Source organism: Flavimaribacter sediminis (assembly GCF_019492055.1).
GTDB classification, from domain to species: Bacteria; Pseudomonadota; Alphaproteobacteria; order Rhizobiales; family Rhizobiaceae; genus Flavimaribacter; species Flavimaribacter sediminis.
Window position 1 is genome coordinate 346,030 of the sequence record NZ_JAICBX010000003.1, and the last position, 51,842, is coordinate 397,871.

Here is a 51,842-nt window from a genome sequence, read left to right on the forward strand (position 1 = left end):
TCGAATTTTTTACGCAGATTGCTAATGTGGCTGTCCACCGTGCGGTCGAGGGCGTCACCGCCAAGGAGACAAGCGTCCACTATGTCGCTGCGTGAATACACACGCATCGGTTGGTGCGCCAAGTGTGCAAGAATTCTAAATTCTGTAAGCGTTAGTTTCAGATACCGAGATTGACCGTTTTTCTCAACTTTTACGAGATAGCTGTCGAGGTCGACTGCGATGTCCCCATACCTAAGTATGCCGCTAGAGGAGGTAAGACCCGCTCGGCGCAATACAGCTTTAACTCGAGCGACCACTTCAACGGGATTGAACGGTTTTACTATATAATCATCAGCGCCAATACGAAGCGCCTGAAGGCGGTCAATGTCCTTGTCGAGGGCAGTTATTACTATTATCGGCGTTTCGGTTTTCCGGCGAACTTCAGCCAATACCTCCCAGCCGTCTCGTCGAGGCATTGCTATATCCAGAAGCATAAGATCGGGTTTGAGTGTTACCTGCAGTTCGACAGCCACATGACCGTCTCCTGCCCGAACCGTTCGGAATCCTTCTCTTGTCAGATAGGCGTCGAGAACATCGGCAATCTGTTGCTCGTCTTCTGCGATAAGTATCAGATTATTCATGTGACCATCGTCGAATTTAAGTTCGACGGTCGATGGCACACCAATTCAGTGAAAATGTGATCGCGAAAATTTATCCATCAATTCTCCATGAAACCTCAACAGTCCCATCAATGATATGGACTATCGATGCAACGGTTTCGAACCACTGTGGGTATAGAAAATGACAACTGAACGAAGGGAAAAATACTCGCTTCGATCTGACAATGCGACGACAGTAATCAGATGGGCCAAGTGTTACATGATAAATAACCGACGTATTTCTGATATGAAACGAGAAGAGTTGCTCACGATAGCAAAAGTATTCATGGATTGGTCTATTGAGAATCTTGAGAATGATGTTTTTCGGCAGTTGCTATTAAAGCAAGACAAAGCAAATCAAAATTTACGAGAGTGAATGCAAGAAGATGCATCAGGGCCTGGCGGCATCTTCATGTCCATTGAAAGTCGGGTCGATTATTTCACTGACGCCATGGTTTCTTGTGTTCAATCAATCTCACTTCGATGTTCCGACTCCAGCGCATCGTATTTCCCGCGGTCGAATACACATCTTCCTATGACGCCCTCTCCAGGCAATTGCGCTCGGCGGCGAGAGGGTTATCATTCCGCCCTTGTGGCCGCAGCGTTGGCATCGCAGCGCAGTGGAGATACGCGTTTCGTTGATCGCCACATAGTCAGCACCAAAGCTCGCGATCGGCTCGTCTATCGGCATCGCCTGGCCGTGTCCCCATTGGCGACCGGCGCACTCGCCGCAGATCGTGACGTTTGAGCGTTTGAGATCAGAAAGAGTGTTGCTTTCAAGAGCTATGCAACGCAGGATCTTGGACTCTCGAGCCTCATTGCGCTTGTGCATCACGACAATTCTGCGTCGCGAGGTCTAGCGGAACGCCTGGGTGGTAAACTGGACGCCGGAGCAGTCCCGCCATGCTAGTCGCCAAACCCTGTGTTGTATCGGTTTCAACTGATGGATTGACGGACCGGACATTTGGACAGAGCGCAGAATCATGCACTTTGGGCTCCAAGCCGCCCTTCGCCGCAACCGGAGCGAATGGCAGTTGTCGGCCAGACATCTCTTCCAGTTTTCAATCGTCGGCTGCAAAACAATCAGCATCGAAGCGCTAGCGCCGCACGCAGGATTTCGGCATCGGCGGCGTGCCGGGTGCACAGCTTCCGGCCGACATTGCGCCAGGCCGGATGCGTGCGCATGCTTGATGATAAGCAATAACAGAACCAACAGTAAGCGCGATGATTTCAGGTGGGAAATGACGATGTTTATGGTCGAGGCAAACGGTGACGCGCCGAATAGTGTGACATCACCCGATCAGGCTATATCTCGCAACTCAGATATCCAACGACAGCGCGATAGATGCGGTTTGCGAGCGTTTGCATATCATGTTCACCATATTGTCCCGCGGCATCAACCATACCCCTGATTATTGCAATGATATCCCTGGCCGTGGTCGCATCTTCCATATCAGTTTCATATCCGGCGGCTTCGACGTAGGTGTTGACGGTGATTATGAGTTGCTCTGCCAGACGGGATGGAGCGATGTCTCGCGGCAACCGTTTTTCTTCAACATCCAGTATCCGGGCCAATGCGGGGCGCCGCAACTGATGCGTTACAGCGATCATGATGAGCGTCCGCAATGGATCAGAGCCGCCGGCCGCTGCTTCAATTCCTGCAATATCCTTCCATAGCGCATCCTGTTCGCGTTCGATGAGCGAGGCTGTGATCGCATCCTTGCCCGGGAAATACTGATAGAGCGAGCCGATACTCACACCGGCGCGCCTGGCGATGGCATTGGTGGAATATCCGTCGAAACCCGAGCGCTCCAGAATGCGAGCGGCTGCTTCCAGAATGGCATCGACAGTCGCCCCCGACCGCGCCTGACGCGGTGTTTTCCGGGGTTTGAGCAGTGTTTTTCCGGCTGGTCGAGACATCGTGGAATGCGAGTTTTGAAAGTGAGCGATAGCTCATATTAATACTCCATCGGTTTTAGACACAAGAAAGATCAAAATGGACACAGACCCGCCTGATCATGTTTTACGCACTGCAACGGCGGACGCCGTGATTGCGGCCGCCAATGCGATCAAGGAACGCTTTTCCATTGACGCCCGCCCGGCGGACCGGGCCGATATCAACGCGCGCATAGAAGCCAATGATGAGGTTTCCATGCGTATCCTGAGAGAGCATCTCGCCAAGGTGCGCCCTGAAGCGCGCATTGTCGAAGACGAACTGGCAGCCGGCCTGCTGCCGCAGGGAGAATGGTGGATCGTCGATCCGGTTGAAGGCGCGATCAACCAGATACACGGGATGGCCGACTGGTGCGTGAGCGCAACGTTGATCAGGGACAACAGACCTGTCGTCACTGCGGTGCACTTTCCCCTGACGGGCGACACCTACTCTGCCCTTAAAGACGCCGGGGCATGGCAGAATGATGTGCCGCTCAGCGTTTCCGCCAAGGCGGATATCAATGCGGCGATGGTTGGCACGGGACAGGCGTCGCCCGGAGAATCCCGCAAGACCCATGAGCAGATTGGCGCGTCAGTCACGCTGATGTTGCAGACCGCTCTGACGGTGCGCGTCTCGGTGCCGGCCACGGTGCAACTCGTGCAGGTCGCCGCCGGGCGGATGGATGCATTCTGGCAGTTCAGTGACGTTCTGTCCGGCATCGTCTCCGGCGCGCTCCTGATCGAGGAAGCCGGCGGAACGATAACCGACGCCAACGGGGCGCCCTGGTCATTCGAAAGCAAGCATTTCGTCGCAACCACCCCCGCGTTGAGCGCGGCTGTCACCAAGGCGCTGTCGCGGCTCGTTTGAAATCAGAGAAAACAAGGAAACCAGCATGACCAATATCGCTATCCTCGGGTCTGGGCGCGTCGCCTCGGCCATTGCCACCCGTCTCGCCGCATCCGGCCAGAACTTTGTCGTCGGCATCGTCGATCCTGAAAAGCCGAGCGACCGCTGGAGTGGACCGAATACCGAATTCAAATCGACGAGCGAGGCCATCGCCGCCTCGGACATCATCTTCAACGCAACACCGGGAGAAACAAGCGTTGCGTTCCTCAGCCCTTTACAGTCGGAACTGGCGGGCAAGGTTCTTGTCGATGTTTCCAACGCTATGCGGCGCGACGAGGCCGGAATGCCGGTAGGTCTTCTCTACCCGGACAGTTCCGTGGCTGAACATCTGCAGGCAGCGCTTCCGGATACCGCGGTGGTGAAGACGCTCAATACGATGTTGTTTGCTGTTATGGCCAATCCGGAATGCCTTTCGCCGATGGCGACTGTCTTTCTCAGCGGCAATGAAACGAGCGCCAAGGAACACGTGCATGCGCTGCTTCGGACCATGGGCTGGCAGGAGGAGGTCATTGAAGATCTGGGACCGATCGCCAGCGCCCGCGGACCCGAATCCTTCATGCATTTCGTGCCGCATATCATCGCCAAACACGGCTTCGCCCCGTTCGCGCTATCGATTGCGCGGTAGCGCTCGTCCAGATGGCGTTTTGCCTTGTCGCCCTCCGCTCTGGCCGCCGCAGCCGCCCTGATGTCCGAAATGTCAGCAAAACTGTCGTTGGCGTCGTTGAAATCAATGGCAAAAATTGACTCAATGCCGCCGTTCGCCGCAGTCGGAGCGAATGGCAGTTGTCGGGAAAACATCTCTTTTCCAATTTTCTATCGTCGGCTGCAAAACAATCAGCATCGAAGCGCAGACCATTGCCGTAGCCTGGCAGAGTGAATGACCGTCTTGCCCTGCTCCTGTCCTCAGTGTGTGGGCGGGTCCAGGCTCATCAATGTGCGGACCAGAGCGATCTGACTGTTGACCTCCAACCTTTCGAACATGCGCCGGACATGCGTTCGAACGGTGTTTGGCTGCACGCCGAGGTCGCGCGCGATGGTGCTGCTGTCATTGCCCCGCGCCAGCGCCGTGGCAACGCGCACCTGCATCCGGCTCAGCCCGAACACCCGGCCGGCATGGGCGATTGTATTGGACAGCAGACTCTCGTCACCGAGCAGCACGACGATCATCATGTCCGAATTCGACACCCAGGCGAGCGAGATTCCCGTGCCGTGTTCATGGTTCAGGATCAGCGGACGCGGCGGCTTGCCTCGGTGCACGCTGATCAGCTCGTCTGCTTCGGCCAGCGCCACACGGAGGATTTCGGCATCGGCCGTGTGCCGGGTGCACAGCTTCTGGCCAACCTTGCGCAAGGCCGGATGCGTGCGCAGCGCCTCGGCCGTGCCGAGACCCATGTCGAGAATGTGCGCCGCGCGATCGACGCGGACCCACGGACCTGCGTAATAGCCGATACGGTTGGGAATTTGGAAAATGGCCGCGATCTTCCACGCGCCGTCCACGCGTTCGAGGATGCGCATCTGGTTGTGCCGCCCGGGCGCGCCGTCCTCACCGGCGTCAAGCGGAATGTACTGTTCGAACGTGGCCCATGCCATGTCGCCGCGGATGCTGATGCGCCAGTTCTCGCGCCGGACGTCGTGCGGCCGTTCGGATTGGGATGAAAATGCCTCGATCAGGGGCGTGAAATAGGCCGCGATCTCGTCGAATCCGTACAACACCCGTGCGCCGACAGAGGGCCGTGCGATGATATGCTGGGCATGGGGCGCTTGCACCCAGCAATCGGCCCAACCCGACGTGTCGGAACGCAGCCAGGCTTCCGTTTCGGCCTCGATGATCGCGATGATGGCTTCTCTATCGCCGGATTGTGCGTTGTGCCTGGTCATGGCTGATCCCTTCCTTTCCGGTCCAGGCGACCTCCAGCACCAGCTTGCGCAGGATGGCGCCTGCAATGCCGCCGGGGAGCTCCACATCAAGGGCAAAAGCACCGGGACCGCAGATGACGGAGGCTTCGAAATAATCCGTTAGCGGCCCGTCGTAACCAGAGAACATCATACCATAGGGCCCGCCTTGCGCGTATGTCGTGTCTGGCAGCACGAGACCGTTGACGACGGCGCCAATCGCGCGCAGGTCATCCCGTGCCGCCTCCATCGACGGTCCTTGCGTGTTCCGGCCGTTGCCCGAAACGTCCACAACGATGCGATGCGAGGTCAAGCCGTTTGCGTCCACCAGCTGCCGTGCGAAGGTCAGTGCGGCCGAAAGCGAGGTGGCGTTGGGGGTCACGGCGATATCCGCCTGATCAAGCCGGTCAGCAAATCGACCGAGATCGCCGCTGTTGCCCAGGATTGTCCAGGGGACGACGACGTGCTGGTCCGTGGCATCGGACCATTCGAAATACACCACAGCGACCCGGCCCAGCGGACCGGACAGGATCGCATTCCGGAGGCGTTCGTCGCGAAAAGCGTCGGCAAACCCGCGCCGCTGCCCTTTCGCCAGGGAAAGGGACATCGAGCCCGACCGGTCGGCGGCCAGAACGAGTTGAAGATCCACCTCGGTGGGGCGCGGATTGGGCGGCCCGGCATCCGCCGTGGCCGCGGCGAGACCAAGAATCAGGGTAAGAAAAAGCGATCTGACAGTCATTCGGGTTTCCACTCGTTCCCTGGATGACTGTGATTGTCGCCGATCACGCCGCAGCTGGATGTACCGCAATTACAGTACATGCCCGGGCACAGACGTATTGCCTCCGGGCCGGTTCCCGCCGAATTGGTTCATGTCGGTAAGCTGCCATTCGTTGGCCATGCAACACTTGGAGGAATTGGGCCCAGAGCCGACTCCCGAGCCCTCTTCCTTACACGGGTCCCTGACTCGAGCAGCTATAAGCCGAAAATGTTCCAGAACCTTGTGGCAAAAAATGCAGAACCAGCTGGCGCGCTACATCCAGATCACTTCGCGCCGCGAATTCCAGCGACTGGCCGCCTGCCCTCCGGAGACCCTGACCGACCTGGAGCGAGCCGCGCGATTTCTCTATCTGCAGAAGACGGCATTCGGTGGCAAGGTGACCGGCCGAACCTTCGGGATCGACAAGTCCTGTGGTGCGCGCTTCGACCTGACGCGCCTGGCGCGCCTCCTCGAGGACGTGCATGAGCGGCTTACCGGCGTCGTGATCGAGTGTCTGCCATGGAGCGAATTCATCGCCCGATGGGATCGGCCGGGCATGCTTTTCTATCTGGATCCGCCTTATTTCGGGAGCGAGGCGGACTACGGCAAGGGAGTGTTTTCAGCGGATGATTTCGACCGCATGGCGGACATCCTCTCAGGCATCCAGGGCGAGTTCCTTCTATCGATCAACGACCGGCCGAAGATCCGCGGGACGTTCAGTAGTTTTCAGATCGAGGACGTGTCGCTGACCTATTCGGTCAATGGTGGCAAGGGCGCGCCGGCGAAAGAACTCATCGTTACAAATGTGATCGCACGCTGAAACTGCAAATCCGCCTGCCTTGAATCCGGTTCAATCGACGTCAGCAAAGCGGACAAATTGCCTTATTTGATTTGGGATAATGGCCTAACAACGACACACAGCACATCGGCGCTTTGTGCCACTAGCGGAAGTTAGCTCTAACCCTGTTCTTTCTGCCCAGTATCCGTCATTTTCTGAATAAGCAAAAAGAAGGTTTTTCGGATGACATTGTTGATCTGGGGCGTCAATCATCGGATGGCGTGGATGGCTGGGGACAATCGTTATTACCTTAGTCCGAACAGAAAATTCGATAGCGCAAAAAAGGTGTTTGCAATCGAGGCCGCGAATGCCCGCGGATTGATCGGTTATGCTGGGGTAGGCGCTAGGGTACAACCTGACAACTCCTTGCTCGAAGTTAGCAGCTGGCTTGAGAACTTGTTTGATGGCCATGGATTTACTCTAGAGCAAGCACTCGAAAAAATACGGGACGCCGCAATCAAGCGAAAATTTGGAGCCTTGAGCGGTTTCTCGCACTCGTTTGCTTTCGCAGGCTATCATGAGGGCAAGCCGCTGAGTGTAGTCCTAATGAGCAAGCCCGAGAGTGGGGCTGTGGCTGTGACGGAATTTCATCCGCAGAGCGGCAACACCCAAACCTACAAGGTCGAAGAAGACTACAAGCCTATCAGTTCATCACCGGCCAATGGACAGACTGTAGGGGGACGGCTTGGTTCGGGAGCTCGTTTTGTCACCAATCGGGATATCCTGTTAGCTGCTCGAATAATGAACACCCGTAAGGTGGATTGGCAGGCAGCAAGGCGGGTGCAGGCCTACTTGGCACGTATGATCGTTGAAACAAGTAGGAAAGAGGGCAACCGAACTGTGGGGCCGGAATGCTTTTTTGCCGTAAGATATGCGAGGAGTGGGGGGTTTCATGGCTGGAATCCAAAAAATTCCCCAAACAATACAAACGGTATTCTGCCGGGAATTAGCATGGGCGGCTGGAAGAACACCGTATTTCACGGGCTTCTTTTTGATACGTTGATGAAGCCGATGTTGGAGGCAGGCGAAAAGCTGTTCTCGGACAAGGCGGAAGACAAAGAAGCTATTAGAAAGCGGAATGAAGATGCTGCGAAGGAATTCACAGATCGCATCAACAAGGTAATACGAAAGCCGAGTGACGACTTTTGACCTGCTGGCCGGTCCTTACACGGGTCCCTGACGCGAGCAGTTATGAGCCGAAAATGTTCCAGAACCTTGTGACAAAAAGTGCAGAACCAGCTGGCGCGCTTGTAGTTTGTCACCGGGTTCTGGTTTTTCCGGGATCAACCGGGATTTCACGGGAAGTGGCGGGAAACGCCCAGCATACAAGGCGTTGCGTGACCTCTGATCGGGAAGGTCGGGCAGTTCGTTTTGCCAGCAGGTTCTGGATAAAACAGCGGAATCGAGCGATCTTCGATTGATCGTCGACGCGGCTTCAAACAGGCTTCGAAAACGTGGCGGAGAGCAGAACGCGACAGGCATCAACCCATTGACGCATATTGCGTTTTCGTTTTGAAGCCATGCCTTCGAAAGGCTCTGGCGATCCTCCCACCTGGTGCTCGAAAAGCAAAATCAAGTCGGATGATGCATCCGAGTTGGCGGAATCGGCATCCGAGAAGGCGAATAATCGCAAGATATCATATAGATAGGAATTCGTATGGCGACCGCGAGAGGCGAAATCAAGTCGGATGCCAGGAATCGGAATCATGCTCCGCTCGAGCTCGGCGGCGAGAGGGTCAGCATCCCTCCCCTGTGGCCGCAACGCTGGCAGCGCAGCGCGGCCGAGATCCGCGTTTCATTGATCACCACATAGTCGGCGCCGAAGCGCGCGATCAGCTCGTCGATCGGCAGCGGCTGGCCGTGTCCACAATGGCGGCCGGTGCAGTTGCCATAGATCGTGACGTTCGATCGTTTGAGGTCAGCAAGGGTTTCGATTGATCGCATGGCGCGGCTCCCGTGGTTGAGTTCTCAGGTCTGCCGCATGGCGACACTGATACCCTGCGCCGGAACCGCAGGCAACAGGTATATGACTAGTTAGAAGCTCATCTCAATGGAGCAGCCTCTAAGAGTAATCGACTGGCGAGAAATGGCATAAAGCGGGTCACTCTCGTCGATCTCGGCTAGAATCAGATGCGGTTTCGACGGGCGAAATGCAAAGGCTCGATATCCGGTCAGAGCTCCCATGCCGTTGGGCACGTTAATAAAGCCGCACCACGCATCGCCCATGGGCGCTTTATTGATAGCTCTGATCTTCGCGCCGTCCGGATTCACCAACTTCCTGAACAACTCTCCCTTCAGCGCTGACATGACGTCCTGCGGCACTGCAGCGGCCGTGTCGTCTTCAAACTGCTGGGCATTTCCAGGCACCGCCAACAGCAACACCACGGCCAGCGACACTGCCATTCGCAAAACAGTCTGCGTCTTCATTGCCTAAACCTTTCAACATCATTTTCAGTATTATCGCAGCGGCCCGCCCGCCCAGACGACGCGGGCGTGGACCATCATCTTTTCATCCGCATATTCCCGGTCGACCGTCTCCGGATCGTAGTTCTTGTTGTCCGAGAGGATCTTGATGGATCCGTCGAGCAGGATCTGCAGGCGCTTGACGTAGAGATGACCGTCAATGCTGATAACGAAGACGCCGCCATTGGCGACGTCCTGCCGGTTGATCTCGAAATTCAGGAGCAGGATGTCGCCGTCGCGAATGGTCGGCTCCATGGAATCTCCCCGCGCTTCGATGATGCCTGTCCTGGCGCCGCGCGGCACATAGCGCTCGAGCCAGGCGCGGCCCACCCGAAAATAGTCCGAGACCTCTTCGGCCAAGACAACCGAGCCGCCGCCGGCGGAGGCCTGGACTGCATAACGTGCTACGGCGACAGATCTTTCGGAGTTGTCGGTCTTTGAGAGCGAACGTTTATTGCCGTCTAGAGTTTCCTTGAGTCTCTTCCCGATTGCTGCCCTTTCATTATCGAAGTAGTTCGCGATTGCCAGGCCGCGTGCATCAATCAAACGGCTATACTCAAGCGTCTTAGGCTGGGTCTTGCCACTTCGGTAGTTGTCAAGCGTCGTTTGGCCAACTCCCATTATTTCCGCCGCCGCCTTACGTCCGCCGACAATTTCTGTGGCCTCGGTCACCTGACGAGCGAGTCCGGCCAACTCCGGATCCAGATCTTTCCAGAGCTCCTCGTATTTCTTCACCATCTTTTCGGCACTAGCCTTGCGATAGTCCAAATTTATGGACTTTTTATCGCCATCACTCATTGACTACTCCAATTAATTATATCATAGTCCATAAAAATGGACATTGATCGGCCAAATTGGACCTGAACCACGCGTGCCGATCAGGGAGCAACTATGGACCCGAACGACGACGCCGCCAAGCACCTCAGCCTGAAGTCAAGGCAATCAGCCAGAATAAAGGCAAAGATCATCGAGGCGGGCCTCCGTTTCGTAGACATTGAACGCACCTTCAATCTTACAAAGGGTGCTGTCAGCGAAGCCCTCCGTAATCCTCATTTAGACGGCGAGCGGGCGATCGCCGCTGCTCTCGGAACCAGACCAGAGCTGCTGTGGCGTGACCGTTATCACGCTTCCGGTCAGCGGAAATCGCCGCCCGATCTCGATTATTCGCGAGCTCCTTCTGCAGCACAACGTCAAAACTTGATGGAGGCGCGGACATGACGCTGGTCAACGCCAACTTCGCAATTGGAGTGCGCGCCCAACCATGGACGACGGGCAACGAGGAGATGCTGACCGCACTTCTGATGTCGGCGGAGATGTCCTTCGACAGGCTTGAAGCGGATAGCAAAGGTGTTGACGGAGATTTCCGGAAGCACATCGCCGAACTGGTACGGATCATCAACAACCGCCAAGACCGGCGCAGTGCTGAGAAGAACCGCGAAACCGCGCCAGAGATTGCGTTCAACGACCGCGAGCACGCGCGCCAGTTCGCAAAGGCCCACAACGACTTTTTCGCCCGCGAGCGGCAGCGGGCCAGACCGGACCGCCGCCCAATCGCCGCTGTCTGCATCAGCGTTCTCGCTCTCGCTATCGCCGTGGCGGCCATTCAGGGAGTGTCCCTATGATCTGTACCATCGCCGCCATCCTTTATCTGCTCTTCTTCTTCGGCGCGTCGCTCTTCATCGTCGGCGCTCGGATCCAGGAAGAGCAGCACGAGCAGCGCCTGCAGGAAGGTCTGTCCGATGACTGATCCGTTCCCGCTGCTCTTCCAGGCGCTCGCCAAGGCGCCGGAGTCGCCCGGACCGAAAACGCCAGACGCGACCACAACCCGCGCAGCCGATCTCGACGACGGCGTGCTGCCACTCTTCGAGGCGAGCGTGCGCGGCGTTCAAAGCCGCTTCCCGCATCTTTCAGAAGCCGACATCGTCTCGCCCCCGCATCACTGGTTCGACGCGGCCCTGGCGCGACAGATCGCGCTGCACCTTCTCGTCGAACATTTCGACGTACCGAAGCGAGCGGTTGCCAAGGAGCTGGAACGTTCGCGCGACATGGTGAACCGGGCGCTCAGAACCATCGACGAGCGCCTGCAGTATCCGGAATTCCAGGACACCTATTCGGCTATCGCAGAGAGCGCCCGCGCGGCGCTCAACAAGGAGGAATCCGAATGAGCGAACTTCTCCATCATCAGCTTTTGGGCGACGCCCTGCGACCCAAGATCTTCAAGTTGGCGGAACGCCGGAAGCTTGTCGACGAGTGCTTCAAGGAATTTCAGCGGATGGTCTATCCGGGCGCGCCGCAGGATCAGGTCGCCGCGCTTCGCATCGCATTCTTCGCGGGCGCCGCCGAGCTGCTCGCAATGCAGATGTACGGCACCCAGCCCGGTTTGGCTGTGACCGGGAAAGATATCGAATTCATGTACGGCGTCACCGAGGAGGTCGAGGCGTTTCACCAGCGCACGATCGACACGATGCAGGCCGACACGAAAAACGCGCAATAAGGAACGTCGGTCGATGAGCAAGATTGAGACCATTGCGATCGCCGACATCCACGTGCCGGAAGACCGGCTGCGCGCGGTCAAACCAGACTATGCAAGCTTAATGGCGATGCTGATCCAGGGCGGTCGCACGCTGCCGCCGATCAAGGTGCGCCGAACACCCAACGGCAAATGCAAGTTCACGCTGGTCGTGGGCGGGCACCGGCTGGAGGGACACCGGCTAGCGGGCCGCACCGAGATCGACGCGGCGATCATAAAGGGCAACACGCAAGAGGCGCGCGAGGAAGAGATAGAGGAGAACCTCTTCCGCAACGAGTTGTCCGCCCTGGAGCGCATCGACGCAGTCGCCGCCTATCGCGATATTTTCGAGAAGCGATTCGGCGAAATTAATCCTCAAGGTGGCCGGCCGAAGAAAAACGCGGCCAACTTGGCCGAGTTTTCAGAGTTCAATCTTCTCGGCATACAGGATGACAGCCAAGAGGGACAGTTTTACCAGCGCGTAACGACCCGGCTCAATATCTCTGGGCGTTCAGCACGGCGAATGCATGCCATCGCGAAAGCACTGCAGCCGGCGCTGCATGACGCCCTCGTCGGCACGCCGATCGAGGACAACCAGTCGGCAATCGAGCGTCTGGCGAAACTGCCGCCCTCCGACCAGGCCACCTATGCGAAGCTGCTGAAGCTCAACGGAGGCGATCTCGACGCGGCCGACGCCGCTCTCGCCCCGAAGCCGAAAGTCAAGGAAGGCCAGCGGCTCTTCAATATTTCCTACTCCAACTTCCAGGGCATGCCCCAGGGATACCGCCGCCAGATGTTGAGGCGGATAGCACGCGAATACCGCGATGATCTGGAATGGGCGCTGAGCACCCCTCTGTCCGATGAGGATGCAGCCGATGAAGCGTAAACCGGCCACCGAGGAAGAAGTCCACGAGGCGCTTGTGCGCGAAGTTCGGATGCAGCACCGCGAGCTCTCCGAACCACGCGATTGGCGATGCATCGGGGACCGCGACGAAAAGGCCCTGTGGAAACGTTACGAGACGCTTCCGCAGAAAGCGAGGAACGATGGCGCAAGACGTCTGGCCGCCATCCTGGAGTCTCGGGGCCTTTGGATCAATGGATTGGGCGCCACTGCCTCGGCCAACCTCGGAGGCCGACGGCATGGCGTTTCTGCACGCACAATCTTCAGATGGCGCGCAGTGATCTTCAGCTGGGACAAGCGAGATTGGCTGGCGGCGTTGACCGTCATGCGGAGCTGGAGGGACGCCCGATGAGCTGGACCGACACCCAAAATTTCTCCGACCGGCTGCGCTGGCTGAAGGCGGAGCGCGGATGGACCATCGAAGACATGTGCGCGCGCACCGAACTGCCCAAAGGCCGGTTGGAACGCTACCTCGCCCAGCGCCACACGGCAGAGCCGAAACTCGACGCGCTCGTGAAGCTCTCGAACGGCCTTGGCGTCTCGCTCAACTGGCTGGCGCTCGGCAAGGGGCCAGTGACCATGCCTGCCGAAAGGACATGACCATGACATTTCGAGACATCCTGCGCGAACTGCCCGGCCTGGCCGCGATCGCCGCCTTCTGCTTCGTCGTGTTGCTGATCACCGGAGCGCTGTCATGACCAGCAAGGTCGAGAAGGCGCTCGCCGCCAAGAACCTCCGTTTCATCGGCGGCTTCCGCACCCGCAAGAATTCGGCGCGTACCAGTTCGAAACACGAGCCGCACCAGGGCAGCGCCGAGAAGGCGCGGCGGTTGAAGCAAAGGTCAAAGCCGCAATGAGAGACCGCTGTCTCACGCTCGCCAGGCGCCCGTCGCCGGATCTGACCTTCCGGCTGCGTGAACGTCGCGAGACTCGCGCGTTTCATGTCCGCCTGGGGCTGAGCGTCGCGGTCATCACCGCCGCCTTCATCGCATTCGACCAGACGATGTTCGCAAGCGATCACGCACTTCCCTTCACCACTTCGGCATGGCGCGCAGAACCGCCGGCCAACCACGAGAAACAGGACAAAGAGGTTTCTAATATGCTGCGTAATCCTCCCCACGCAGGTCAGGGCGATCTGTTTACAAAGGCGGTCTTCGAAAGCCGCGAACGAACGGCGGTTCTCGATATCGACCGGTTCCGGCTGCGCATCAAGAGCGCCATGTCGGCGGCTATCACCGACCGCAATCTGGACAGGCACGCGATCGCTTCCGAAATGGCGCGGACGTTGAACGCGCCCGCCCTGTCGAAGGCGATGCTCGACGCCTACACGTCGCCGGCCAAGGACCAGGACATCACGCTGGTGCGCTTCAAGGCGCTCGTACGCGCCATCGACGCGCCGGAGCTCTGGGACGTCGCCGTTTCAGAAGACGGCCTGCTGGTGCTGCGCGGCGATGAAGCGCGCCTCGCCGAGATCGCACGGCTGCAACAGGAACAGCGCGCCATCGGCAATCGCCTGAAGAAGCTGCGCTCGACGCCCGTGCACATAGCAAGGCAGGAGCCCTGAACCATGGCGGAGCAGCCGAAATATCTGAAGCAGACGCGGGACATCTGCATGTCCTGTCCGCTTGCGGACTGTGACTACCTGCACCCGCGTTGCCTACTGCATCGGGCAAACAACCGGCGCCGCCAATTGCTCAGAAAGGGCCGACCTATACCGGACGATGTTCACGGCGCTGCGATGGAATGGTGGCGCAACCGGAAGATCGACGAAGACGCCCGCAGAAGCGAGGCGCGCGCATGAAGGAGTGGCTGTCACCGCGCGAGATCGCTGCACTTGCCCAGGGCGACCTGCCGGGCACCGAGCGCAACGTCAACGCCGTCGCCCGACGCGAAGGATGGCGCCGTCTCCCTGGCAAGGCGCGCAAGGCGGAAACGCGTGGCGGCGGCTGGGAGTATCATGTCTCCCTTCTGCCGGGAACGATGCAGGCGCGGCTGATGGCCGCTCACGCATCCCCGGCCAATGGCAACACAGACCTTGTCAACGAGGCGCGGAGCGCCCTTTGGGCGCGCTTCGAGAGCCTTTCGAGCGAACACAAGGAGACGGCCCGGACGCGACTGGCGATCGTCGACTGCTACGAGACGCTGCGCAAGAGCGGGCTCGGCAAGACAGCGGCCGTCCGGCTTGCGGCCCGGCGAAACGACATCGCGATCGGGACGCTGCAAAGCTGGCTCGGAAAGATCGCCGATATCGACCGCGCCGACCGGCTGGCGGCGCTCGCTCCCGGCTACAAGGGCGCAGCCGAGCGGGCCGACTGCGACGAACGCGCCTGGGCGGCGCTGAAGTCCGATTATCTTCGCCCCGAGCGGCCGAGCTTTTCGGCCTGCTATCGCCGGATGAGACAAGCGGCGGCGAAACACGGCTGGTCACCTGTTCCTTCCGAGCGCGCCATGCGGCGGCATCTCGAGGCCGACGTGCCCAAGGCGACGATCGTGCTCGCCCGCAACGGCCGCGACAAGGCGAAGACGCTCTATCCGGCGCAGCGGCGCACCCGTGGACATCTCCACGCGATGCAGGCCGTCAATATCGACGGACACAAGCTCGACCTGTTCGTCCGCGTGCCCGGCCGCGAGCTGCCGACCCGCGTCTACCTGATCGCCCTGCAGGATCTCTATTCCGGCAAGTTCGTCGCCTGGCGGCTGTCGGAAAGCGAGAACAAGGAAACGACGCGCCTGGTCATCGGCGACATGGTGGAGCGCTACGGGATTCCGGACCAGATGTATCTCGACAACGGCCGCGCCTTCGCATCGAAGTGGATCACCGGCGGCGTCGCCAACCGGTACCGGTTCAAGGTGCGGGACGAGGAGCCGCAGGGGCTGCTGACAACGCTCGGCGTCGAGGTTCACTGGACGACGCCCTATTCCGGCCAGTCGAAGCCGATCGAGCGCGCCTTCCGGGACTTCGCGGACGATATCTGCAAGCATCCGCTTTGCGCCGGCTGCTACACGGGCAACACGCCCGACGCCAAGCCAGAGAACTACGGCGACAAGGCGATCGAACTCAAGACGCTCTCCGCCCATATCGACGCCTGCATCGCCGAACACAATGCGCGTCCGGGCCGGCGCGCGGCGCATCTGAAGCAGCGCAGCTTCGACCAGGCCTTCGCCGACAGTCTCGCCGATCCATCGACGATCGTGCGATGGCCGACGGCGGCGCAGCGTTCGCTTTGGCTGCTCGCCGCCGAGCGGATCCGCGCCTCGAAGGGCAATGGCGAGATCCGACTGCTCGATAACCGTTACTGGAGCGAAGCGCTGACGGCGCATGCGGGCCGTGAGGTCACCGTGCGCTTCGACCCGGACGATCTGACAAAGGACATCCATGTCTACGACAGTCAGGACCGGCTGATCTGCGCCGCCCGGCTGATCGGCGACGCCGAGTTCAACAATGCCGAGGCGGCGCGTTCGCACTCCGCCAAGCGCAACCGTTACCTCAGAACCAATCGAGAGCTGCAACGGCAACATGCGGAGCTTACGGCCGACGAGCTGGCGCGGCTCTATGCGCATGGCGAACCGGAGCGGCCGAAACCGCAACGAACAAAAGTCACGCGGATCGCAGTGGCCGGGGCAATGGCTGGCGGGGCGGCGGCGCCCGCGGCAAGCGCCGAGCCGGACCAATGGAATGACGAAGCAGAGGAGAGTTTTTCTCGCGGGCTGCGGCTGATCGCCAGCAACCGCGAGGACATGTGATCCGCCGACTGGCGGTCGAGGCATCTGGCGTGCGGGCCAGGCGCAAAAAGAAACGGCGGATCGAATGACCCGCCGGAAAAGCAAGCCGCCTGAGCGGCCCAACACGACGAGGAGACTACATGACAACCGAGACAACCACAAGCTGGCCTCTTCCCGACACGGCCAGACCGTTCGACGCCGGGCCCGGTCGAACAGAAGCCGACCGCGAGACCTGGAAGGCGCACACCGCCAAGGTTCACGCGATCGCCATGCGCAACGGCTGGACCAAGGCCGAGACCGCGCGCCAGATCGGCTTGCCGAGCGCGACGTTCCACGGCTGGTACGACGGCAGCTACAAGGGCCGTTTCGACACCACGAACGAGAAGGTCGCCGCCTGGCTGGAAGCGCATGACGAACGCGCCGCGCTGGCGGCCGCTATCCCCGCCTCGCCGCCCTTCATCAACACGGTCATCGCCGGAGAAATCGTCGACATGCTGGGCGTCGCCCAGATGATGCCGGCTCTCGTGATGGCGACCGCCGGCGCCGGCATGGGTAAGACCACTGTGGCGCGCGCCTACTGCGAGATGAATCCTCACACCTACCTCGTGACGGTCAGCCCACATACGCGCACCGTCCATTCGATGCTGGTCGAGATCGCCGACGTGATTGGTGTCCGGCAGCACAATCCGGGCCGACTGGTCCGCTCGATCGGCGAGAAGCTGCGCCGGACCGGCAGCGGATCGCTGCTGATCGTGGACGAGGCGCAGAACCTGGCCGACGACGCCGTCAATCAGCTGCGTCATTTCGTGGACGTCTACGATTGCGGTGTGGCGATCCTTGGCAACACCGAAACCTATTCCCGGTTCTCGAGCGGACTTGCCGGCGGCGTCAAATACGCCCAGCTGCGCCGCCGCTTTTTCAAGCGGATGCGCCGCGACATCCCGCGCAAGGACGATCTGGCCATGTTCATCAAGGCCTGGGGGATCACCGACGACGATCAGGTTCGATTCCTGACCGGCGTCGGCATGAAACCGGGCGCCTTGGGTCAGATCGACATGACCGTGAAGCTCGCAAAGATGGTGGCTCTCGGAAAGAACCGGGACATCGCACTGGCCGACCTGAAGGCCGCCTGGGAGAACCGCGACGTGGAGGGCCTGACATGAGCACGCCCCTTCTCGTTACCGAAATCACCCACTGCCGCCGCGAGCTGCTGGAAAACTTCAAGCCGGGCGAGCCCGCCGACGAGGCAGAACTGAAACGCCTCGCCGAAGTGCTTCGTCTGATTGCGGACATGGCGACACGCATAGACCGCGAGATCGCGCTCCACCGAGAACTGATGGACGAGACGCACGCCCGCAAGGTGGCGGCCGCCCTCGGCGCTCTCCACGAGCAACCGGAGACAATGCAATGAGAGACATCCAGACCCACAATGCGCATCCGAGCGAGCTGACCGACAGGATCAAGGCGTTCCGCGCCCGGTTCAAGGCGCACCGTCACGTCGGCTTCCAGGCAAATGCAGACGGCGTTGAAGTGCTTATTGGCGAACTTGACGACATCCTCGACCAGGCGAACGCGCTGGCAAGCGAGATCTCGGCCGCGGGCTGGAACCGGCTGGGTCATCCCGACCTTGACCCGAATTCCAACGTGGTGCCGCTTCGACGCGGCCCGACGCGGCTTCCCGGCGATGGAGACGCGGCATGATGCGCATCGCAAACATCATCCATACGGTCGCGATCGCCACCGGCGCCGACATGCTCGACATCGTGTCGGACCGCCGTGGCCCGGCCTTCGCGCGACCGCGGCACATCGCGATGTTCCTGACGAAAGAGTGCACGCCCTGCACCTATCGCGAGATCGGCGACGCCTTCAACAAGCTCGATCACTCGACTGTGCGATACGCGGTCGAGAAGATCGCCTCCGAGATCAAGACCGACGCCGGGCTGAGAGAGCTGATAACCGCCCTGAAGGCATCGATCGAGTATCGCACAGCGCTGGCCGATCTCGACAAGGTCGACGTGCTCGGCGTTGCCCGCCAGATCGTGCTGCGCCCGCGACATGGAAGCATGGCTGCGTCGACGAACGAACTCGCCGCGCTTGCAGTCTTCGCCCTCGATCTCTGGGAGGTCGCCAGCTGCGCCGAGGCCATGGCGCAGTCCATTCGGACAATCGAACTTCCTGATCCCGACCCCGGCGCCGACAACACCGAGCTGCCGCGCCTGCGGCTGCTTGCCGACGCCATCCTCGACGAAATGAACCACATCGCCGGCGCGCCTTCCGAGCCGGTCCAACTCCAAGGAGAAGAAGCATGACCGAAGCCGTCATCATCGAAGAACGCGAAGCCGAAGGCATCGTTGTGGTCAACGGCAAAAACTACATGGCCGACGCCAAGGGCGCGCTCGTGCCGCTCGAGACCATCAAGGCCAGCGACAAGCTGGAAGACGAACAGGTGCGCAAGATCCTTGCGTTCGCCCGCGATCTCTCGGCGCAGATCGCGCGGTTCCGCGGCCACACCATGACCGATCTGGGCGAGCTCGACGCGCTGCTCGGCCAGGAATACGGCGTGAAGAAGGGCGGGCGAAAGGGCAACCGCACCTACCAGACCTTCGACGGTCTGATGAAGGTGGCGGTCCAGGTCTCCGACTTCATCGATTTCGGGCCGCAGCTGCAGGTCGCCAAGACGCTGATCGACGAGTGTCTGAACGAGTGGTCGGAAGACAGCCGGCCGGAGATCCGCGCGATCGTGACCCGCGCCTTCAACACCGACAAGGAAGGCCAGATCAACCGCTCGGAGATTTTCATGCTGATGCGGCTCGACATTGAGGACGAGCGCTGGAAGCGCGCCGTCGACGCTATCCGCGACGCCATGCGGGTGACCGGATCCAAGGAGTATGTCCGCTTCTACGAGCGCAAGGCGGTGACGGACGGCTGGACGGCCGTGACGATCGACCTCGCGAAGGCAGGCGCGTGATGGCGACCGAACGCAAATGCCGCGAGTGCGGTATCGGAAAGATCGAGCCCGGCACAGAGATCGACGGTGAGCGGCTGTGGTGGGTCGAGAATGATCTATGCACACGCTGCCACGACTATCTGCAGGAGCGACTGGAGAAGGACGCCAGCCGGTACCGCCACCTTCGTAATCGACAGACGCGCGCCACCGATATCGCGGCGGGCGGCGTTTTTGCCGGCCTCATTCCGGATAACAAGGTGCTTGGCGGTGAGGATCTCGACCGGGCGATCGACGCTGAGATCGGCCAGGACATCCCGCAAGTAGAGCCACTGGAAAGGCGACTGGCGAAATGTCTCGCCGACTGCGTCGACAATCCGCTTCTGCGCCTGAACGGCTCGGTCGGCATGGAACCGGAAGGCATCGACGTCCTGTTCGGCCACTTCCAGCCGGAGCTATCGGAACGGGCGGCTGCTCTGCTCGAAGAGGCAGGTGTGTGATGAAGAACAGGCTTTCCGACCTGAACAACCACCTGTTCGCCCAGCTGGAGCGCCTGTCGGAAGAAGGCCTCACATCCGAACAGATCGACCAGGAAGTCGAACGCGCCAAGGCTATCGTCGGCGTATCCGACCAAATCATCGGAACGGCGTCCCTGCAATTCAAGGCGGCGGAACTCGTCGCCAGGCACGGACGCGGCGTCTCCGACATGATCCCCGAGAGCGTGGCTGGACGCCGCGTAATCGAGCACAGGAAAACCGAGGAGACGAAGACCGCCGAGGAAACCGAACAGGCGGAAGCAGACGCCCGTCGCCACGAGCGCGAAAAGAGAGAGGAACGGGAAGAGCGCCTCCGTCAGGAACGGGAAGGAGCGGACGGATGAAGGGCGCTCACATTCGCTATTCCGAAGAGGAACTAAGGTTCATCAAGGCCAAGTCAAAGCTTCCCCGCCGCAAGGCGCACGCGGCCTTCTGCAAACGTTTCGGCCGGACTGACGTGACCTTCGAAAACTACCACGCGCTTTGCAAGCGCAAGGGATGGAAGACCGGTCGCACCGGATGCTTCGAGAAGGGGCACGTTCCCGCCAACGCAGGAAAGAAGATGCCCTTCAACGCCAACAGCGCGCGGACTCAATTCAAGAAGGGCAACCGGACCGGTGTTGCGCTCGATAACTGGAAGCCGATCGGATCGGAGCGGCTGACGGACTACGGCTACCTCGAGCGCAAGATCCATGACGGCATGCCGCTTCAGTCACGCTGGCGCGCCATCCACCTGATCAACTGGGAGGAACGGCATGGACCCGTTCCCGAAGGGCACTGCCTGAAATGCCTGGACGGCGACAAGACGAATGTCGACGCGGACAATTGGGAATGTATTCCGCGCGCCATGATGCCGCGCCTCGCTGGCCGGTGGACGCAAGGGTATGACGACGCGCCCGACGAGCTGAAGCCCGTCATCATGGCGACGGCGAAGCTGGAGCACGTTTCACGACAGAAGGCAAAGGAGAGCTGGGCATGACCGCGCTCGCCAAGATCCATGTCGCCAAGAAGCAGCTCGGCCTCGACGACGACTCTTACCGGGACGTGCTCGAGAGGACCGTCGGGCATCGCACGGCCAAGGGCCTCACCGAGGCGCAATGCGGCAAGGTGCTGGAAGAGATGAACCGGCTCGGCTTCAAATCTTCCTCCGGAGCCCTCCGAAAGGCGCTCGAGGGCCGCTTCGCGAAGAAGCTGCAGGCGCTATGGATCGCCGGCTGGAACCTCGGGATCGTGCGCAACCGCGACGATCACGCGCTGCTCGCCTTCGTGAAGCGCCAGACCGGCCTCGACCACACGCGATTCCTGCATCATCCCGAAGACGCGGCCAAGGCGATCGAGGCGCTGAAGGCCTGGCTCGCGCGCGACGGCGGCGTGGACTGGGGCAAATGGAAAGACTGGGAGCCGGACAACGGCTGCCGAATCGCAATGGCGCAATGTCTGCGTCTGGATTCCGAGAACGGCGCGAGAGACTTCTGGCCCACGGTCTGCAAGGCAGGCGGAATTTCCGCTCCCAATCAGTTCAAGTCGGAGCGCGACTGGCAAGCGGCGATGAACGAACTCGGCCGACGCATCCGCGCCGCGGAGAAGGCGGCGTGAACGATGGCGCAGCTCCAGTCATTCCCGCCCGGCATGACGTATCCCGAAAGGGACAGCGATCCGCTGCGCAAGCTGTCGATCGAACGGGAGCGCCTGGCAAGGCAGATCGAGATCCTCAAACCCCGATCGCGCCGTCGCATAGAACTGGAACAGCGCGCAAAGGAACTCGCCCTTCAGCAGCTGCGCCTGGAACTCCGGACGGAGACGAAACCGTGAGTTCAGTCCACGTCACCGATCATGCCGTGCTGCGCTATCTGGAGCGCGTCTGCGGGCTCGACATCGAAGCGCTGCGCGCGTCGATCGCCGCCGGCTGCGAGCGCGGCGCCGCGGCTGGAGCGCCGGTGGTCCGGTTTTCCGGCGCCCGGTTTCTTCTGCGTGGCGAGCGAGTCGTCACCGCGATCGACGACGAGCATTTCTGCGACCACGCCACGATGACCGACCTCATCCGCCGTCCGGAGCGCCGATGAACGACGCTCCCCGTCATGGCTGGCTTCCCGCCCTGCTCGCCGAGATCGCGCAAGTCGCCGGTCTCGAGGCGGCGCTGAAGCTTGCCGAGACGCGCGGCGGAACCGAGATCTACGTTCCGGCCGAGGCGCCGGCCGGCCACTGGCTTGCGGATACGGTCGGCGCACAGGCGGCGAAAGCGATCTGCAGTCATTTCACCGGAGCGGGACCAGGCTGCCGGCTGGAGCTGCCGACCGGACCGGCCGGCACCATGGCGCAGATCCGCCGCAAGGTGGACAGAATGATCGCCGAGGGAAAATCCGAACGCGAGATTGCACTCGCCTGCGGCTATACCCAGCGCGGCGTGCGCATGCGCCGGGCGAAGGCACGAGCAGCGTTGACCCAAGGAGATCTGTTTTCCGGAATCCCGGAACGTCTTCCGGGGCGAACCAAATCCCGAAATTAGAGAAAGCTTCCGGAAGTTAGACCGGGAGCCGCCTCATGACAATCGCAAACCGATACGACCCGCGCCTGGTGCCGTTTACCGGCGGCCACGAGGGCAAGGTGCTTCGATGGTACCGCGACCCTACGGGCACGCCGACGATCGGCTTCGGCTTCACCTGGGGATCGAAGATTTTCCGCGAGTGGTTCCTGAAGACCCGGGGCCGCAAGATGCAGGCGGGCGATACGATCACGGACGCGGAAGCCTTCATGCTTCTGAAGCTCGTCATCGAGCAGGAATACCTGCCGCCGGTGATCGATCGCATCGACGCGGCCAAGGCGACGGTAACGAAGCACGCCGTCGCCGCCGCCACCGACATGGCCTACAATTGCGGGGCCGGCGCTCTCGGCTGGTCCTGGTTCAAGCAGCTTCTGGCCGGCGACGTCGCCGACTCCGCCGCCCGATACCGGGTGACGGCGCAGACCTCGAAGGGACGCAAGCTTCCGGGACTGGTGCGCCGCCGCAAGGAAGGCGCGCTGATCCTCTACCGCAACATCTGGCCGGACTGGGTCAAGACGCCGACCTCGCTTGCCACGGCCGACGACGTCAAGGCCGCGCTGCCGGACTGGAGGTTGCTGGCCGAGGACTACGACCAGGGCGTGGCCTGGCTGGAGCAGCTCGGATATTTCCAGGGCCTGGCGACCACCGACACAAAAGCCGTGAAGGCGGCCGTGCTCGCCTTCCAGCAGGAGCATCCGCAACTTGCCAATGACGGCGTTCTCGGCCGGGCGACGCTCGACCAGCTGCAGCGCGTCATCGACCTGAAGAAGAAAGCCGCAACAACCGGTGCGGCAGGCGGCGGATCAGCGGCGACAGGCGGCGCGGAGACAGCGACGCAAACCGACATCACCGGCATTTCCGATCTTCTGATCTGGGGCGGCGTGGCCGTGCTTGTCATCGGCGGCGCGTGGCTTGCCTGGCGCTATCGCGATGAGCTTTCGATCGCCGCCCGAAGCCTCTTCAAACGGAAAGGATAACGCTCATGAGCGCAATTGCAGCCGTCATCGCCGCTGCCGCTGCACGGGTCGGCGCAGGCATGATCAAGTCCGTCATCGAGAAGAAGTTCGGCGCAGGCGCAGGACAGATCGCCGGCGACCTCGCAGGCTCTGTGATCGACACCGTGGCGCGCAAGGCCGGCGTCGAGCCGATCGACCTGCCGGGTTTGGCCGAACGGGCGCCGGACATCGTCGACGCCGCCGTCGCGGAAACCGAGACGGCGATGCCCGAATTGATCGCGCTCTACGAGAAGGGTCTCGAAGGCCAGTTCGCGCTGCTTCAGGCGGAGCAGGCCCAGGGCGGGCTGCAGGTCTTCTGGCGCTACGGCTGGATGTATCTGCTCGCCGTCTTCTGGATCTGGCGCATTCTGATCTTGCCGATCATCAACCACCAGATCGACATTCCGATCGAGTCGGTCGATTTCGCGGTGCTGCTGACGCTGACTTCCTGGTTCATGGCCCTCTACATGGGCGGACACACGGTCAAGGAACTCGGCAAGAGCGCGATCGAAGCGATGCGCACCCGGAAGGGAGCGTAACCATGGCGGACGTCCTGCTGGCGACAATCCTGACCGCCTTAGGCCTGATTGTCCTGATCACGACTATCCTCGCCGGTGCAAACAAACCCATCCCGGACCAGGGACCGAGCCTGCGCGCGCCGCTGATCGCCGGCGGCGCGATGACGCTGGCCGGCATCCTGTACTGGTCTCTCATTCTCGGCTGAAGGAGGCGAACCATGGAAACGCTGACGGCAGGCGATCACGTCATTGTCCAGGTAACGCCGGCGTTCGGCGAGCCGCGAAACCGCCGGGGCGAAGTGTTCGCAGACCGTGATGGCGCGACGAAGATCCAGGTGAGGCCGCCGCATGCGCCTGCCCGTCCCTACACAGTGGAGGCCGTCAATGCTCGACGAGTTTGACGCCCTCAAACGGGGTGACAGCGGCGAAGAGGTCGAAGCGCTTCAGGCGGAGCTGCGCTCGCTCGGCTTCTCGATCGAGCCGAGCGGCGTCTACGACGATCAGACCTGGATGGCGGTCGAGGAATTTCAGCGGGCGTTCGGCATGGAGCCGGACGGCATGGCCACGAAGGCGACGCGCGACCGATTGAGCGAGTGCGTCCGCTGCAACACGGCAAGTCACTAGGAGGCTCTGACATGACCCGTTATCTGAAACTTCTTGTGGCCGCCTGTCTGTTGACGGCAGCGCCAGCAGCGCAGGCCACAACCATTCTTCAGTGCGTGCCGATCGAGGAGCTGCAGTCAGCGGCCGACCGGGGCGGCCATGTGGTGGTTTTCACCGGGGTCGAGAATTCCGGTGTGTCCCTGATCGTCTTCAGGAACGGCGCCGGCGAATGGGCCGCCGCTTATGTGGATGCGAACGGCCTCGCCTGCATCATAGGACAAGGCCTATCCGGCCGCGCTCCGAACAATCCTGCCCCGTCTCAGCGCATTCCGGAGGAGCCGGCTTGACCCAGACACTACCCGAATTGATCGCTCCCTGGCTAGGGCTGATCGCCCTTTTCATATCCGTCGGAGGCACGGTGTATGCCTGGCTTACATCGCGCTCGAAGGAATATGCGAAGAAGCTCGATAACCTGAATGAAGGTCGGGCAAAGGATCTCTCCGAAATCAACACCCGCCTTAACGGGCATGCTTCGCGGATCCAGACGATCGAGGACGAGATGAAGCATCTGCCCGACCGGGACTCGCAGCATCGTGTCGAACTTGCCCTGGCGGAAATGAACGGTCGGTTTGCCGCACTCGACGAGAAGCTGAAGCCGATCGCCTCGACCAGCCAGCGGCTGAGCGAATTCCTTCTCGAACAGGCGAAGAAGTCATGAACCTCGGGATCGACTACGCCAAGAAGATCCGCGAGGACGCACGGCTGATCATTCTCCGGGCGCTTGCCGAGCAGATCAACGACACGCTCGCCTCGAATGTTCTGCAGGATGAGGTCCTGCCTGTCTTTGGCGTCCGCCAGGATCGCGCATGGGTCCATCAGCAACTCGACTATCTCGCCAATCTCGGCGCGATTTCTGTCGTGACGGCCGGCACGGTCAAGGTGGCGACGCTGATGGCGACAGGCAAGAAGCACATCGACCGTCTCGTGGCGCTGGAAGGCGTTACCCGTCCGTCGCTGGCCGGCGAGGCGTGACATGGCGGGCAAAGGCCGCGGGCGTCTTTCCAGTCTCGACCTGCTTCCGGACGAAGCGCAGGATGATCTGATCTGGGCGATCGGAGAGCTCAACAGGCGCGAACGCACCCAGGCCGACATCCTGTTCGAACTGAACGACCGTCTGGAAGTGAAAGGCATCGAGCCGATCTCGCGCTCGGCCTTCAACCGCAAATCTATGCGGCTCGCCAAACGATCGCTGCAACTCGAGGAGCGCCGCCACATCTACGCCGGTATCGCCGATCGGCTGACGCCAGAGGAAGTCGGCAAGGCGGATCTCGTGCTCGGCGAGTTCCTGAAGACTTTGATCGACGAGCTGCTGGACGGCGACGGCCTGGTCTCGAAGAACGCCATGGAACTGGCGCGCGCCTACAAGGACACCGTCATGGCGCAGCGCCACTCGGCCGAGCTGCGCGAGAAGGCAGAATTGCAAGCCGACGCGAAACTCAAGAAGGCCGTCGACGAAGTTGGCGACGTGGTTCGCAAGACTGCGGGCATCAGCCAGGAAACACTGGACGAGATCAACCGCCGGCTGGGCGCGATCTGATGGGCCGCGCGAACATCATACCCGCGAACCCGGAGGCGATCTTCCTGCCCTATCAGAGCCGGTGGATCGCCGATCATTCGCGCCTGAAGCTTATGGAGAAGGGACGCCAGATCGGCCTCTCCTGGTCGACGGCCTATGCGACCGTTTCCCGGACCGCGCTGATCACGGCCCGATACGACCAGTGGGTCTCGTCGCGCGACGACATCCAGGCGCGGCTCTTTCTGGAAGACTGCAAGCTGTGGGCCGGCAACATGGATCTCGCGGCCCAGGATCTCGGCGAACAGGTCATCGACCCGGAAAAGAAGCACAGCGCCTATGTGCTGCGTTTCGCCAACGAGCGGCGCATCCATTCGATGAGCTCCAACCCGGACGCTCAGGCGGGAAAACGCGGCGGGCGCGTGCTCGACGAGTTCGCCCTGCATCCCGACCCCCGCAAGCTATGGTCGATCGCCTATCCGGGCATCACCTGGGGCGGCTCGATGGAAGTGATCTCCACGCATCGCGGCTCGCAGAATTTCTTCAACGGGCTCGTGCGCGAATACCACGAAGGCGGCAACCCGAAGAAGATCAGCCTGCACCGCGTCACGCTAGAGGATGCGCTGAACGACGGCTTCCTGTGGAAGCTGCAGCATTCGCTCCCGGACGACGACGAACGCCAGGAGATGACAGAGGCGGACTATTTCAACTGGGTGAAGAGCGGCGCGGCCGACGAGGAGAGCTTTCTTCAGGAGTATATGTGCCAGCCGGCCGACGACAACGCGGCCTTTCTGGAATACGACCTGATCGCCGCCGCCGAATATCCGGCCGACGCCAACTGGCCCAAGCTCGAAGGCGGGCGGCTCTACGCCGGCATCGACATCGGCCGCAAGAAGGACCTGACCGTCCTTTGGGTGCTCGAGGAGCTGGGCGACGTTCTCTACACCCGCCACGTCGAGGCGTTGCGCAACATGCGCAAATCCGAACAGGAAAAGATCCTGTGGCCGTGGATCGAGCGGTGCGTGCGCAGCGGCTGGGACGCGACCGGCCTCGGCATCGGCTGGGCCGACGACGCCCAGGACAAGTTCGGCGAGTACGCCGTCGAGGCGGTCACCTTCACGACAAAGGTCAAGGAGGCGCTCGCCTATCCTGTCCGCGCGTCGATGGAAGACCGCAAGATCCGCATCCCCTACTCCAACCCGATCCGCGCGGATCTCCGATCGGTGACCAAGCAGGTGACCGCAGCCGGCAATATCCGGTTCACCGCCGAACGCACGCCGGACGGCCATGCCGACCATTTCTGGGCGCTGGCGCTGGCGATCCACGCCGCCGGCTCGGCCGAGCGCCAGCCGTGGCGGCCGATCGAGCGCGACCAGGATCCGCAGGCAACGCAACCCGACGAGAACTGGATCCCGGCATGATGGTTCACGCCACCGAAATAAACGGCCACACAGCGCGTTTGACAGGGTCCGGACGGATGACGGGCCGCGCTCACCCCGAAATCCGCGTCAGCGGCGTTCGAAAGCCATTCGAAAACGATTTGGCTTTTGATCCGCCACCCCGGATTCGGCGAATCCGGAACGGAAAGGGGCTGTAATGGCGAACTGGTTACAGAAAGCCCTGTCGACGATGCGCCATTCGGGCGGCGCGACACCCTTCATGTTCGGCTTCCTGAAGCGCACCCGGTTCAACTACGCCAGGGAAGTCGGCGACGGACTGGATTCCTCCGTCATCATGGCGCCGGTGCAGTGGGTACAGCGCGCATTTCCGGAAGCTCGGCTGCGCGTTGTCAGCGTCAAGGGCGACGGCGCGCGGGAAGAAATCGACGGCCACGACATGACGGCGCTGATCAGGCGGCCGAATCCGTATTACGGCGACGTCCACCTGTGGGCGGCGACGCTGCTCTCCTACCTGATCGACGGCAACGCCTACTGGCTGAAGGTCAGAAACGGCGTCGGCAAGCCTGTCGAGTTGTGGTGGGTTCCCTCCTGGGCAATCGAACCGAAATGGCCGCAGGACGGTTCCGAGTTCATCTCCTACTACGAATACAGTCCGGGCGGCGGGGCGAAGACGCCGCTCGAATTCGATGACGTCGTGCATTTCCGGCACGGGGTCAATCCGCGCAACCAGCGCAAGGGCCTTTCGCCGCTCTCCGGCGTGATCCGCGAGATCTTCATGGATCTGGAAGCTTCGAACTTCGCGGCATCGCTCCTGAAGAACATGGGCGTGCCGGGCGTGGTCATCTCGCCGGACGGCAGCGCCCAGCCTTCGCCCGAAGACGTGGCGTCCGTGAAGGCATGGTTCAAGCAGGCCTTCAGCGGCGACAATCGCGGCGAGCCGCTGGTCATGGGCGGGGCGACCAAGGTCGAGCAGTACGGCTTCAACCCGCAACAGATGGACATGTCGACGACGCGGGACGTCGCCGAGGAACGGGTTTGTGCGGTGTTGGGCGTACCGGCCGCCGTGGTCGGCTTTGGCGCCGGGCTGCAGACGGCCAAGGTCGGCGCAACCATGACCGAATTGCGCAAGCTCGCCTGGACGAACGGCGTGCTTCCGATCACTTCGGTCTTCGCCGACGAGCTCAACCGGTCGCTGCTTCCGGATTTTTCAAAAGGGCGGACTGCAGAAGAGGTCGAGTACGACGTCTCGGACGTACAGGCGCTGCAGGACGATCTCGACAAGCTGTTTTCCCGCATGGATACGGCGGTGCGTGGCGGCTGGGCGATGGTCTACGAAGCACGCGAGGCGGCCGGCCTCGATGTCGACGACAGTCACCGGATTTATCTCAGACCCTTCTCGGCGATCGAAGTGCCGGCCGGCGCGCCACCGCGCGTCGAACCGGCCGATCCAGAGAAGTCGGGAACCAAGGCGCGGCGGCGCCCGAGCGCCGCGCAGCGTGGTTACGTGCGCGCACTGTCGCGCATGGAGGCAGGTCTGCAGACCGCCGCCGAGAAACGTCTCAAGTCCTTCTTCGCCGATCTCGGGAAGGAAGCGTCCAGGGCAGCGCAACCAATCCTGAGCGAAGAGGACCTCGGCCAGGCGTCCGCCGCCACCGGCGAGCGCAAGGAAGACGAACTGCTGGTCTACCGGATCCTCGACGCGCTGGACACGAATGCGCGCCAGGCAGCGCTTCGGCAAGTCTTCGAAGCTCACTATCTGGAAGTCGCGAAGGAAGTCGCCAAGGCGGGCGAGCTGGTGGGAATCGCCACCGGCCTGCCCGACCCGGTCGGCCGCGCCGTGGCGCAGGCCGGCGGTCGGCGCGCCGGGCTCGTCGATCTGGAGAAGCAATCCCGCCGCGCCCTGTTCGACGCGATCGCCGAAGGCCGCGCCGAGGGCGAAGGCGTCCTCCAGCTCGCGGAGCGCATTGCGGAACACGTCGAGGCCGGTCCATGGACCTCGGTCGAGCAGCGCTCGATCACGATCGCGCGCACCGAAACCAAGTTCGCCCAGAACGTCTCGACGATCGAGATAACGAAGAACGCCGGCGCCGATCGGCTGACCGTCTTCGACGGACGCTTCGGCCGTCCCCGCTCGGATCCCGACCATATTGCCCGCGACGGCATCGTCGTGACGGCAGACGAAGCCGCCGCCATGGCGGCGGACGAACACCCCAACGGCACGCTTTCGTTCGCGCCGTATTTCGACATCCAGGAGGATGAGTAGATGAAGTGCAGGAAATCAGGAATTGCGCTGAAGGCAATGGACGACGACGGCCATGGCATGGCGCGGATCGCCACGCTGTCGGCGATCGACCACGACGGCGACACCTACGCCAAGGGCGCCTTCTCCGCTGAAGGCGGCGACCAGTGGGCGCAGATCCTGGCGGCGCACAATTGGGGCACCGTGCCGCTCGGCAAAGCGCGCGTCTTCGAGCGTGGTGACGAGGCGCTGGCGGAACTGCATCTCAACCTCAACACCGACGCCGGCAAGGAATGGCACGCCGCCCTGAAGTTCGATCTCGAGGGATGCGACGGCACTGGCAGCAAGCATCCGATCCAGGAATGGTCCTACGGCTTCCGGGTTCTCGACGCCGCCCACGAGGACCGTGACGGCGAGAAGGTGCGGGTGCTGAAGCGGCTGAAGGTGTTCGAGGTGTCACCCGTGGTCCAGGGCGCCGGAATCAATACCGGCACGCTGGTCATGAAGGGCGCGGCCCTAAAGGGCGAGCGGTTCGAGCGCCTGACAGAGGATCTCGCCGAGATCCTGTCCGGGATCAAGGCCGACCCGACGGCGCTGTCGGCGGCCGGCCTGAAACAGATCGCGGATCTGCACGAAGGCCTGGGCGGGATCCTCAAAACTGCTGAGGCGGAAGAAGCCTCTGCGCGGCGGCTGATGGCCGGCCAGGCGTGGCGCGCATCCAAACGTCATCTGAAACGGGACTGAAGCAATTTCGGGCGGCGCGACCTGCGCCCGCCTGCCTGCCGCTAACCGGCCTGACCCGGAAGACGTTCCGGGGCGAATGGCGGCATCGCCCGGTGCAATGTGACCACACTCCGAACGCGGACGCAACCGCAACAGCAATAGAGGACCAGAATTCATGAGCACACTGAAGGAAGTGCGCGAGAAACTGTCGGAACGCCAGGACGCGCTCGGCAAGGTGTTTGAAGAGGCGAAGACCGACGCCGGCGAATACGACTTCCGCCAGGTGAAGGCGGAAACGCTGAAGGAATGCCTGGGCGACGGACTGAAGACCACGGCGCAGATCGTCGAGAGGGTCAACGAGAGGAACGCCGAGCTCGACGAGCTCGCCAAGGAAGCCGAAGGACTGGAAGCAGCCGAGCTGGCGGCAAAGCAGCATTCCGATCGCGAGAAATCCGCCAAGCGTCCGCGTTTCGCCGGCAGCAAGGGCAACCATCCCGACATCGAAACACGGCTGAAGTCACTCGGCGAGATGGTCGCCGGCGACGACCGCTACAAGTCTTGGGCGGAACGCGGCGCCGCGAACGGCATCGACTTCCATTTCGACGAGGTCTACGGCTCCGACATGCTGGCCAAGGGCCTCGCCTTCGAGACCATGGGCACAAAGACGCTTTTCGAAACCGGCGCCGGCTGGGCTCCGGAATCAGTCCGGCTGCCCGGCTTCGTCGAGATGGCGACCCGTCCCGTGCAGCTGCTCGATATCTTCCCGATGGCGCGCACCGGCCAGGATACGGTCAAGTTCATGGAAGAAACGACACGCACCCACGGCGCGGCCGAGAGAGCGGAAGGCGGGACATTCGCCGAATCCACCTTCGAGATGACCGAGCGTGAGAGCACGGTACGCAAGATCACGGATTCAGTGCCGGTCACCGACGAGCAGCTGGAAGACGTCGCCCAGGTTCAAAGCTACCTCAACGGCCGCCTGATCTTCGGTCTTCGCCAGCGGCTCGACAGCCAGTGCCTGATTGGCAACGGCACCGCGCCCAATCTACGTGGCCTGAAGAACGTCGTCGGCATCCAGACCCAGGCGAAGGGCGCCGATCCGATACCGGACGCCTTCTTCAAGGCGATGACCAAGATCCGCGTCACCGGCCGGGCAGTTCCGACGCACCATGTAATCCACTCGACAGACTGGGAAAAAGTTCGGCTGCTGCGGACAGCCGACGGCGTCTACATCTGGGGCAATCCGTCCGAGGCCGGCCCCGAACGCATGTGGGGCCTGCCCGTCGTCCAGTGCGACGCCGACAGCGCCGGCACCGGTTATGTCGGCTCCTTCCTGCCAGCCTGGGTCTCGCTCTACGAGCGTCGCGGCGTGGACGTCCAGGTCGGATATATCAGCACACAGTTCACCGAGGGCAAGCGCACCATCCGCGCCGACATGCGCATGGCGCTGGTGTTCTTCCGCCCGGCCGCGTTCGCGTCGGTCACCGGCCTCTGAGGCTGGCCAAACATTTGGGCCGGCCCGTGCGGCCGGCCGCAACAGGAGCAAACGATGACGAAGATTGCAGGATCATGGCCGCGCGTTGCGTCCTTCACCTTTCCCGCCGTGGCGCTGGGCGCCAATGACGACATCCTCGCGGACACGGCGATGGACGAAACCGAAGACACCATCGTCACCGAATTCGACGGCCAACCCGACGTCGCGCGCAACGTCACGGTCAAGGGCAACGACGCCAATGTCAGCGGCGACGTAGTGATCGTCGGCACACGCGCCGGCGCGGAGATCACTGAGACGCTTGCGCTGAACGCCGCCAATGTCGTCGCCGGCGACAAGGCTTTCGACACGATCACGGAAATCACTCTGCCGCCCTACGACACCGCCAACACGGAACGGGTGCGCGTGGGGCTCGGCGCCAAGATCGGCCTGCCCGTCGCGCTGTCGCGGAACACCGTGCTCGCCGCCTTCCTGGACGGCGCGCGCGAAGGCACGGCTCCGACGATCGCGTTCTCGGCCTCGGCGCTCGAAAGCAACACGGCGACGCTCAACAGCGCGCTCGACGGGTCCGACGTGATCGTCGACCTCTACGAGACGCTCTGATGGCCGTAACCCGGATCTCAACGCCGCACGCCTATGTCGGCGTGTCCGGCGACACAAAGCCGACCGGATCGGCCGTGCCGCCCGGCTCGACCTTCGTCGAGCGCGACACCGGCCACGAGTTCATCTGGGACGGATCGGCCTGGGGGCAACGCTTCTACCCGACAGCGGCGAGCTGACGGGCAACCAAGGAGAAATCACGATGCAAGCGGCAGAACGCCTGTACATCACCGCCGACAAGAAGCGCCTGGTCGCCGAGGGCGATCCGGCCGGCGCATTCCTCTATGCCGCGCCAGGTGATGAGATCCCCGACAGCGCGGTCGACAAGTTCGGCCTGGTCGACGGCAAGGTGTTTCGCACCGGCGCGGAGAAAAAGCGCCGCGACGAGGGCGACGACAAGAGCCGGAAGGACGGTTCCGACAAAGACCGGAAAGACGGCGACAACAAGGATACTCAGCGAGAGGGGAGCTCTGGTACGGCTCGCAAGGCCCCCAGCACCGGTAGCGGGACGTCGGCGGAAACGTCGAACGTAGGGGTTCAGCCCGGCTCCCCGCAGGCTGATGACCTCACGAAGATCAAGGGCATCGGCGCTAAGACCGCCGCGACGCTCAAAGCTGCGGAAATCGACACGTTCGCGAAGCTTGCGGCGATCGACCCGGCGAGCCCGCCGGAGGTCGACGGCCTCTCCGCAAGCGGCAAGGACTGGGTGTCCTGGCAGGGACAGGCCCGGATCCTGATCGTCCCGGTCACGGAGCCCGCGCCCGGACTGACGATCAACACGATATCCCAGGAGTCCTGACATGGCGCGCGCAGCTCTCACCGTCCAGGCTCTTTCCCGTCTCGGTATCGAGCCTGCCTACGTCGCGGCGGAAGCCGACGGCAACAGCTTCAACAATACCGGCCGCGAGTTCCTGCATATCAAGAACGGCGCGACCGATTGTGTCGTCACCGTCCAGACGCCGCGCACCGTCGACGGCCAGGCGGTAACCGCGCGCGAAGTCACCGTGACGGCGACCGAAGAGCGCATGATCGGCCCCTTCCCGCCGGCGGTCTTCAACCAGGGCGGTTCGATCGGCGACGTCGTGCATGTCGACTATGACGACGAGAGCAACGTCACCGTCGGCGTCTTCAGGGTCTGAGGAGCGGTTATGGCGCTGATTGACCGGGTCAGGGAGCGAACGGGCAGCGATCTGTCCGACACGGAGCTGCAGGCGATGATCGACGGGATCCTCGCCGAGATCTCTGCGCGCTTCGGACCTGCCGGCGCCATCACCGTCGATATCGGTGATCCGGGCGATCCGCATTCGCGCCGCGACCGATCGCTGCGCCTGTCTCGCCCGATCGATACTGGAGAGACGATCACGATCACCGAGATCGATCCTCGCCACACCGGCGACGCCTCGGCCGAGACCCTGCTTTCCGATGACGATTACCGCGTGCTGCATGGCGGCCATACGATCGAGCGCCTGGTCGGTGGAACCAACGGCCGCGACCGCTGGGCCCCGCTGGTGAGGATCACCTACACGCCGTCGGACATTACCGGCGCCGCCCGCGAGGAGGCTGTCATCAAGCTTATGCTTGTGGATCTGTCGAACCGGGGCCTCCTGAAGAGCGAACGCGCCGGCGATTATGCCTTCACACTGGGCGACCCGTCCCAGGAGCGCGAGAGGATCCTCGCCTCGTTGACCGCCAGATCCGGGACGGTGCTGGCATGATCTCCGGAAGGCTCACCATGCGCGCCACTGTCGAGCGCAACACCGCGACCGGCAACGATCCCTATGGCAATCCCCTGCCGCCGGTCTTCGAAGAAATCGACGCCTCGCCGCTTTCCTGTTTCGTCTGGTCGAAGACGAGCCGGGAACTTGTCGGGGACGAGCGCACCGCGATGATCGAGGACATGCGCGCCATGTTTGCATTGAGCGCCGACATTGCCGAGGACGACGAGATCTCGAGCGTCGCCGATCGCCAGGACAACGAGATCATTCCCGGCCGGCTGCGCGTCGAAGGCCCCGTGCAGCGCAAGCACACGCATCTCGAAGCCGCCTTGAAGAGGGTGAGCTGATGCAGATCGGAGCAATCGAAGGCGCAACAAGGATCGTCGGAAAATCGCAGGGCTATATGGGTCTGCCGATCCGTGACGAGAAAATTGATTGCAGCGTCAACGGCCCGAACACGCCCTCCATGACAACGGCGTGGCTTCCGACGCCTGCCGAGCTGGAAGCGCTGAACAACGGAGCAAGCGTCCATATCCGCATCCTGGGAACCGTCCCGCCTCCGATGATGGTGGCAGTCGGCCCGGAGCCATCGGCGGAGGGCGTGTGATGCCGGTGAAGTGGTACGGCAGGCAAGTCTCTGAAAAGATGCGCAAGGCGCAGATCCTCGGCGTCAACGCCACGATGGCGGCCTGTGTTACAGGCGCCAAGCGCAATCATCCGTGGAAGAACCGGACCGGCGTTCTGGAAGGCTCGATCGGTATCGCCGAACCGGCGTCCGCGCAAAGTACGGGCGGCGTGAAAGGCGTCTGGGGATCAAGAGACGCCGTTCAGGCTCTCATCCAGGAGGTCGGAGGCGTCATTCGCCCTGTGCGCAAACAGGCGCTCAAGTTCCAGCTCGAGGACGGAACGTTCATCGTCACGAAGAAAGTGACGATCCCGGCGCGGCCTTATCTCAGGCCGGAGGCCGACAAGGAGTATCCGAAGCTCACCAAGCGCATCCGAAGGGTTTTCGAAAGCTCGACGGCGACGACGGGAGGGCGGCGATGAACGTGCCCGATATCATCGCGGCGATGGTGGCGCTGCTCAAGGCCGACTCTGGCGTGACCGCACTCGTCGGCTTGCGGGTGTTCGGCCTGGAACTACCGCGTGAGGAAGTGGACGACATGCCGCGCAAAGGCGTGATCCTTCGTCCATCCGGAGGCGTGTCAGCCCAGGGCGGATATCTCGAACTGACGGCCGACCGCATCGATGCGATCAGCTGGGGCGAGACGCCCTATCAGGCAAGCATTGTCTCGCTGGCCGTGCTGGTAGCGCTCAAACGCCTCCGGCGTCGGGTGATTTCCGGCGTGCTGATCCATTCGGCCGAGGAGGCAGGCGGCCGTCTTCCCATCCGCGATGCCGAAACAGACTGGCCTGCAATGACGCAGGCCTTCCAGGTTCTCTACGCGCTCAAGGCGGCGGCGTAGGCAAGCAAAGGAGCAGACAATGGAACCCTATGAAATCATCGCCGCGCCCTTCACCGTCTGGTTCGCGCCGGTCGGCGAGGCCTTTCCGACATTCGACGCGGACCCGGCCGGAAACTGGGCGAAGATCGGAACGTCCGGCGACGAGAACTATTCCGAGGACGGCGTGACCGTCGTCCATTCCCAAACGACCGAAAAGACGCGGGTGCTGGGCACAACCGGACCAAGGAAAGCGTTTCGAACCCAAGAGGACATGATGGTCCGCTTCACACTGTTCGACATGACGCTCGAGAATTACAAGCACGCGCTCAACGGCAACCCGGTGACGACGACGGCTGCCGGATCAGGAACAGCCGGTTTCAAGAAAATCGGGCTTCGACAGGGGCTGGAAGTGTCCACGATGGCATTGCTTGTTCGCGGCAATGCGTCGGCTTATGGCCCGGACTGGAAAGCACAGTTCGAAGTGCCGCGCTGTTTTCAGTCCGGATCGCCCGAACAGGTCTTCCGCAAGGGACTGCCTGCCGGCCTGGCGCTCGCATTCGACGCGCTCGAAGACTCGTCCGCAGCATCGGCGGACGAACGGTTCGGCCGTCTCAAGATCCAGCATCAGACGGCGCTCTGATGAACGGCGCCGCGCTTCTCGCAGAGCACCGACGGCTCGACAGCCAGGCGAAAACGCACAAGCGCGAGGCGGACCGTCACCGCAAGGCGGCCCGCGCGGCGCGCGCCAAGCAGGCGGAGATTGAGGCCCGGTGCAAGGCGCTGGGCATCGCCGTCACTTTTTCACCAGGCGAAGGAGACATCCATGGCCGACACGGAAACGCAGGGTCCGCTGCTTGACCTCAACACGCTGATCGAGCGGCCGACGATCAGGATCGACGGCAAAGCTTACGAGATCCTGTCGCCGGAAGAACTTTCGATCCTCGACAGCCAGCGCTTCGAGCGATGGGGCCGAAAGATCGAGGCGCTTGCAAAGACCGCCAACGAGAACGACGACGACGCGGACGAGCTCACCACGCTGATCGACACCGTGACCAGCAAGATCGCGATCGGCGTTCCGGAAGACGTTCGCGCGAGGCTCACCAATGCGCACAAGGATCAGGTGATCTCGGTTTTTACCGGGCTCCTGCTCGGCGGTCAGGCCGCCGCGGCGGGAGCAGCTCTCAGACTATTGATTGGGGAGACCTCGTCCCCCGTCTCCAACGTTTCTTCGGCGGCGCGCCAGGCTGGTGGCTCGAAGAAGCGCCAGCCGGCCTCGTAAGGGCCTATGTCGCCATGCTGAACCGTCTCCAGGCAGAAGAGCAGCTCTCCGCGATCCAGGCGACGGCGATCGGCGGCGGACATCTGACGAAACGCGACACGATGAAAGCGCTCGGCAATCTCCGACGCCGCGCGACGGGCGACACCGAAAAAGCAACGGCCGCCAATCCGGCCGTGCTGGCGGCGATGGGCATCGCCGTCGTCGAGACGCCGCGCGCTCAGGAGAACGGCAATGGCTGAACGGCTGGGCGAAGCGCTACTCGAACTGCGGACCGACGATCGCGGCCTCAACCAGGGCGTCGACCAGGCGGAGCGCAAGGCAAAGGGCCTTGGCGCGACCTTCGACAATGTGGGCGGAAAGGCTCTGGCCCTCGGAAGAAGCCTGGCCCTTGCTGGCACCGTCGCCGCAGCCGGCCTGGCTGGCATCGTCAGCACCGTCCGCGATGTGGCGCGCGGGATCGCCGAAACCGCAGACCAGGCGCGCATTGCGGGCATCAATGTCGAGGCCTTCCAGGAACTGAAATACGTCGCCGAGCAGAGCCGCATCGGCGTTGACGCGCTGACCGACGGGATCAAGGAGCTCAATCTCCGCGCCGACGAGTTCATCACCACGGGAACGGGATCCGCCGCGGAAGCCTTCCAGCGTCTCGGTTACAACGCGCAGACCTTGAGGGAAAAGCTCAAGGATCCGTCCGCGCTGTTTTCCGAAATCATCGGCAAGCTCGGCGATCTCAACAAGGCGGCGCAGATCCGTGTCGCCGACGAAATCTTCGGCGGAACCGGCGGCGAACGGTTTGTCCAGCTTGTCGAACAAGGCGAACAGGGCATTCGCGACCAGATCCAGGCCGCGCGCGATCTCGGCATCGTCATGGACGAGGACCTGGTCAGGAAGGCCGAGGAACTCGACCGGCAGTTCAACGTGGTTGCAACCACGGTCGGCACGGCGTTGAAACGGGCGATCGTGGAGGCTGCCTCGGCCCTTGGACTGTTCCTTGACCAGTTCCGGGAGTTCAAGAACCAGTCCGACGTGTCGCTCGACGAGCGACTGGCCGAGATCGGCATGGAGCGGCTCAATCTGGAAAACCAGATCCTCGAGCTGCGCGAGCGGCAAGCGAATATCACCGGCGTGCTGGCGCAGGCCGAGCAACGTCAGCTCGAAGGCCAGATCAAGCAGCTCGAAGACCGTCGCGCGGCGCTCGGCCAGGACGAGGAATCGATTCTTGCAATCATCGACAGCCGCAACACGCCGCCTCCGGCAACGTCATCGCCCCTGCCTTCCGAAGGTTTCGCAGTCCCCACGAAAAGCAAAAGCAAGAACAGCGGAAAGACCCCGCAGGAGGAATATGACGATCTGATCGCCACGGCGCTGATCTTCATCGAGACTCAGAAGATCGAGCAACAGGCGCTCGGCATGACGGAGCAAGCCGCCAACGCGCTGCGCTACGAGCAGGAGCTGCTGAACGAGGCGAAGCGCGCGGACATCGAACTTACTCCGGAACAGGCGCAGGAGCTGGCCGGTCTTGCCCAGCAGATGGCGGCGGCCGAAGCCGCGACCGGCGCGCTGTCGGACGGCATCGAGTTCCGCAGCGAAGTGTTTCGCGGCTTCTTCTCAGACCTCAGGTCCGGCCTGCAGGAAGGCAAGAGCTTCTGGGAAAGCTTCCGGGACGCCGGCCTCAACGCTCTCCAAAAGATCGCCGACAAGATCTTCGATCAGATGCTTGACGCCCTCGACCAGTTGAACGGATCCCTGTCCAGTCTCGGATCCGGCGCGGGCAGCGGCGGCGGCGGGCTTCTCGGCGGCATCGGCAGCGCGATCGTCGGGATCTTCTCCGGCTTCTTCGCCGATGGCGGGCTCATCCCGGCCGGCACTTTCGGCATTGTCGGCGAGAAGGGTCCTGAGCCGGTGATCGGCACGTCGCGCGGCGCGGCCGTGCTTCCCAATTCCTCGCTGCGATCGGCGTCGGCGGGCCGCACGGAGATCGTCGTCGGCTTCGACATGGACAGCTTCGGCAACATCGTGCCGGCGATGCAGAGCATCTCGCAGGAGGGAATCGCCGGGGCCGCCCCAGCGATCATGGGCGGAGCCGTCCAGCAGACCAACCGGAACCTCAGCCAGATGATGGCCGAGAAACAGAGGCGTCAGCAATGACAGTCCCCGTCTGGCCCCTCGCCGTTCTGAATTCGGAAGCCGCGACGCTGCCGCGCCTGGCGCCGCGTTCGCTTTCCGGCGGCGCATCGATTTCCGGACGCACACAGGTGGTTGCAAGCGACGCCGGCGTGTGGGTCGCGACGCTTTCGAGCATTCCCGTCACGGACCGGGACGAGGTGCTCGCCTGGCGCGCGATCGAGGCCTATTGCGACGGCCGGCTGAACGCGATCGACGTGCCGCTGCCGGACTATGAGCAGGCCTATGCGCCCTTCGGCGCGGATCTGAGCTACGAGGCGCTGTTCGCACCTGTGTCGCACGGCGACGGATCCTACTTCTCGGACGGCAGCGGCTATGTCAGCAGCGTGATTGACGTGACGGCCGGCGGCGACCTGGCGCTCGGCGCGACATCGATGACGGCCGTCGTCACCTATGCGCCGCGGCTGCAACCGGGACAGGTGTTTTCCTTCGACCATACGAACAAGGGGCCGCGCTGGTATCAGGTCAAATCCTGGGACACTGAGACCTCGGCCATGACGTTCCGCCCGCCGCTGCGCGAGGCGGTGACGAGCGGCGCGACGCTCAACTTCGACCGGCCGACCTGCCGCATGCGTCTTCGATCCGACGACGCGATGCGGCTCGATCTCCGGCAACCGGCGTGGGGCAACCCTTCAGTCGAATTCATAGAGGATCTGTGATGGTGGATTTCTTCAGCCCGGAAGAGATAGAGGCAATGGAACAGACCGTGGTGCGCTGCGCGCTGCTGGTGAAGTTCGATTTTCTCTCGGAAACCGTACGCGTCTGGAACGGCGAGCGCGATCTCGTCGCAGGCGGCCAGACCTGGACGCCGCTCTACGGCACCGGCCAGGTCAACAATATCGAGTTTTCCGGAGAGGCGGTGTCGGACCGCTTCGATCTGTCGATCCACGCCGTGCCAGGCGTGGAGCCGGACATCTTCGCAAAGGCGCTCGCCGAAACGGAAGAAGCCGAAGGCCGGGTGGTGACCGTGTACTTCCTGCTGATGGACGAGGAGTGGCAGAGCTACGGCGCGCCTGTCGGCGTCAAGTGGGGCTATATGCGCAAACCCCGCGTGACCTGGACAAACCACGATGAGGAGAGCGGCGGCGTGCGCCGGATCAGTATCGGCGCGGAGAACATCTGGTACAACCGCTCTCTGCCGCCGGCCGGCCGCTATACCGACGCCGACCAGCAGGCGCGCTCGCCCGGGGATCTGATCTGCCAGTTCGTTCCGTCGCTGCGGAACAAGAACTTCACCTATCCGGACTACTGAGGGAGAGCGATTTGAAACCGTATCAGCCGACCCCGCAAGACATCAAAAAAATCATGTCGGGATTCCCAGAAGCCAAGAGGCCAAAACCTCGTAACGTGACGCGATGCGTTCGCCGTATTCTTGACCGCTGCCGTCTTCGGAGCCGGATCGTATGTCGTTTGCTGTCTTGACCATGACATTCGCCGCTTCCTGCTGGGTGAGAACACCCTTGTTGACCAGTGCAGCGCACAGGTTGAACTGGCAGAACGCATTGGCTCCAAACATGATTGTTTGCGGGTCTTTCCATCCGTCGTCGCTCATTCAGCTTCTCCTCATCGTGTTGAAACGCCCGATAGTGCAGAAACAGGCGCGCAAATGAAAGTTGCGGATTTCATCAGAAGCGAGATGGAGAGGCCGTTCGTCTGGGGCGAGACGGACTGCTGTTCGACCGCCGATCGCTGGGTGCGGATCCGCGCCGGCTTCTCGCCGCTCGAGCGCTACGGCCGGACGATCCGCAGCAGGCAGGACGCGCTGCGCTGGACAGGCGCCGACGCCAGCCGGCTGCAGTCGGCCGTTCTCGATGTCATGGGGAAAACCGGTTTTGCGATCGGGCAGGATCCGCAAGCCGGCGACGTGGGCCTTGTGACCGTCGACCGTATGCGCCGCCTGGCCATGGCGATCTTCGACGGCCGGATCTGGACCAGCCGCGACCCGGACGGGTTCATTTGCGCGAGCGCCAGATACACTCTCTGTTCGTGGAGGGTGCCGTGGCCGATCCGATAACCTGGATCGCAACGATCGCAGCGGCCTCGCTCGCGACGACGACCGTTGCCGCAAACGCAATCTTCTGGGGCGTGACGGTCGCCGCCTATGCGGGTATCTCGGTAGGCCTGAGCTACGCCACCTCCCTGCTCACCCGACAGTCCGAACCGCGGCCGGAAGACGTGCAGCAGAGCACGCGACAGAACACGGCCGCGCGCATGCGCCACTACGGCCGCGTCAAGGTCTCCGGCCCATGGCTGTTCGCCGCGACAAAACAGGGCTCCTTCCGCAAGGTCATTGCGCTGGCGCACGGCGAGATCGACGCGATCGAGCAATACTGGATCGACGACAACCAGGTGACGCTGAACGAGAGCGGATTCGTGCAGACCGACCCTTACCTGACGTCGCTGGGCGGATCGCGCTGCGTGATCGGCTCTCGGCTCGGCGTCACGCCGCAGGCGCCGTTTGACACCCTCGTAGACGATTTTACCGCCTTTACGGAGGATCACCGCGGCGACGGGATTGCACTGCTCTACGCGGCGCAGCTCCCCGTCACCGAGGAAGACTACGCCGACATCTTCCCGAACGGGATCAACACGCTCTATCGCGTGGTGCTGCGCGGCGCGAAGATCAAGAACCCGAAGACAGACGCGATTGTCTGGGACGACAACGGCACAAGCGTGTTCCGGGATTACATGATCAGTCCTGACGGCATGCGGCTTCCGGAAGCCGCGCTGACGACGCCCCAGGCGCAACAGGGCTGGGAGGACGCCTTCGATCGCAGCGCCGAGCCGGTGTCGCTGAAGGCCGGCGGCACCGAGGAGCGCTATCGCCTCTGGGGCAGCTACTCGCTGCAGGAGCGGCCGGCCGACGTTGCCGCGCGTATGCTCCGCTGCATCGACGGGCGCATCGTGCCGACGCCGGACGGCGGCGTGACGCTGGACAACGCCGCCTGGGAAGAGCCGGACATTGTGCTCGACGAGGATTCGATCATCGACATCATCGAGCTGACCCGTGGCGTCGACCTCGAGCAGCGCCCGAACACGATCCGCGCGACCTTTCTCGATCCGGACGCCGACTATGCGACGGGCGACGCCGATCCCTGGGAGGATGCGGCCGACGTCGTCGCGCGCGGCGTGGAGCCGATCGATATCAGCTTTCCTATGGCGCCCAGCCACGGCCAGTGCCGTCGTCTGATGAAGAAGGACTGGTATCGCCGCAATCCCGAATGGGCGGGACGCTTCACCGTCAATCTGAAGGGCCTGGCGCTGATCGCGAAACGCTACGTGCGAATTCAGCTCGCGACCTTCGGGATCGATCACGTCTTCCAGATCGAGCATCTCGAATTCAATATCGGCCAGGGCGGGATCCTGCTCGGCGTGGTGCTGGATGCGATCGCCATGCCCGCCGCGTCCGACGCCTGGTCTCCGGCAGCCGAGGAAGGTGACAAGCCGGTGACGACCGACATCGAGGAGAACACCTCCGTGCCGGTTCCGACCGGTTTCACCGTGACGATCGAGCGGATCGTCGCCGGCGGGCAGAACGTGCCCTATGCGCTTCTGGAATTCGACGAACCGCCGGCTGAATCGCTGAGCGTCAAGGCGGAATACAAGGCGACGGCCGACAGCGAGTGGATTCCGATTTCCGTCTCCAGCGGCGCGACGGAAGCTCAGAGCCCGAACCTGAGTGACGGCACCGAGTACGAGTTCCAGATCTGGCACGTCACCTCACGCAACAGACCGAGCGACCGGACCGATCCAATCGTCATCACGCCGACGGCCGACGAGACCGCGCCCGATCCTGTAACGGGCGTGTCCGCGACGCCATCGACCGGCGAAACGGCGCTTGAATGGACGACGCCGAACAACGGCAACTTCTCGCGCACCGTGATCCGCCGCAACACCGCCGACGACGAGGGAACCGCAACCGAGATCGGGATCTCGCCGGTCTACGGGCCGGCCTCGACGATCATGGACCTGGTCGATACCGGGCTCGCCGCCGACGACTACTACTACTGGATCTATGCCGCCAATGCCTCGGGCGTCGAATCGACGGCCGTGGCGACCGGCGTTGTGACCGTGACTTGAAGGGGAATAACAGATGGTCGATACAGCAAACGCGATCTGGCGGGATTTCGTCACCGACGGCGTGCCGAGTTCCGGGATCCACGATCCGCTGAAATCCAAGATCCGCGAGTGGGGATCATGGGTCGAAAGCGCCATCGGCGGAACGTTGTCGCTGCAGGACGGATGGGATGCATCCGGAGGATCCTTTCCCGGTGCCGGCTCGGCCCAGGAGAATCAATACTGGATCGTAACGGCAGCCGGTACCGTCGATAGCATCGGTTTCGCCCTCGGCGACTGGCTGATCGCAACGACGGACGATGCGTCGACCTCCACCTATGCGGCGAACTGGCTTCGAATACCGCTCGGCGTGTTTTCGTTCGTCCAAGGCGGATGGGAGACGGCGACCGACTATGGAACCGGCATCGTTCTGACGAACGACGGCGCGACCTACTACTGCACCGTTCCACATACATCGGGGGCATCGACGGAGCCCGGTACCGGCGCCAGCTGGCAGGATTATTGGGAAGTGCTGGCGGCGGCTGGCGCGATAGACGAGGTAGTCCCAGCCCATATCGCAATTCGGGAAGTCGATCTGGAAACCCAGACGCGGACTGATACCGACGCCCGGCGCGAGATTGCATTGGTATCGCAGGCCGGCGCTGCTTACGCCGGTGATGTCATACTCGCCAATTCCGAAACGGCCTATGATCAGGACACGGAGATATTCAGCAATAGCCTTGATTCGGTCAGCAATGCGACGACGAGAATGGGCGGTTTCGCACGGATGATGGATGGCTCGTTTCTGGCGATTTCGTTTACCTCGCGAGAAGCGGTCGATGACTTCGGCGTTGGTGACGTCAACATCAAGAAAATTACATACGATCCGGTCACGCGCGGGCTAACGCTCGGATCACTTGTGACGCTTTATGATGGCGACTACAACCCGAGTGGAGCTGCAGAGGAAAGCCGATATATCGCCCCGATCACGCTGGTGGAACGATTTGGAGCAAACAAGGGGCGGGTATGGGTATTTGCGACGTGGCGCAACGAGGACGGCAGCGACCATAAATGGGTCGGCAAATATTCGGATGACCACGGCGCGAACTGGTCGTCGCTGATCGATTTTACATCACAGTTTCCGATTTCCGAATGGGGCTTGATCGCCGGAGGACAGGCGACGGGCGTCCAGCAATCTGATGGCCGCATGATTGTGCCAGCCTGGATTGCCAATCCGGGATATCCATCAACAAATCCAGACAATGAAACATACGCTTTCACCTATCGGTCGATTCTGTTGGCGTCGGACGATGGCGGAACAAACTGGTCGAAGATAAACCAAACGAAACTTGATGAACTGGAACTGCCAAATGAATGCGCACTTGCAAGCGACGGGGCAGGGAATCTGATGTGGTGCTTGCGTGACAGAGGCTTGGATCAGGCTGGTGGGCGAAGATACCTGCAACGGGTCAGTGCAGATGGGGAAACTCTTATAGGCCCGACATTTGAGGCGGTTGACGACGAAGGTGAAAAAATCGTCGGTGGCCAGACCATGGCCGGAATTATCCATACTCAGCAGGAGCACCGGCAGGTCGGTGCATCACCAAAGCTGGTCATGACGCAACCGAACAGTGCCGATCGCGAAGACGTCAGCATTCACTTCAGCTACGACGGCGGACAAACATGGCCAGTGACGTATCTCGTCGAGGCGGCGGCGGGGTATTCATTTCCTGCCGTCATGGACCATAAAACGCTTGGCGTTCTTTGGGAAAGCTATCCCGGCTACGGTCGAGTTGAACTGAGCATTATCAACCTGGCATCGATACTCGGATAAATCACATGACAAATGTTTCAGACTACCTGACAGGCTATGCGACAGCAGAATTCATCAATTATTACGACAGGGTGATTGCGGATGGCGGTCAGATAGGATCACCGGCCGAATGTGCGAAGACTTTTCGCCTGCTTGAAAGCAAGGGCCTCATTTCCAGCCTTGTCGGCGGGGTTGGCGCTGGTTTTGGCTACAAACTTGATGGTGGTTACGTCACAAAACTGTATGATCTTGTCAATGCGGATCTGGATCAGACACCCTCTGCACAGGCACTGCAAAGCACAATCACGACAACGGATGGCGTCCCATACTTGACGTTGGACGGTTCCGCACACACCAATAAACCATATTTCCGATCTGTGACAGGCTCTGATTTGGGTACAGATATATCATTCTTTGCAGCCGCAACGCTGGACGACGCGGCCAATGACGAAAACCACATCGCGGCAATAGAGGAAAGCGCAGGCTCCCGCCGGGTGGTTGTATCGAGTTTGAGCAATTCAGGCGATCCGAGGACAGGCGGCTCCCTGCGTCGGGAGGCAGGTACGACGCAACACATGTACATGAAGAATTTCGCACCCGCGACATCGAGCACGGTCCAGTCAGTAGGGATGCTGGTAGACGGGGCCACCGGTGTGGCGATGTACATCAATGGTGAGTGCGAAAAATACAGCACGACCGATGCGGGCGATTATCTTGACGGCAGGACTGCCTACATGACGACAGGCAATGTCCAGTACGGTCTTTTGGGCAAATTCCGGTGGTCGGTCTGCTTCTCCGGTGGTGACAAGTTCAAGATAAGATCCTTGATACAGGCACTGTCGAACGGGTCTTAAGCGGTCTTCACCTGCAGATTTCCGGGTGGCCGGAGCGCAGTCACGCTCCAAGCGACGGGCCACAGTTGGCGCTACGGACCCGTCAGACGCACCACAAGATAACGTCTCACCCGGCTCGCTTTCGCAAGCGTCGGCAGGGTGGCAGATTTTGCGAGCGTGCGACAGGCATGAACGAACTTACCCACATCGAACCGGTAAGGCCACCAGCGGCCTATATCGGTGGCAAGAAGCTGCTGGCCAAGCGCATCATCGAGCGGATCAACGCCACACCGCATGACGGCTATGCCGAGCCCTTTCTTGGCATGGGCGGCGTGTTCTTTCGACGCGATCGCCGGCCGAAGACCGAAGTGGTCAACGATATCTCCGGCGACGTGACGACTCTCTTCAGGATCCTGCAGCGCCACTATCCGCAGTTCATGGAGACTCTGAAGTTCCAGATCACCTCGCGACGCGAATTCGAGCGCCTGTCTGCCAGCCGGCCGGAGACGCTGACCGATCTCGAGCGCGCGGCACGATTCCTCTATCTGCAGAAGACGGCCTTCGGCGGAAAGGTGTCCGGCAGAACCTTTGGCGTCGACAAGTCCGGCCGCGCACGGTTCAACATGACGCGCCTGGCGCCGCTCCTCGAGGATGTGCATGACAGGCTCGCCGGCGTTGTCATCGAGTGTCTGCCCTGGACCGACTTCATCGATCGCTGGGACCGGCCTGGCATGCTGCTCTACCTCGACCCTCCCTACTTCGGGAACGAGGCGGACTACGGCAAGGGGGTGTTCTCAGCAGCTGATTTCGGCCGCATGGCGGAGATCCTTGCCGGCATCCAAGGTCGATTCCTGATGTCGATCAACGACCGCCCGGAGATCCGCGAAGCGTTCAGTGGTTTCTGTCTTGAGGAGGTGACGCTGACCTATTCGGTCAATGGTGGTAAAGGCAGGCCGGCAAAGGAGTTGATAATAAGCACCCTCGAAAGGTAGTAATCCGACGATCAAGCCGCTTTCGAAAGGTAGTCAAAGCGCGACAGAAATGTTCCAGAACCTCGTGTCAAAAAATCCAGAAACTGCTGGCGCGCTACAGCGCTACAACCATGTGACAAGAATGGACCTGATTTGATTGGTAGCGGGAGAGGGACTTGAACCCCCGACACGCGGATTATGATTCCGCTGCTCTAACCACCTGAGCTACCCCGCCATACCGATCCGGAGACACCGCGCGAAACGGTGTTGATCACAAGCGTCGCCCGTCGCGCGATGGCGCAACCGGCCGGACCGGCGCGATATAATGGCGCACGCGCGCGGGTGTCAAGCAAAAGCTTGCAGAATTTCCGAAGCGCCTCTTGCACCCCCCTGCGCCTGCCGATATGCCATCGGCGGGCGAGGATGCAAATGGAAAGAAACACATGACAAACCGCCCGGCGGTCGCCGTCATCGGCTGTGGATACTGGGGCCGAAATCACGTCAAAACCCTGCACGGGCTCGGCCATCTGGCCGCTGTCGCCGACAGCGACGCCGAGCGAAGCGCGGCGCTGGCGGAAGAATTCAGCGTGCATGCCATGACGCCCGACGCGGTTTTCGAGAGCGCCGACATCGACGCGGTGGTGCTTGCGCTGCCGGCGCAGTTTCACGCCGCCGGAGCCCTGCGCGCGCTTGAGGCCGGCAAGCATGTGCTGGTCGAAAAGCCGATCGCGCTGAATGTCGTGGACGCGGCGAAGGTCGTCGAGGCGGCCGAACGCACCGGGCTGGTCGCCATGACCGGCCATGTGCTGCGCTTTCACCCGGCCTTCGAGGCCATGGAGGCGATGATCGCCGAAGGAAAGCTCGGCGCCGTTCGCTACGTCCATTCGCATCGCGTAGGCCTCGGCAAGTTTCACGCGGAAAACGACGCGCTCTGGGATATCGCGCCGCACGACCTGTCGCTGATCATGGCGGTCACCGGCGAGGAGCCGTCGACGGTGCGGGGAGAAGGCTCGGCGGTCATCGAACATCTGAGCGATTTCGCACATCTTCACCTGACGTTTCCCGGCGGCGTTCGCTCGCACGTCTTCGCCTCGCGGCTGAACCCCTATCGCGAGCGACGCCTGACCGTGATCGGCGACGAGGCCATGGCGGTGTTCGACGACGTCGCGCCCTGGAACGAGAAGCTCTCCGTGTTCGACCACAAGGTCTGGCATGACGGCGAAGGCTGGCAGTTCGAAACCGCCGAGCCGCGCTATATCGACATACCGGAAGGCCTGCCGCTCACGCGCGAATGCGCGCACTTCATCGAATGCATCGAAAGCGGGGCGGCGCCGCGCACGCCCGTGGCCGACGGTCTGGCGGTGATCCGGATTCTGACCGACGGCACCGTGACGCATGACTGAAACCGTCGGCCCCGAACATGGCCACCGGCATACGACGCAGTTTCTTAACCTTCACGCCTGACAATGGACGATCACCTGCAATTACATGCTGCGAGCGAGTGTGAGTTGGACGCAGGCGCAAATATGTGTAATGACTGCGAAAAGGCTTGATAGAATCGAACTGTGGACGGGGCATAGCAGTCCGTTTCGCCAAAACGCAAAACAGTCTTTTATAGTGCAATCACGCTGTCTACAGGGCCGCGCCCGCGTCGGGATGCACGGGAAACCGGCCACTCACAGTTCGAGGGGATAACGACACACATGCAGTTCATAGACCTTGCTGCGCAGCGCCAGCGCATCGCAACCCGGATCGAACAGGCCGTATCGAAGGTGATCGAGGACGGCCGCTACATTCTGGGGCCGGAAGTCACCGAATTCGAAGAAAAGATAGCCGACTATGTCGGCGTGAAGCACGCGATCTCCTGCGCCAACGGCACCGACGCCCTGCTGATTCCCCTGCTGGCGGCAAAGATCGGCCGCGGAGACGCGGTTTTCGTGCCGTCCTTCACTTTCGCCGCCACCGCGGAAGTCGTGGCGCTCGCCGGCGCAACGCCGGTCTTCGTTGAAGTGTCGCACGACACATACAATTTGAGCCCGTCGCATCTCGAAGACGCGATCGTCGCCGTGCGCGACGCCGGAGACCTTGAGCCGAAGGCGATTATTCCTGTGGATCTGTTCGGCACGCCGGCCGATTATACGTCGATCATGGCGATCGCCGAAAAATACGGCCTGCGCGTCCTGTCCGACGCGGCGCAGAGCATCGGCGGCGAAACGCCCGAAGGCATGTGCGGCTCTTTCGGCGATGTGGGCGCCACCAGCTTCTACCCGGCGAAGCCTCTTGGCTGCTACGGCGACGGCGGCGCGATGTTCACCAATGACGACGCGATCATGGAATTGCTGCGCTCCTACGCCTTCCACGGCAAGGGCGAGACGCAATACGACAACCTGCATGTCGGCCTCAACTCGCGGCTCGACACCATCCAGGCCGCAATCCTCCTGGAAAAACTGGCGATCTTCGATGAAGAGCGCGATATGCGCCAGGCTGTCGCCGACTATTACTGCGACAACCTGAAAGACCATGTGCGCGTTCCGCACGTGCCGGCCGGCATGCGCTCCGCATGGGCCCAGTTCGCGATCGAGACGTCCCATCGCGATGCGCTGAAGGCGCATCTGGGGGATAACGGCATTCCTTCGGTGATCTACTACGTCAAGCCGCTGCACCAGCAGCCGGCCTATGCGCATAATCCGACCGGGCCCGGCGCCCTGACAGTGACGGAACAGCTTCCGAAAACAATCCTGTGCCTGCCGATGCACCCGTATCTCGAACGGTCCGACCAGGACCGCATCATCGAGACGATCACGGATTTTTTGGACTCCCGCAAGGTCATCGCAGCCGAATAGATTTCGGACATACCAACGCATGAAAGCCGGGTTCAGTCATTCAACTGACCCGGCTTTTTTGTGTTCCGGTTTCAGGCGGGGTTGACGCTGGCCGTTGTGCGGCGTCCGTCGAGCAGGGCTCTGAGAAGATGCTCAGCCTCGTCTGTGCGTTCGGTCCGGTCGATAAAGCCGCCGCCATAGACGCGGGCATTGTCCTCGTCGCTGGAATAAAGCACACAGGCCTGGCCGGGCGCGACGCCGGCCTCGCCTTCGAGCAGTTCGACAACCAGCGCGCCGCCGGTATGCCAGGCCCTCGCCGGGGTCGGCGGCCGGGTGGAGCGCACCTTGGCGAAGCAGTCGAACCCTTCGTCAGGCAGATCGCTGACCGGCCCGTCGCCGAGCCAGTTCACATCGCGCAGGATCAACCGGTGGGTTTCCAGCGCATCGCGCGGACCAACCACCACCTTGGCCGTCGGCGCATCGAGATGCACCACGTAGAGCGGTTCGCCGACTGCGACGCCGATGCCCCGGCGCTGGCCGATCGTATAGTGCATGATGCCGTCATGCGTGCCCAGCACCCGTCCGTCTATGTGCACGATGTCGCCGCTGCGGGCGGCTTCCGGCCGCAACCGGGCGATAATATCGGAATACTTGCCCTGGGGCACAAAGCAGATGTCCTGGCTTTCCGCCTTTTCGGCGACGCTCAGTCCCATCTCGGCCGCCAGCCGGCGCGTCTCGGCCTTCGGCAGATCTCCGAGCGGAAACCGCAGGTAATCAATCTGTTCCTGCGTCGTGGCGAACAGAAAATAGCTCTGGTCCTTGTCCGCGTCGAGCGGACGATAGAGCGCGCGATGGGCGCCGTTCGGTCGCGAGCGGATATAATGGCCGGTCGCCAGCGCGTCGGCGCCGAGTTCCCGCGCGGTCTTCAAAAGATCGGCGAACTTGACCGTCTGGTTGCAGGCGATACAGGGAACCGGCGTCTCGCCAGCCACATAGCTTTCGGCGAAGGGATTGATGACGGCTTCGCGGAAGCGCTTCTCATAGTCGAGAACGTAATGCGGAATGCCCAGCGTTTCGGCTACGCGGCGCGCATCGCCGATATCCTGGCCCGCGCAGCATGAGCCGGCGCGATGCACGGCGGCGCCGTGATCGTAAAGCTGAAGCGTCACCCCGACCACATCGTAGCCCTGCCCCTTCAGGATGCCGGCCACCACCGAGGAATCAACGCCGCCGGACATGGCGACGACGACCCGGGTGTCTTCGGGGTTCTTGTCGAGATCGAGCGTATTCACTGTGCTACCCGCGTTCAAAGGCGTTGAAGGCGCCAATCAAGCTTCGTCCGGCCCGCCTTTGCCGCGGCCGGCATTTGCGCAGACATATAGGCAATTGCCGGCTGTGCGGCAAGGACAGATGCAAGGGCTGGCGACAGGAAGATGCGGCGAACCGGTCGCCTTGACCGCCTTCCGCTATGACTACAGGTTGAATTGAGTTGCACCTTTTTGTTTAGACAATCTTTAATTCTCGGTTCGTATAGTGCTGTTCAACAGGTCTTTGAGTAAGTGTAGAGAGTCCAATGGCCGAAATGGTACGCCCTAGAATTAAGTATGTTATCGGGCCCGATGGCAGCCCCTTGACGATTGCCGACCTTCCGCCGCCCTCGACCCGCCGATGGGTCATTCGCCGCAAGGCGGAAGTGGTGGCCGCAGTCCGCGGCGGCCTGCTCAGTCTTGAGGAAGCCTGCGAACGCTATACGCTCACCGTTGAAGAATTTTTATCCTGGCAGGCCTCGATCGACGCGCATGGTCTGGCCGGACTGCGCACCACGCGCATTCAGCAATACCGTCACTGACAATTTCAAGGCCGCCCGACCGCCCGCAGGGCTGCGCGATCGGCTTGCGACGCCCGCAGCAGGGCGTGGCAGATCGTAACCGCCAGGGTCGACGCGGCGTAGAACCACAATCCCGGTTGGGTGAGAGCGCTCGCAACGCCGCTTGATTTG

Annotated in this window: 75 protein-coding genes and 1 tRNA gene (2 of these 76 only partly in view); 65 read left to right on the top strand and 11 right to left on the bottom strand. The window is 61.9% G+C overall.

Annotated elements, in window-relative coordinates; genetic code table 11:
* Both K1W69_RS17220 and K1W69_RS17225 read right to left on the bottom strand, forming a co-directional pair.
* Window positions 1–620 carry the 5' portion of a response regulator gene (locus tag K1W69_RS17220; protein WP_220229660.1) on the bottom strand. The gene continues 70 nt to the left of window position 1, outside the view, so 620 of the gene's 690 nt are visible here — the first part of the coding sequence; it begins with the start codon at window positions 618–620; its stop codon lies beyond the left edge, outside the window.
* A 1,323-nt stretch (window positions 621–1,943) separates the two neighbouring features.
* Entirely contained in the window at window positions 1,944–2,558 is a 615-nt protein-coding gene (locus tag K1W69_RS17225; protein ID WP_220229661.1) for a TetR/AcrR family transcriptional regulator, read from the bottom strand.
* A 76-nt stretch (window positions 2,559–2,634) separates the two neighbouring features.
* On the opposite strand from K1W69_RS17225, the gene K1W69_RS17230 reads away from it, so the two are divergent.
* A complete protein-coding gene (locus K1W69_RS17230) occupies window positions 2,635–3,438 on the top strand; it encodes an inositol monophosphatase family protein (RefSeq protein WP_220229662.1) in 804 nt (267 codons plus the stop codon).
* 25 nt (window positions 3,439–3,463) lie between these two features.
* Window positions 3,464–4,102, top strand: coding sequence for an NADPH-dependent F420 reductase (locus K1W69_RS17235; RefSeq protein WP_220229663.1), 639 nt, complete (start codon window positions 3,464–3,466; stop codon window positions 4,100–4,102).
* Between the two features lie 278 nt (window positions 4,103–4,380).
* Here the strand turns inward: K1W69_RS17235 and K1W69_RS17240 are convergent, their stop codons facing one another.
* Complete coding sequence (locus K1W69_RS17240) at window positions 4,381–5,355, bottom strand: LuxR C-terminal-related transcriptional regulator (protein ID WP_220229664.1); 975 nt, start codon at window positions 5,353–5,355, stop codon at window positions 4,381–4,383.
* Window positions 5,324–6,109: a DUF1194 domain-containing protein gene (locus K1W69_RS17245; protein WP_220229665.1), complete on the bottom strand. Its 786-nt coding sequence runs from the start codon at window positions 6,107–6,109 to the stop codon at window positions 5,324–5,326. Before K1W69_RS17245 ends, K1W69_RS17240 begins: the two co-directional genes overlap by 32 nt.
* Before the next feature lie 271 nt (window positions 6,110–6,380).
* On the opposite strand from K1W69_RS17245, the gene K1W69_RS17250 reads away from it, so the two are divergent.
* Both K1W69_RS17250 and K1W69_RS17255 read left to right on the top strand, forming a co-directional pair.
* Entirely contained in the window at window positions 6,381–6,947 is a 567-nt protein-coding gene (locus tag K1W69_RS17250; protein WP_306308809.1) for a DNA adenine methylase, read from the top strand.
* A 201-nt stretch (window positions 6,948–7,148) separates the two neighbouring features.
* Window positions 7,149–8,114 carry a hypothetical protein gene (locus tag K1W69_RS17255; protein ID WP_220229667.1) on the top strand — a complete coding sequence of 322 codons (966 nt, stop codon included), beginning with the start codon at window positions 7,149–7,151 and terminating at the stop codon, window positions 8,112–8,114.
* A 555-nt stretch (window positions 8,115–8,669) separates the two neighbouring features.
* Here the strand turns inward: K1W69_RS17255 and K1W69_RS17260 are convergent.
* The 3 genes from K1W69_RS17260 to K1W69_RS17270 form a co-directional block, all read right to left on the bottom strand.
* A complete protein-coding gene (locus tag K1W69_RS17260) occupies window positions 8,670–8,909 on the bottom strand; it encodes a hypothetical protein (protein WP_220229668.1) in 240 nt (79 codons plus the stop codon).
* 90 nt (window positions 8,910–8,999) lie between these two features.
* Window positions 9,000–9,392: a hypothetical protein gene (locus tag K1W69_RS17265; protein WP_220229669.1), complete on the bottom strand. Its 393-nt coding sequence runs from the start codon at window positions 9,390–9,392 to the stop codon at window positions 9,000–9,002.
* Window positions 9,393–9,422: 30 nt separating this feature from the next.
* On the bottom strand, window positions 9,423–10,226 hold the full coding sequence (locus K1W69_RS17270) for a S24 family peptidase (protein ID WP_220229670.1): 804 nt from the start codon (window positions 10,224–10,226) through the stop codon (window positions 9,423–9,425).
* Between the two features lie 93 nt (window positions 10,227–10,319).
* Between K1W69_RS17270 and K1W69_RS17275 the strand changes: the two genes are divergently transcribed.
* The 53 genes from K1W69_RS17275 (at window position 10,320) to K1W69_RS17530 (ending at window position 40,600) form a co-directional block, all read left to right on the top strand.
* Complete coding sequence (locus K1W69_RS17275) at window positions 10,320–10,646, top strand: helix-turn-helix domain-containing protein (protein ID WP_220229671.1); 327 nt, start codon at window positions 10,320–10,322, stop codon at window positions 10,644–10,646.
* Window positions 10,643–11,050, top strand: a complete 408-nt coding sequence (locus K1W69_RS17280) for a hypothetical protein (RefSeq protein WP_220229672.1) — start codon at window positions 10,643–10,645, stop codon at window positions 11,048–11,050. The genes K1W69_RS17275 and K1W69_RS17280 overlap by 4 nt, the downstream gene beginning before the upstream one ends.
* On the top strand, window positions 11,047–11,175 hold the full coding sequence (locus K1W69_RS27105; protein WP_258571160.1) for a hypothetical protein: 129 nt from the start codon (window positions 11,047–11,049) through the stop codon (window positions 11,173–11,175). Before K1W69_RS17280 ends, K1W69_RS27105 begins: the two co-directional genes overlap by 4 nt.
* The gene (locus K1W69_RS17285; RefSeq protein ID WP_258571161.1) at window positions 11,168–11,593 is read left to right on the top strand and encodes a hypothetical protein; all 426 of its coding nucleotides are present in this window, start codon (window positions 11,168–11,170) and stop codon (window positions 11,591–11,593) included. Before K1W69_RS27105 ends, K1W69_RS17285 begins: the two co-directional genes overlap by 8 nt.
* Window positions 11,590–11,922 (top strand): hypothetical protein, encoded by a 333-nt coding sequence (locus K1W69_RS17290; protein ID WP_220229673.1) that lies wholly within the window; start codon window positions 11,590–11,592, stop codon window positions 11,920–11,922. Before K1W69_RS17285 ends, K1W69_RS17290 begins: the two co-directional genes overlap by 4 nt.
* A complete protein-coding gene (locus tag K1W69_RS17295; protein WP_502793609.1) occupies window positions 11,828–12,823 on the top strand; it encodes a ParB N-terminal domain-containing protein in 996 nt (331 codons plus the stop codon). Before K1W69_RS17290 ends, K1W69_RS17295 begins: the two co-directional genes overlap by 95 nt.
* Entirely contained in the window at window positions 12,813–13,190 is a 378-nt protein-coding gene (locus K1W69_RS17300; RefSeq protein ID WP_220229675.1) for a hypothetical protein, read from the top strand. Before K1W69_RS17295 ends, K1W69_RS17300 begins: the two co-directional genes overlap by 11 nt.
* A complete protein-coding gene (locus K1W69_RS17305) occupies window positions 13,187–13,438 on the top strand; it encodes a helix-turn-helix domain-containing protein (protein WP_220229676.1) in 252 nt (83 codons plus the stop codon). Before K1W69_RS17300 ends, K1W69_RS17305 begins: the two co-directional genes overlap by 4 nt.
* Window positions 13,439–13,532: 94 nt before the next feature.
* Window positions 13,533–13,694 carry a hypothetical protein gene (locus K1W69_RS17310; protein WP_220229677.1) on the top strand — a complete coding sequence of 54 codons (162 nt, stop codon included), beginning with the start codon at window positions 13,533–13,535 and terminating at the stop codon, window positions 13,692–13,694.
* A 242-nt stretch (window positions 13,695–13,936) separates the two neighbouring features.
* Entirely contained in the window at window positions 13,937–14,401 is a 465-nt protein-coding gene (locus tag K1W69_RS17315; protein ID WP_220230010.1) for a hypothetical protein, read from the top strand.
* Window positions 14,402–14,404: 3 nt separating this feature from the next.
* A complete protein-coding gene (locus K1W69_RS17320; protein ID WP_220229678.1) occupies window positions 14,405–14,638 on the top strand; it encodes a hypothetical protein in 234 nt (77 codons plus the stop codon).
* The gene (locus tag K1W69_RS17325) at window positions 14,635–16,581 is read left to right on the top strand and encodes a transposase domain-containing protein (RefSeq protein WP_220229679.1); all 1,947 of its coding nucleotides are present in this window, start codon (window positions 14,635–14,637) and stop codon (window positions 16,579–16,581) included. The genes K1W69_RS17320 and K1W69_RS17325 overlap by 4 nt, the downstream gene beginning before the upstream one ends.
* Window positions 16,582–16,700: 119 nt before the next feature.
* Window positions 16,701–17,723, top strand: coding sequence for an AAA family ATPase (locus K1W69_RS17330; protein ID WP_220229680.1), 1,023 nt, complete (start codon window positions 16,701–16,703; stop codon window positions 17,721–17,723).
* Window positions 17,720–17,971: a hypothetical protein gene (locus tag K1W69_RS17335; protein ID WP_220229681.1), complete on the top strand. Its 252-nt coding sequence runs from the start codon at window positions 17,720–17,722 to the stop codon at window positions 17,969–17,971. Before K1W69_RS17330 ends, K1W69_RS17335 begins: the two co-directional genes overlap by 4 nt.
* On the top strand, window positions 17,968–18,261 hold the full coding sequence (locus tag K1W69_RS17340; RefSeq protein WP_220229682.1) for a hypothetical protein: 294 nt from the start codon (window positions 17,968–17,970) through the stop codon (window positions 18,259–18,261). The genes K1W69_RS17335 and K1W69_RS17340 overlap by 4 nt, the downstream gene beginning before the upstream one ends.
* Window positions 18,258–18,869, top strand: coding sequence for a helix-turn-helix domain-containing protein (locus tag K1W69_RS17345; protein ID WP_220229683.1), 612 nt, complete (start codon window positions 18,258–18,260; stop codon window positions 18,867–18,869). Before K1W69_RS17340 ends, K1W69_RS17345 begins: the two co-directional genes overlap by 4 nt.
* Complete coding sequence (locus tag K1W69_RS17350) at window positions 18,866–19,528, top strand: DUF3164 family protein (RefSeq protein ID WP_220229684.1); 663 nt, start codon at window positions 18,866–18,868, stop codon at window positions 19,526–19,528. The genes K1W69_RS17345 and K1W69_RS17350 overlap by 4 nt, the downstream gene beginning before the upstream one ends.
* Window positions 19,528–20,004 carry a hypothetical protein gene (locus tag K1W69_RS17355; RefSeq protein WP_220229685.1) on the top strand — a complete coding sequence of 159 codons (477 nt, stop codon included), beginning with the start codon at window positions 19,528–19,530 and terminating at the stop codon, window positions 20,002–20,004. The genes K1W69_RS17350 and K1W69_RS17355 overlap by 1 nt, the downstream gene beginning before the upstream one ends.
* A complete protein-coding gene (locus K1W69_RS17360; RefSeq protein WP_220229686.1) occupies window positions 20,004–20,384 on the top strand; it encodes a hypothetical protein in 381 nt (126 codons plus the stop codon). Before K1W69_RS17355 ends, K1W69_RS17360 begins: the two co-directional genes overlap by 1 nt.
* Entirely contained in the window at window positions 20,381–21,019 is a 639-nt protein-coding gene (locus K1W69_RS17365; RefSeq protein WP_220229687.1) for an HNH endonuclease, read from the top strand. Before K1W69_RS17360 ends, K1W69_RS17365 begins: the two co-directional genes overlap by 4 nt.
* On the top strand, window positions 21,016–21,636 hold the full coding sequence (locus K1W69_RS17370) for a regulatory protein GemA (RefSeq protein WP_220229688.1): 621 nt from the start codon (window positions 21,016–21,018) through the stop codon (window positions 21,634–21,636). Before K1W69_RS17365 ends, K1W69_RS17370 begins: the two co-directional genes overlap by 4 nt.
* A 3-nt stretch (window positions 21,637–21,639) precedes the next feature.
* The gene (locus tag K1W69_RS17375) at window positions 21,640–21,852 is read left to right on the top strand and encodes a hypothetical protein (RefSeq protein WP_220229689.1); all 213 of its coding nucleotides are present in this window, start codon (window positions 21,640–21,642) and stop codon (window positions 21,850–21,852) included.
* The gene (locus tag K1W69_RS17380; protein ID WP_220230030.1) at window positions 21,849–22,103 is read left to right on the top strand and encodes a hypothetical protein; all 255 of its coding nucleotides are present in this window, start codon (window positions 21,849–21,851) and stop codon (window positions 22,101–22,103) included. The genes K1W69_RS17375 and K1W69_RS17380 overlap by 4 nt, the downstream gene beginning before the upstream one ends.
* Window positions 22,100–22,546, top strand: a complete 447-nt coding sequence (locus tag K1W69_RS17385; protein WP_220229690.1) for a hypothetical protein — start codon at window positions 22,100–22,102, stop codon at window positions 22,544–22,546. The genes K1W69_RS17380 and K1W69_RS17385 overlap by 4 nt, the downstream gene beginning before the upstream one ends.
* Before the next feature lie 35 nt (window positions 22,547–22,581).
* A complete protein-coding gene (locus tag K1W69_RS17390; RefSeq protein WP_220229691.1) occupies window positions 22,582–23,559 on the top strand; it encodes a glycoside hydrolase family protein in 978 nt (325 codons plus the stop codon).
* Between the two features lie 5 nt (window positions 23,560–23,564).
* Window positions 23,565–24,116, top strand: coding sequence for a hypothetical protein (locus tag K1W69_RS17395; RefSeq protein ID WP_220229692.1), 552 nt, complete (start codon window positions 23,565–23,567; stop codon window positions 24,114–24,116).
* 2 nt (window positions 24,117–24,118) lie between these two features.
* Window positions 24,119–24,301: a hypothetical protein gene (locus tag K1W69_RS17400; protein ID WP_220229693.1), complete on the top strand. Its 183-nt coding sequence runs from the start codon at window positions 24,119–24,121 to the stop codon at window positions 24,299–24,301.
* 12 nt (window positions 24,302–24,313) lie between these two features.
* Entirely contained in the window at window positions 24,314–24,496 is a 183-nt protein-coding gene (locus K1W69_RS17405; RefSeq protein ID WP_220229694.1) for a hypothetical protein, read from the top strand.
* Entirely contained in the window at window positions 24,480–24,719 is a 240-nt protein-coding gene (locus K1W69_RS17410; protein WP_220229695.1) for a peptidoglycan-binding domain-containing protein, read from the top strand. Before K1W69_RS17405 ends, K1W69_RS17410 begins: the two co-directional genes overlap by 17 nt.
* An 11-nt stretch (window positions 24,720–24,730) precedes the next feature.
* On the top strand, window positions 24,731–25,045 hold the full coding sequence (locus tag K1W69_RS17415) for a hypothetical protein (RefSeq protein WP_220229696.1): 315 nt from the start codon (window positions 24,731–24,733) through the stop codon (window positions 25,043–25,045).
* A complete protein-coding gene (locus tag K1W69_RS17420; protein ID WP_220229697.1) occupies window positions 25,042–25,416 on the top strand; it encodes a DUF2730 family protein in 375 nt (124 codons plus the stop codon). Before K1W69_RS17415 ends, K1W69_RS17420 begins: the two co-directional genes overlap by 4 nt.
* The gene (locus tag K1W69_RS17425) at window positions 25,413–25,730 is read left to right on the top strand and encodes a VpaChn25_0724 family phage protein (RefSeq protein ID WP_220229698.1); all 318 of its coding nucleotides are present in this window, start codon (window positions 25,413–25,415) and stop codon (window positions 25,728–25,730) included. The genes K1W69_RS17420 and K1W69_RS17425 overlap by 4 nt, the downstream gene beginning before the upstream one ends.
* Before the next feature lies 1 nt (window position 25,731).
* On the top strand, window positions 25,732–26,295 hold the full coding sequence (locus K1W69_RS17430; RefSeq protein WP_220229699.1) for a phage protein Gp27 family protein: 564 nt from the start codon (window positions 25,732–25,734) through the stop codon (window positions 26,293–26,295).
* On the top strand, window positions 26,295–27,692 hold the full coding sequence (locus K1W69_RS17435) for a phage terminase large subunit family protein (RefSeq protein WP_220229700.1): 1,398 nt from the start codon (window positions 26,295–26,297) through the stop codon (window positions 27,690–27,692). Before K1W69_RS17430 ends, K1W69_RS17435 begins: the two co-directional genes overlap by 1 nt.
* Window positions 27,693–27,867: 175 nt before the next feature.
* Window positions 27,868–29,934 carry a phage portal protein gene (locus K1W69_RS17440; RefSeq protein ID WP_220229701.1) on the top strand — a complete coding sequence of 689 codons (2,067 nt, stop codon included), beginning with the start codon at window positions 27,868–27,870 and terminating at the stop codon, window positions 29,932–29,934.
* Window positions 29,935–30,654 (top strand): HK97 family phage prohead protease, encoded by a 720-nt coding sequence (locus K1W69_RS17445; RefSeq protein WP_220229702.1) that lies wholly within the window; start codon window positions 29,935–29,937, stop codon window positions 30,652–30,654.
* Between the two features lie 154 nt (window positions 30,655–30,808).
* A complete protein-coding gene (locus K1W69_RS17450) occupies window positions 30,809–32,128 on the top strand; it encodes a phage major capsid protein (RefSeq protein ID WP_220229703.1) in 1,320 nt (439 codons plus the stop codon).
* A 54-nt stretch (window positions 32,129–32,182) separates the two neighbouring features.
* Entirely contained in the window at window positions 32,183–32,728 is a 546-nt protein-coding gene (locus tag K1W69_RS17455) for a hypothetical protein (protein WP_220229704.1), read from the top strand.
* Complete coding sequence (locus tag K1W69_RS17460) at window positions 32,728–32,904, top strand: hypothetical protein (protein ID WP_220229705.1); 177 nt, start codon at window positions 32,728–32,730, stop codon at window positions 32,902–32,904. Before K1W69_RS17455 ends, K1W69_RS17460 begins: the two co-directional genes overlap by 1 nt.
* A gap of 23 nt (window positions 32,905–32,927) precedes the next feature.
* Complete coding sequence (locus K1W69_RS17465; RefSeq protein ID WP_220229706.1) at window positions 32,928–33,524, top strand: helix-hairpin-helix domain-containing protein; 597 nt, start codon at window positions 32,928–32,930, stop codon at window positions 33,522–33,524.
* A gap of 1 nt (window position 33,525) precedes the next feature.
* The gene (locus K1W69_RS17470; RefSeq protein ID WP_220229707.1) at window positions 33,526–33,864 is read left to right on the top strand and encodes a hypothetical protein; all 339 of its coding nucleotides are present in this window, start codon (window positions 33,526–33,528) and stop codon (window positions 33,862–33,864) included.
* A 9-nt stretch (window positions 33,865–33,873) separates the two neighbouring features.
* Window positions 33,874–34,440: a hypothetical protein gene (locus K1W69_RS17475; protein WP_220229708.1), complete on the top strand. Its 567-nt coding sequence runs from the start codon at window positions 33,874–33,876 to the stop codon at window positions 34,438–34,440.
* Window positions 34,437–34,787: a hypothetical protein gene (locus tag K1W69_RS17480; RefSeq protein WP_220229709.1), complete on the top strand. Its 351-nt coding sequence runs from the start codon at window positions 34,437–34,439 to the stop codon at window positions 34,785–34,787. The genes K1W69_RS17475 and K1W69_RS17480 overlap by 4 nt, the downstream gene beginning before the upstream one ends.
* Entirely contained in the window at window positions 34,787–35,047 is a 261-nt protein-coding gene (locus K1W69_RS17485; RefSeq protein WP_220229710.1) for a hypothetical protein, read from the top strand. Before K1W69_RS17480 ends, K1W69_RS17485 begins: the two co-directional genes overlap by 1 nt.
* Window positions 35,047–35,487 (top strand): phage morphogenesis protein, encoded by a 441-nt coding sequence (locus tag K1W69_RS17490; protein ID WP_220229711.1) that lies wholly within the window; start codon window positions 35,047–35,049, stop codon window positions 35,485–35,487. The genes K1W69_RS17485 and K1W69_RS17490 overlap by 1 nt, the downstream gene beginning before the upstream one ends.
* On the top strand, window positions 35,484–35,906 hold the full coding sequence (locus tag K1W69_RS17495; protein WP_220229712.1) for a DUF3168 domain-containing protein: 423 nt from the start codon (window positions 35,484–35,486) through the stop codon (window positions 35,904–35,906). Before K1W69_RS17490 ends, K1W69_RS17495 begins: the two co-directional genes overlap by 4 nt.
* 19 nt (window positions 35,907–35,925) lie before the next feature.
* Entirely contained in the window at window positions 35,926–36,525 is a 600-nt protein-coding gene (locus tag K1W69_RS17500; protein WP_220229713.1) for a hypothetical protein, read from the top strand.
* Window positions 36,525–36,743 (top strand): hypothetical protein, encoded by a 219-nt coding sequence (locus K1W69_RS17505; RefSeq protein ID WP_220229714.1) that lies wholly within the window; start codon window positions 36,525–36,527, stop codon window positions 36,741–36,743. Before K1W69_RS17500 ends, K1W69_RS17505 begins: the two co-directional genes overlap by 1 nt.
* Window positions 36,709–37,164 (top strand): hypothetical protein, encoded by a 456-nt coding sequence (locus K1W69_RS17510; protein WP_220229715.1) that lies wholly within the window; start codon window positions 36,709–36,711, stop codon window positions 37,162–37,164. The genes K1W69_RS17505 and K1W69_RS17510 overlap by 35 nt, the downstream gene beginning before the upstream one ends.
* Window positions 37,165–37,178: 14 nt before the next feature.
* Window positions 37,179–37,403 carry a hypothetical protein gene (locus tag K1W69_RS17515; RefSeq protein WP_220229716.1) on the top strand — a complete coding sequence of 75 codons (225 nt, stop codon included), beginning with the start codon at window positions 37,179–37,181 and terminating at the stop codon, window positions 37,401–37,403.
* Window positions 37,396–39,312 carry a tail tape measure protein gene (locus tag K1W69_RS17520; protein WP_220229717.1) on the top strand — a complete coding sequence of 639 codons (1,917 nt, stop codon included), beginning with the start codon at window positions 37,396–37,398 and terminating at the stop codon, window positions 39,310–39,312. Before K1W69_RS17515 ends, K1W69_RS17520 begins: the two co-directional genes overlap by 8 nt.
* Window positions 39,309–40,007: a hypothetical protein gene (locus tag K1W69_RS17525; RefSeq protein ID WP_220229718.1), complete on the top strand. Its 699-nt coding sequence runs from the start codon at window positions 39,309–39,311 to the stop codon at window positions 40,005–40,007. Before K1W69_RS17520 ends, K1W69_RS17525 begins: the two co-directional genes overlap by 4 nt.
* Complete coding sequence (locus K1W69_RS17530; protein ID WP_220229719.1) at window positions 40,007–40,600, top strand: hypothetical protein; 594 nt, start codon at window positions 40,007–40,009, stop codon at window positions 40,598–40,600. The genes K1W69_RS17525 and K1W69_RS17530 overlap by 1 nt, the downstream gene beginning before the upstream one ends.
* Before the next feature lie 51 nt (window positions 40,601–40,651).
* On the opposite strand, the gene K1W69_RS17535 is transcribed toward K1W69_RS17530, so the two are convergent.
* Complete coding sequence (locus K1W69_RS17535; protein ID WP_220229720.1) at window positions 40,652–40,900, bottom strand: hypothetical protein; 249 nt, start codon at window positions 40,898–40,900, stop codon at window positions 40,652–40,654.
* Between the two features lie 54 nt (window positions 40,901–40,954).
* On the opposite strand from K1W69_RS17535, the gene K1W69_RS17540 reads away from it, so the two are divergent.
* The 5 genes from K1W69_RS17540 (at window position 40,955) to K1W69_RS17560 (ending at window position 47,042) form a co-directional block, all read left to right on the top strand.
* Window positions 40,955–41,362 (top strand): DUF6950 family protein, encoded by a 408-nt coding sequence (locus tag K1W69_RS17540; RefSeq protein WP_220229721.1) that lies wholly within the window; start codon window positions 40,955–40,957, stop codon window positions 41,360–41,362.
* Window positions 41,347–43,428, top strand: a complete 2,082-nt coding sequence (locus tag K1W69_RS17545; RefSeq protein WP_220229722.1) for a phage tail protein — start codon at window positions 41,347–41,349, stop codon at window positions 43,426–43,428. Before K1W69_RS17540 ends, K1W69_RS17545 begins: the two co-directional genes overlap by 16 nt.
* A gap of 145 nt (window positions 43,429–43,573) precedes the next feature.
* Complete coding sequence (locus K1W69_RS17550) at window positions 43,574–45,238, top strand: exo-alpha-sialidase (protein WP_220229723.1); 1,665 nt, start codon at window positions 43,574–43,576, stop codon at window positions 45,236–45,238.
* Between the two features lie 5 nt (window positions 45,239–45,243).
* Window positions 45,244–46,071 (top strand): hypothetical protein, encoded by an 828-nt coding sequence (locus tag K1W69_RS17555; RefSeq protein ID WP_220229724.1) that lies wholly within the window; start codon window positions 45,244–45,246, stop codon window positions 46,069–46,071.
* A 167-nt stretch (window positions 46,072–46,238) separates the two neighbouring features.
* Entirely contained in the window at window positions 46,239–47,042 is an 804-nt protein-coding gene (locus K1W69_RS17560) for a DNA adenine methylase (RefSeq protein WP_220229725.1), read from the top strand.
* Window positions 47,043–47,179: 137 nt separating this feature from the next.
* Here the strand turns inward: K1W69_RS17560 and K1W69_RS17565 are convergent.
* Window positions 47,180–47,256 (bottom strand) — tRNA-Met (locus K1W69_RS17565).
* A gap of 208 nt (window positions 47,257–47,464) precedes the next feature.
* On the opposite strand from K1W69_RS17565, the gene K1W69_RS17570 reads away from it, so the two are divergent.
* Together K1W69_RS17570 and K1W69_RS17575 are read left to right on the top strand one after the other, a co-directional pair.
* Window positions 47,465–48,424: a Gfo/Idh/MocA family protein gene (locus tag K1W69_RS17570; RefSeq protein ID WP_220229726.1), complete on the top strand. Its 960-nt coding sequence runs from the start codon at window positions 47,465–47,467 to the stop codon at window positions 48,422–48,424.
* Between the two features lie 300 nt (window positions 48,425–48,724).
* Window positions 48,725–49,864: a DegT/DnrJ/EryC1/StrS family aminotransferase gene (locus K1W69_RS17575; RefSeq protein ID WP_220229727.1), complete on the top strand. Its 1,140-nt coding sequence runs from the start codon at window positions 48,725–48,727 to the stop codon at window positions 49,862–49,864.
* Between the two features lie 71 nt (window positions 49,865–49,935).
* Here K1W69_RS17575 and mnmA read toward each other — a convergent pair whose 3' ends face one another.
* A complete protein-coding gene (gene mnmA, locus K1W69_RS17580) occupies window positions 49,936–51,081 on the bottom strand; it encodes a tRNA 2-thiouridine(34) synthase MnmA (RefSeq protein WP_370688273.1) in 1,146 nt (381 codons plus the stop codon).
* A 335-nt stretch (window positions 51,082–51,416) separates the two neighbouring features.
* On the opposite strand from mnmA, the gene sciP reads away from it, so the two are divergent.
* Entirely contained in the window at window positions 51,417–51,692 is a 276-nt protein-coding gene (sciP, locus tag K1W69_RS17585; protein WP_220229729.1) for a CtrA inhibitor SciP, read from the top strand.
* A gap of 5 nt (window positions 51,693–51,697) precedes the next feature.
* On the opposite strand, the gene K1W69_RS17590 is transcribed toward sciP, so the two are convergent.
* Window positions 51,698–51,842, bottom strand: the 3' end of a protein-coding gene (locus K1W69_RS17590; RefSeq protein ID WP_370688267.1) for a paraquat-inducible protein A. The gene runs 347 nt beyond the window's last position; only the last 145 of its 492 coding nucleotides appear in the window; its start codon lies beyond the right edge, outside the window; the stop codon is at window positions 51,698–51,700.

Bases quoted from the DNA above. Each gene is read 5' to 3' on its own strand.
- K1W69_RS17225 (WP_220229661.1), bottom strand. From the start codon at position 2,558: ATGTCTCGACCAGCCGGAAAAACACTGCTCAAACCCCGGAAAACACCG.
- K1W69_RS17230 (WP_220229662.1), top strand. From the start codon at position 2,635: ATGGACACAGACCCGCCTGATCATGTTTTACGCACTGCAACGGCGGAC.
- K1W69_RS17235 (WP_220229663.1), top strand. From the start codon at position 3,464: ATGACCAATATCGCTATCCTCGGGTCTGGGCGCGTCGCCTCGGCCATT.
- K1W69_RS17240 (WP_220229664.1), bottom strand. From the start codon at position 5,355: ATGACCAGGCACAACGCACAATCCGGCGATAGAGAAGCCATCATCGCG.
- K1W69_RS17245 (WP_220229665.1), bottom strand. From the start codon at position 6,109: ATGACTGTCAGATCGCTTTTTCTTACCCTGATTCTTGGTCTCGCCGCG.
- K1W69_RS17250 (WP_306308809.1), top strand. From the start codon at position 6,381: ATGCAGAACCAGCTGGCGCGCTACATCCAGATCACTTCGCGCCGCGAA.
- K1W69_RS17255 (WP_220229667.1), top strand. From the start codon at position 7,149: ATGACATTGTTGATCTGGGGCGTCAATCATCGGATGGCGTGGATGGCT.
- K1W69_RS17260 (WP_220229668.1), bottom strand. From the start codon at position 8,909: ATGCGATCAATCGAAACCCTTGCTGACCTCAAACGATCGAACGTCACG.
- K1W69_RS17265 (WP_220229669.1), bottom strand. From the start codon at position 9,392: ATGAAGACGCAGACTGTTTTGCGAATGGCAGTGTCGCTGGCCGTGGTG.
- K1W69_RS17270 (WP_220229670.1), bottom strand. From the start codon at position 10,226: ATGAGTGATGGCGATAAAAAGTCCATAAATTTGGACTATCGCAAGGCT.
- K1W69_RS17275 (WP_220229671.1), top strand. From the start codon at position 10,320: ATGGACCCGAACGACGACGCCGCCAAGCACCTCAGCCTGAAGTCAAGG.
- K1W69_RS17280 (WP_220229672.1), top strand. From the start codon at position 10,643: ATGACGCTGGTCAACGCCAACTTCGCAATTGGAGTGCGCGCCCAACCA.
- K1W69_RS27105 (WP_258571160.1), top strand. From the start codon at position 11,047: ATGATCTGTACCATCGCCGCCATCCTTTATCTGCTCTTCTTCTTCGGC.
- K1W69_RS17285 (WP_258571161.1), top strand. From the start codon at position 11,168: ATGACTGATCCGTTCCCGCTGCTCTTCCAGGCGCTCGCCAAGGCGCCG.
- K1W69_RS17290 (WP_220229673.1), top strand. From the start codon at position 11,590: ATGAGCGAACTTCTCCATCATCAGCTTTTGGGCGACGCCCTGCGACCC.
- K1W69_RS17300 (WP_220229675.1), top strand. From the start codon at position 12,813: ATGAAGCGTAAACCGGCCACCGAGGAAGAAGTCCACGAGGCGCTTGTG.
- K1W69_RS17305 (WP_220229676.1), top strand. From the start codon at position 13,187: ATGAGCTGGACCGACACCCAAAATTTCTCCGACCGGCTGCGCTGGCTG.
- K1W69_RS17310 (WP_220229677.1), top strand. From the start codon at position 13,533: ATGACCAGCAAGGTCGAGAAGGCGCTCGCCGCCAAGAACCTCCGTTTC.
- K1W69_RS17315 (WP_220230010.1), top strand. From the start codon at position 13,937: ATGCTGCGTAATCCTCCCCACGCAGGTCAGGGCGATCTGTTTACAAAG.
- K1W69_RS17320 (WP_220229678.1), top strand. From the start codon at position 14,405: ATGGCGGAGCAGCCGAAATATCTGAAGCAGACGCGGGACATCTGCATG.
- K1W69_RS17325 (WP_220229679.1), top strand. From the start codon at position 14,635: ATGAAGGAGTGGCTGTCACCGCGCGAGATCGCTGCACTTGCCCAGGGC.
- K1W69_RS17330 (WP_220229680.1), top strand. From the start codon at position 16,701: ATGACAACCGAGACAACCACAAGCTGGCCTCTTCCCGACACGGCCAGA.
- K1W69_RS17335 (WP_220229681.1), top strand. From the start codon at position 17,720: ATGAGCACGCCCCTTCTCGTTACCGAAATCACCCACTGCCGCCGCGAG.
- K1W69_RS17340 (WP_220229682.1), top strand. From the start codon at position 17,968: ATGAGAGACATCCAGACCCACAATGCGCATCCGAGCGAGCTGACCGAC.
- K1W69_RS17345 (WP_220229683.1), top strand. From the start codon at position 18,258: ATGATGCGCATCGCAAACATCATCCATACGGTCGCGATCGCCACCGGC.
- K1W69_RS17350 (WP_220229684.1), top strand. From the start codon at position 18,866: ATGACCGAAGCCGTCATCATCGAAGAACGCGAAGCCGAAGGCATCGTT.
- K1W69_RS17355 (WP_220229685.1), top strand. From the start codon at position 19,528: ATGGCGACCGAACGCAAATGCCGCGAGTGCGGTATCGGAAAGATCGAG.
- K1W69_RS17360 (WP_220229686.1), top strand. From the start codon at position 20,004: ATGAAGAACAGGCTTTCCGACCTGAACAACCACCTGTTCGCCCAGCTG.
- K1W69_RS17365 (WP_220229687.1), top strand. From the start codon at position 20,381: ATGAAGGGCGCTCACATTCGCTATTCCGAAGAGGAACTAAGGTTCATC.
- K1W69_RS17370 (WP_220229688.1), top strand. From the start codon at position 21,016: ATGACCGCGCTCGCCAAGATCCATGTCGCCAAGAAGCAGCTCGGCCTC.
- K1W69_RS17375 (WP_220229689.1), top strand. From the start codon at position 21,640: ATGGCGCAGCTCCAGTCATTCCCGCCCGGCATGACGTATCCCGAAAGG.
- K1W69_RS17385 (WP_220229690.1), top strand. From the start codon at position 22,100: ATGAACGACGCTCCCCGTCATGGCTGGCTTCCCGCCCTGCTCGCCGAG.
- K1W69_RS17390 (WP_220229691.1), top strand. From the start codon at position 22,582: ATGACAATCGCAAACCGATACGACCCGCGCCTGGTGCCGTTTACCGGC.
- K1W69_RS17395 (WP_220229692.1), top strand. From the start codon at position 23,565: ATGAGCGCAATTGCAGCCGTCATCGCCGCTGCCGCTGCACGGGTCGGC.
- K1W69_RS17400 (WP_220229693.1), top strand. From the start codon at position 24,119: ATGGCGGACGTCCTGCTGGCGACAATCCTGACCGCCTTAGGCCTGATT.
- K1W69_RS17405 (WP_220229694.1), top strand. From the start codon at position 24,314: ATGGAAACGCTGACGGCAGGCGATCACGTCATTGTCCAGGTAACGCCG.
- K1W69_RS17410 (WP_220229695.1), top strand. From the start codon at position 24,480: ATGCTCGACGAGTTTGACGCCCTCAAACGGGGTGACAGCGGCGAAGAG.
- K1W69_RS17415 (WP_220229696.1), top strand. From the start codon at position 24,731: ATGACCCGTTATCTGAAACTTCTTGTGGCCGCCTGTCTGTTGACGGCA.
- K1W69_RS17425 (WP_220229698.1), top strand. From the start codon at position 25,413: ATGAACCTCGGGATCGACTACGCCAAGAAGATCCGCGAGGACGCACGG.
- K1W69_RS17430 (WP_220229699.1), top strand. From the start codon at position 25,732: ATGGCGGGCAAAGGCCGCGGGCGTCTTTCCAGTCTCGACCTGCTTCCG.
- K1W69_RS17435 (WP_220229700.1), top strand. From the start codon at position 26,295: ATGGGCCGCGCGAACATCATACCCGCGAACCCGGAGGCGATCTTCCTG.
- K1W69_RS17440 (WP_220229701.1), top strand. From the start codon at position 27,868: ATGGCGAACTGGTTACAGAAAGCCCTGTCGACGATGCGCCATTCGGGC.
- K1W69_RS17445 (WP_220229702.1), top strand. From the start codon at position 29,935: ATGAAGTGCAGGAAATCAGGAATTGCGCTGAAGGCAATGGACGACGAC.
- K1W69_RS17450 (WP_220229703.1), top strand. From the start codon at position 30,809: ATGAGCACACTGAAGGAAGTGCGCGAGAAACTGTCGGAACGCCAGGAC.
- K1W69_RS17455 (WP_220229704.1), top strand. From the start codon at position 32,183: ATGACGAAGATTGCAGGATCATGGCCGCGCGTTGCGTCCTTCACCTTT.
- K1W69_RS17460 (WP_220229705.1), top strand. From the start codon at position 32,728: ATGGCCGTAACCCGGATCTCAACGCCGCACGCCTATGTCGGCGTGTCC.
- K1W69_RS17465 (WP_220229706.1), top strand. From the start codon at position 32,928: ATGCAAGCGGCAGAACGCCTGTACATCACCGCCGACAAGAAGCGCCTG.
- K1W69_RS17470 (WP_220229707.1), top strand. From the start codon at position 33,526: ATGGCGCGCGCAGCTCTCACCGTCCAGGCTCTTTCCCGTCTCGGTATC.
- K1W69_RS17475 (WP_220229708.1), top strand. From the start codon at position 33,874: ATGGCGCTGATTGACCGGGTCAGGGAGCGAACGGGCAGCGATCTGTCC.
- K1W69_RS17480 (WP_220229709.1), top strand. From the start codon at position 34,437: ATGATCTCCGGAAGGCTCACCATGCGCGCCACTGTCGAGCGCAACACC.
- K1W69_RS17485 (WP_220229710.1), top strand. From the start codon at position 34,787: ATGCAGATCGGAGCAATCGAAGGCGCAACAAGGATCGTCGGAAAATCG.
- K1W69_RS17490 (WP_220229711.1), top strand. From the start codon at position 35,047: ATGCCGGTGAAGTGGTACGGCAGGCAAGTCTCTGAAAAGATGCGCAAG.
- K1W69_RS17495 (WP_220229712.1), top strand. From the start codon at position 35,484: ATGAACGTGCCCGATATCATCGCGGCGATGGTGGCGCTGCTCAAGGCC.
- K1W69_RS17500 (WP_220229713.1), top strand. From the start codon at position 35,926: ATGGAACCCTATGAAATCATCGCCGCGCCCTTCACCGTCTGGTTCGCG.
- K1W69_RS17505 (WP_220229714.1), top strand. From the start codon at position 36,525: ATGAACGGCGCCGCGCTTCTCGCAGAGCACCGACGGCTCGACAGCCAG.
- K1W69_RS17510 (WP_220229715.1), top strand. From the start codon at position 36,709: ATGGCCGACACGGAAACGCAGGGTCCGCTGCTTGACCTCAACACGCTG.
- K1W69_RS17515 (WP_220229716.1), top strand. From the start codon at position 37,179: ATGCTGAACCGTCTCCAGGCAGAAGAGCAGCTCTCCGCGATCCAGGCG.
- K1W69_RS17520 (WP_220229717.1), top strand. From the start codon at position 37,396: ATGGCTGAACGGCTGGGCGAAGCGCTACTCGAACTGCGGACCGACGAT.
- K1W69_RS17525 (WP_220229718.1), top strand. From the start codon at position 39,309: ATGACAGTCCCCGTCTGGCCCCTCGCCGTTCTGAATTCGGAAGCCGCG.
- K1W69_RS17530 (WP_220229719.1), top strand. From the start codon at position 40,007: ATGGTGGATTTCTTCAGCCCGGAAGAGATAGAGGCAATGGAACAGACC.
- K1W69_RS17535 (WP_220229720.1), bottom strand. From the start codon at position 40,900: ATGAGCGACGACGGATGGAAAGACCCGCAAACAATCATGTTTGGAGCC.
- K1W69_RS17540 (WP_220229721.1), top strand. From the start codon at position 40,955: ATGAAAGTTGCGGATTTCATCAGAAGCGAGATGGAGAGGCCGTTCGTC.
- K1W69_RS17555 (WP_220229724.1), top strand. From the start codon at position 45,244: ATGACAAATGTTTCAGACTACCTGACAGGCTATGCGACAGCAGAATTC.
- K1W69_RS17560 (WP_220229725.1), top strand. From the start codon at position 46,239: ATGAACGAACTTACCCACATCGAACCGGTAAGGCCACCAGCGGCCTAT.
- K1W69_RS17570 (WP_220229726.1), top strand. From the start codon at position 47,465: ATGACAAACCGCCCGGCGGTCGCCGTCATCGGCTGTGGATACTGGGGC.
- K1W69_RS17575 (WP_220229727.1), top strand. From the start codon at position 48,725: ATGCAGTTCATAGACCTTGCTGCGCAGCGCCAGCGCATCGCAACCCGG.
- mnmA (WP_370688273.1), bottom strand. From the start codon at position 51,081: ATGTCCGGCGGCGTTGATTCCTCGGTGGTGGCCGGCATCCTGAAGGGG.
- sciP (WP_220229729.1), top strand. From the start codon at position 51,417: ATGGCCGAAATGGTACGCCCTAGAATTAAGTATGTTATCGGGCCCGAT.